Here is a 57,671-nt window from a genome sequence, read left to right on the forward strand (position 1 = left end):
GGGCACGAGTTGGTTGAGGTCGGCGCGGCAGTTGATCATGCGTTTTTCGTCAACGGCGACGCGGGCGGCGGAGCCTTCCAGTTCGGCGAGGCCTTCGGCGACGTCGAGTTTGTCCAGGGCGGCCTTGGCGCGGATGATCGCGGCGGAGTCATTGGCCGTCACGTTGCGCGCTTCCAGTGCGGCAGCGGCGCCGGCGCCGTCGAGGCGGTCCATGTTGGCTTCGCTGGCATGCCCGGCGTTGGCGCCCTTGATCACCGCTGCACCGGTGTCTTCGTTGTCGACTTCATCCCAACTCAGCATTGAAATACTCCTTCCTGGTCTGTTCTGACGGTGTGTGAACCCGTCCAAAAATATGCGGTTTGCAGGCTACTAGGCATTGAAATATTGCGCGTAGTGTGGTCGGTAAATACCGATGCTGCACACTATGTAGTGGTCTGTTCTGCTTGTGGGCACACTATATGGTGTGTAACAAAGTAGGTCAACGACACAAAACGGCATCGATCGTCGCAGGGGCCATGAGCAAAACTCACACCCCTATGACTTTTAATGGTTACGGCCGCTGCCAGCGCCAGTGCTAAAAAATCGCCAACAAGCTCCCCTCATAACAACAACGAGCGTTTGCGAAATGAAACCACTTGATCTGTACATCGGCGAGGGCTTCGAAGGCCCAGGCGTCAATGCTGCCCACATCAATATCCTCATCGGCCCACGCAACGGGCCGGCCGGCCAGGCCTTTGCCAACAGCCTTGCGTCGCCAAGCCAGGGCCACATCCCGTTCATGGTGATTGCCCAGCCAAACATCCCGGTCAAGCCCATGACCCTCTACGTCAACAAGGCCGCGATCGGCAGCGACTTGCACGGCAATGCCACCTGGGGCGCGTCCCAGGCCGGTATCGCCAAGGCCGTGCTGCAAGCCTTGCTCGACGGCACCTTGCCGCCGGAAGCCGAAGACGAATGGGCCATCGTCACCGCCAACTGGGTCAACCCGGCCTGCGATGACTTGGACGCCGTCTACCTGAACAACTACAACGCCTGTCGCACCGCGATCCGCGCCGCCCTCAATGGCACGCCCTACACCGCGCAACTGGCCGATGTGGTCAACCACATCAGCAACCCTTTCTATACGCCAAAGGCCTGAGGACATCCCCATGCAATACACCCGTTTGGGCAACTCCGGCCTGCAAGTCTCCCGCCTGTGCCTGGGCACCATGAACATGGGCACCCCGGACTGGAAACCGTGGATTTTCGACGAAAAGCAAAGTGAGCCCATCGTCGCCCACGCGCTGGACAACGGCGTCAATTTCATCGACCTGGCGGACTTCTACTCCGCAGGCGTCGGTGAAGAAGTGGTGGGGCGCATCCTCAAGCGCGTCGCACGGCGCGAAGACATTGTCGTCACCACCAAAGTCGGTTACGGCACCCGCAGTGGCATCAATGCCAGCGGCCATTCGCGCAAGCACATCATGGACAGCATCGACGCCTCGCTGAGCCGTCTGGGCATGGATTACGTTGATGTGTTCATGCTGCATTATTTCGACCTGAACACCCCGGTCGAAGAGACCATGGCGGCGATGAACGACATCGTGCGCTCCGGCAAGGCGCGCTACATCGGCGTGTCGACCATGCTCACCGGCCAGTTGGCCAAGATCCTCATGGCGTGCGAGCGCAATGGCTGGGTCAAGCCGATCAATATGCAGCTGCAACTGAACTGCGCGTACCGTGAAGAAGAGCGCGAGATGATCCCGTTCTGCCGCGACCAGGGCCTGGGTGTCTCGGTGTTCAGCCCGCTGGCGCGCGGGTTGCTCACCGGCGAAGTGCAGTCGACTCGCAACCAGACCGACTTTTTCACCCAGCAGATGTACAGCGACCAGGCCTCGTTCGATATCGCCCATTCGGTGCAGCGCGTGGCGCGTGCCCGTGGCGTGTCGAATGCGCAGATCGCCCAGGCCTGGGTCGCCAACCACCCTGGCGTCGACGTGATGCTGGTGGGGGCCGACACCACTGCCCAATTTGACAGTGCACTGGCGGCCCTCGACACCCAACTGGATGCCGAAGAACTGCACGAGCTGGAGCGTAATTACACGCCGTGCGATGTGATCAACGACTACACCGCCGGCCGGCGCATCCTGCGCGAGGCCCGCCCGGGCCTGGACCGTTTCAACCTGATTGAGGCCGTGGCATGAACCCGCTGATTCGTACTGGCAATTACATCGATGGCCACTGGTCCAGCGGCGGCCCGACTTACCCGGTGCTCAACCCGGCCAACGGCGCGTTGATCGTTGACGTGCAGTGCGCCGCGGGCGAAGCCACTAACCTGGCCATCGACGCCGCCAACCGCGCCTTGCCGGCCTGGCGCAAGCTCACGGCGAAGGAGCGCAGCCAGCGCCTCAAGCGTTGGAGCGAGCTGATGCTCAGCAACCAGAAGGACCTGGCGCAACTGCTTAGCCTGGAGCAAGGCAAACCCCTGGCCGAAGCCATGGGCGAAGTGGTTTACGCCGCGAGCTTCCTGGAGTGGTTCGGCGAAGAGGCTAAACGTGCGTATGGCGACGTAATTCCCAGCCACAAGGCCGACGCACGCATCATCGTCGTCAAGGAAGCCATCGGCGTGGTTGCGGCGATCACGCCGTGGAATTTCCCCCTGGCGATGGTCACCCGTAAGGTCGGCCCGGCACTGGCGGCGGGTTGCACGATGGTTCTCAAACCTTCGGAAGAAACCCCGCTGTCCGCCTTCGCCCTGGCAGTGCTGGCCGAGCAGGCGGGTATTCCGGCCGGTGTGTTCAACATCGTTTCTGGCGATGCGGTGGCCATCGGTGGTGCGCTGCAAGCCTCCAGCGTGGTGCGCAAGCTGTCGTTCACCGGCTCCACCCGCACCGGCAAACTGTTGATGCGCCAGGCGGCCGACACGCTGAAAAAAGTCTCCCTGGAACTCGGCGGCAATGCACCCTTTATCGTGTTCGACGACGCCGACCTGGACGCCGCCGTCAAAGGCGCAATGGCGTCCAAGTTTCGCAACACCGGGCAAACCTGCGTGTGCGTCAACCGCTTCTTTATCCAGGACGGCGTGTACGAGGCCTTTACCCGCAAACTGGCCGAGGCGGTCTCGGCGATGCGCGTCGGCAGCGCCCTGGACGGTGAAACCGAACAAGGCCCACTGATCAATGCGGCCGCGCTGGCCAAGGTCGAAGCCCATGTCGGCGACGCCTTGGAGAAGGGCGCCAAACTGCTGTGCGGTGGCCGTCGTCATGCACTGGGCGGGACGTTCTTCGAACCGACCATTCTCACCGAAGCCCATGGCGACATGCTGATTGCCCAGGAAGAAACCTTCGGCCCGGTGGCGGCATGCTTTCGTTTCCAAGATGAAACCGAAGTACTGCAGCGCGCCAATGACACGCCGTTCGGTTTGTCCGCGTACTTCTACAGCCGCGATATCGGCCGCGTGTGGCGCATGGCCGAAGGCCTGGAAGCGGGCATGGTCGGCATCAACGAAGGGATTATCTCCACCGAAGTCGCGCCGTTTGGCGGCATCAAGGAATCGGGCCTGGGCCGTGAAGGCTCCAAGTACGGGCTGGATGATTATCTGGAGATCAAATATTTGTTGATGGGCGGCCTTTAAACACACACACACCGATCCAGTGTGGGAGCTGGCTTGCCTGCGATGAGGCATGCCAGCTGGCACATTCGGCGACTGACCTACCGCTATCGCAGGCAAGCCAGCTCCCACAAAAAAGCTCACACACCACAATCGGCTTGCCCGCTGTTACTCCGTCAAGAACAACAATATGGAGAACACCATGACTGCTCAACCCGTCAAAATCGACGACCTGCCGATCGGCCGCTTTCATCTGAAGATCGCCGGCCTGACCTTTGGTGCGCACTTCACCGACGGCTATATCCTCGGCTTGATCGGTATCGCCTTCACTCTGCTCAGCCCCCAGATGCAACTCGACGCCTTCTGGCAAGGCTTGATCGGTGCTTCGGCCCTGATTGGTTTGTTCCTGGGCAGCCTGTTTTTCGGCTGGATCTCCGACACCCTCGGTCGGCAGAAGATCTTTCTCGTCAGCTTTGTGCTGATTACCGTGGCGTCGGTCATGCAGTTCTATGCTGAAACCGCCATGGGGCTGTTGCTATGCCGAGTGCTGATCGGCATCGGCTTGGGCGGCGACTTCAGCGTCGGCCATGCCATGCTGGCCGAGTTTTCGCCGAAGAAACATCGGGGCGTGCTGCTCGGCTCCTTCAGCGTGGTGTGGACCGTCGGCTACGTGGCCGCAACCTTTGTCGGCACCGCGATGCTCAGCCTCGGTGACGACGCCTGGCGCTGGATGCTCGCATCGTCGGCGATCCCGGCCGGGCTGATTCTGCTCGCGCGCATCGGCACTCCGGAATCACCGCGCTGGCTGGTCAACCGGGGGCGCATCGCCGAAGCCCGTGCCATCGTCAAAAAGCACCTGGGCGCGCATGTGGTGCTGGATGAGGAACCGTCGACGCAAACCCGTTCCGGCTATGGCGTGTTGTTCAGCCGCGAATACCGCAAGCGCACGGCGTTCAACTGCCTGTTCTTCGTATGCATCGTAATGCCGTATTTCGCGATCTACACCTTCTTGCCCTCGATCCTGCAGAAAATGGGCCTGGCCGAAGGTTTTGGCACAGAATTGATGCTCAACGTGCTGCTGATCATCGGCGCCTTGATCGGCATCTGGTGCACGGTGAAGTTCTCGCGCCGTGGGTTTCTGATCAATTCGTTCATTATCCTTGCTGCGGCGCTGTTCCTGCTGGCGGTGTTGCCGGGGAGCATGGCGTGGCTGATGGTGTTGACCTTCGGTGTGTTTACTTTGGTGTTGTCGGCGGTCAGCAACCTGGTCGGGGTATTCCCGGCAGAAAGCTTCCCCACCGAAGTGCGTGCCAGCGGCATTGGCCTGGCCACGGCGGTGAGTCGCCTGGGCTCGGCGATCAGTACATTCCTGCTGCCGGTGAGTGTCGCCGGGATTGGTTTGAGCCCGACCATGGGCATTCTGGCGGCGATACTGGTATTGGGCGCGATGATCTCCTGGGCCTGGGCCCCGGAAACCAAGGCGCTGACCTTGAGCCAGGCGTGCAAGGCCCAGGCGCCACCGGTGTCAGGGATTGCTGACCTGGCCCAGCCACTGCGTAAACAAACGCACCTTGGATAAACCCTGTTTGTCACTCGCCACATCCAGCCAATAGCCATAAGGGCCGATCACTTCCACGGGCGTGATCGGCAGCAGGCTGCCATTGGCCAACTCGCGCTCGATCATCTGCCGGTCGATCACGGCTAAGCCACCGCCTGCCAGGGCGGTGTGGATCACCTGGTCCAGGGTGCTGAATTCCAGACCCTGGCCCGCATCGATGTCGTCCCGGCCCATGGCCGCCAGCCAGTTTTCCCAGACCTTCAAGCGCTTGCCATCGTGCAGGATATGCAGCAATGGAAAACGCCGCAGGTCGGGCGGTTGGCCGTTGCTGAACAGCTCCGGGCTGGCGACGGCGATGTGCCGTTCCATCACCAGCAATTCGCTGCTGCAATGCGCCGCCGGTTCGAGGCCGAAACGAATCCTGCAGTCGATTTCCGTCAGGCTGTCGTGGCTGTTCTGGTGGGTGACGCTGAGGTTGATATCCGGGTAACGCTCGCAGAAGCGTCGCAGGTGCGCGGACAGCCAGCGTGTGGCCCAGGTCGGCGGCGCGACGATGCGCAGGCGCTGGCGCAGGTTGGGCACACGCACGGCTTGCAGGGCGCGCTCGATATGGTCGAAGGCGTCGCTCAGGTGTGGGGAAAGCGCAAAGCCGGCTTCGGTCAGGGACAGGCCCTGGGGCGTGCGGATGAACAAGGCGATGCCGAGGTAGTCTTCCAGTTGTTTGATCTGGCGGCTGACGGCGCCCTGGGTGACGTTAAGGCCCACGGCGGCCTGGCTGAAGCTGCGGTGGCGAGCGACTTCTTCGAAGATACGCAGCATGTTGAGGGCGGGCAGTTGGCGCATGAAAGGGATTCCACACCGGTTGTTTTTATAGTGTTGGTACTGACGCTATCGCAGGCAAGCCAGCTCCCACATTTTGACCACGGCGCCGATCAAATGTGGGAGCGGGCTTGCCCGCGATGGCGTCAGTGGCCTATTAGAAGTAGTAACCGATGTTCATGTACAGCTGATTCTCCCACTGGTTACTCCCACCCGCGCCCAAACTTTCGGTATAGCTGCTGCCCCCGATATACGGGTCGTTTTTACCGATCAACCACTCCGTTGCCACCCACAACTTGCTCACCGAAAACGAGGTGCCCAGAATCACCCGTTGCGAGGTCTTGAATTGATCCTCGGATTTATCAAACGCACTGTAGTTGGCATACAGCTTCACGCCGCTGACCTGGTCAAACAGGTATTTGCCGCCCACGTCGTAGCTCAAATCCGCCACATACAAATTGCCCCGGCTGGCCACGTTGAACGTGCCATCATAGCCACCCAGCGTCACCACGCTGTCGGTGCCGGGGTTACGTGGCGACATTTGTTGGCGCGCCGCCTGCAATTGCACGCCCCACGGGCCGTTTTTGCCCAGGTAGTGGATCGCCACGGCGTTGCGCCGACCGTCGTTGTTGGTGTCTTTGTTCTCAAGCGTTGAGGTCAAGCCGGACAGCCCGATTTCCGACTTCCAGTTGCCCAGCTCCATGGCTTTGGCCACCCGCACCACCACGGTGTTGCGCTCCTGGTTGTTGCTGCCGTCGCCCACGTAACTGTCGGCTTCGGAAATCACGCTGGAGTAGGTCACGCCCTTGCTGGTGCCTTTGCCTTGCCACGCCGGGCGCAGGTAGTAGCCGGCCTGGATGTTCCAATCGCCGCTTTGCTGGATGTACTTGGCGCCGACCTGCTGCACGTCTTCCAGGCCGATCACGTTGCCCAGGGTTTCGTAGAAGGTGCTGCCAAAATACGGCTGCAAGCCGAACGGCACGGTGTTCAGGCCCACCTGCACTTGCTGGTCGGGGTTGAACTTGTAGCCCACCCACGCAAACTTGGCGAACTGGATATCGCCGTAGTTCTTGGTGTACTGGTACGGGTACGAACGCCCGTAAAAGCGGTACTGGGCCTCACCGATCCAGGTGTCGGAGTTGTACTTGGCGCTGAGGAACGCGGTGTCGAGGCCGAACTTCTGGATGCCGCGATCCGGGTCATAGTCCCAGCGCGCCCGCACGGCGCCGCCGAGGTCGAGGTTGTCGGTGACCTGGTAGGCCATGGCCGGCGCCGCCAGGGCGCCGAGCACTGGGACCAGGGCGATGTAACGTAGGGTTGGTCGCATGGTTTCGCTCTCATTATTGGTTATTTTTTGGCAACAGCAGCCCGTTGCCGCAGCGAACGCTGCGACGCGGGGAAAATTTTGCAACTCAGTGCGCGGCGGGGCGGATCAGCCTCAGTGGCGGCCCGGCAGCCGGTAATTGCGTGGCGCCTGGCGCCGCCGCGAGCAGCGCCTGGGTGTAGCTGTTTTGTGGGCGCAGCAGCACCTGTTCAGCGGTGCCGTACTCGACGACTTCGCCCTGGCGCATCACCGCGATGTGATCGCTGATCTGCGCCGCCACGCGCAGGTCGTGGGTGATAAACAGGATGCTCAGGTTCAATTGCTGTTGCAGCTCGGCGAGCAGTTCGAGTACCTGTTTTTGCACCGACACATCCAGCGCCGAGACGCTCTCATCGGCGATCAACACTTCCGGGCGCATGGCCAGGGCGCGGGCGATGCCGATGCGTTGGCGCTGGCCACCGGAAAACTGCCGGGGCTTGCGCTTGAGGGCGTCGCGCTTGAGGCCGACCTGTTCGAGCAAGTCACCGGCCTCGGCCCAGGCGTCCTTGGCCGACAGCCCGCGCAATTGCGCGGCGCGGGCGATGATGTCGCCGACGCGATGGCGTGGGTTGAGCGAACCGTATGGGTCCTGGAAAATCATCTGGATGCGCCGCCGATTGGCCGCCAGGGCTGAGCCGCGCAAGGCGAGGAAGTCAGTATCGCCGACCCACACATGCCCGCTGTCACTCTCCACCAGACGGATTGCAGCCTTGACCAAGGTACTTTTGCCCGAGCCGGACTCGCCGACAATCGCCAGCGTCTTGCCGCGTGGCAGGTTCAGCGACACGTTGCGCAGCGCCGCGACGGAGCTGCCACCGACGTTGTAGGTTTTGGTCAGGTGTTCGATGCGCAACGCCAACTCACCGTCGGCACTCGGCGTGTGCAGTTCCGGGTGCAGGGCCGGCACTGCGGCGATGAGTTTGCGCGTGTAGGCGTGGGCCGGGGCGTTCAGCACTTGGTCGCGGTCGCCAATCTCCACCAGGCGACCACCTTCCATCACCGCAATGCGGTCGGCAATCTGTGCCACCACACCGAAGTCATGGGTGATAAACAGAATGCCGTGCTGGCCACGCCCGCGCAGGTCGCGCACCAGCTTCAGCACTTGGGCCTGGGTGGTCACGTCCAGCGCCGTGGTGGGTTCGTCGGCGATCAACAAGTCCGGGTTCATCGCCAGGGCCATGGCGATCACCACGCGCTGGCACTGGCCGCCGGACAGTTGATGGGGAAAGCTGTTGGCGATGCGCGGTGGGTCTGGCAGTTGGGTGGATTCGAGCAGCGCGAGCATGCGTTCGCGGCGCTCGCGTTGGGGCATGTGGGCGGCGTGGATGTCGAAGATTTCTTCGACTTGTTTGCCGATCCGAATCGCCGGGTTCAGTGCCGCCATGGGCTCCTGGAAAATCATGGCGATGCGGTTACCGCGCAACTGCCGCAGGCGCGCTTCATCCAGGGTGCAGATATCGTCACCGAGAAAGTCAATCACCCCACCGGCATGCCGCAGGCCTTTGGCGTAGTCGCCCATGATCGCCGCCGACAGCACGGATTTGCCCGAGCCGGACTCGCCGATCACGCAGAGGATTTCACCCTTGCGCACCTCCAGGCTGATGCCGTGCACGGCATGGCTTCGGTCGGTGCCGGCGGGCAGTTCAACCGACAGGTTGTGTACCCGCAATACGGTTTCAGCGTTCATGTTCAATTCCTCGCGCCGTGCTGGGCGTTTTCATCCAGGCCGTCCGCCAGCAGGCTCAGGCCCAGCATCAGGGTGGAGATGGCAATGCAGGGGAAGATCACCAGGTGTGGGAAGGCAATGGCCATGGCGCGGCCATCGTTGATCATGCCGCCCCAGTCCGGCATCGGTGGCGGCAGGCCTAGGCCGAGAAAACCCAGGGCGCCGATCATGATCGCGGTGTAGCCGATGCGCAGGCAGAAATCCACGATCAACGGGCCGCCGCAGTTGGGCAAAATTTCTACCAGCATGATGCGAAGTGAGCCTTCACCTTGGGTGATCGCACTGAGTACGTAGTCGCGCGAGCGGATGTCGATCGTCAGCGCACGCATGATGCGAAAGATCGCCGGGGCACTGGTGAAGGTCACCGCAATCAGGATATTCAACGCCGAAGCACCCAGGGCGATGATGATCACGATGTACAACACCAGCACCGGGAACGACAGCACGGTGTCGGCCACATACGACAGCACGGCATCCACCCAACCGTTGAAGTAACCGGCGCACAAGCCCATGGCGATGCCCACCGCGAACGCGGTGAGTGTGGCCAGAATCGACCAGAACAGCACGGTGCGCGTGCCCCAGATCAGCCGCGAGAGAATGTCGCGACCGATCATGTCGGTGCCCAGCAGGAAGCTCTGGCCGTTGTCGCCGGCGGTCATCGGCGTCAGCAAGGGTGTGAAACTTTCCAGCGGATCATGCGGCGCCAGCCAGGGTGCAAACAGCGCGATCAACACCCAGCCGCCGACCAGCAACAGGCCGAGCAACGCCAGGGGATGTTTGAAGGCGTGCAGACGGTTCATTGGGCACCTCCGCCGAGACTGCGCAGGGTGATGCGCGGGTTGAGCCAGGTGTAGGCCAGGTCCGAAAAGATCTTGGTGATGCCCACCACCACGGCACTGACCATCGCGCAGGCTTCGATCAGGTACACGTCATGGTTCAACGAGGCGGTGTACAACAGCGAGCCGAAGCCCTTGTAGGCGAAGAACACCTCGACCACGATCACGTTGGACAGCAGCCATGGGATGTACAGCATGATCACTGTAATCGGGGCGATCAGCACATTGCGCAGGGCATGCCGTACGACAATGCGCGCAGTGGAAGCGCCTTTGAGCCGCGCCGTGCGGATGTACGGTGACTGCATCACTTCAACCATCGACGCCCGCGTGATCCGCGCCAGGTAGCCGATGCCGAACAGGCACAGCACCATCAACGGCAGCACCAGCTCCACCGCGCTGAAGCCGTCGCTCATGCTGCTGACGCCGGGCAGCCAGTTGAGCCAGAACACAAAGATCGCCGAGACGAATACCGCGCTGGCAAAGTCGGGAATCGACGTGGTGACAATCGACACGAACGACACCAGGCGGTCGAGCAGCGAGCCTTGGCGGATGCCGGCGAGAATGCCCAGGGTCAACGCCACCGGCACCATCACCAGTAAGGCCAGGCCGGCCAGGGTCAGGGTTTGCGCCAGGTTGGGCAGCAACAGCTTGATCACCGACTCGCGAAAGTACACCGAGGTGCCCCAGTCGCCGCTGACAAAGTCCTTGAGCCACAGCAGGTAACGCCAAACAAAAGGTTGGTTATAGCCGTGCTCTACCAGCCACGCCGCACGCTGGTCGGCGGCGGAGTAGGGGCCGAGGACGTTGATCGCCACGTCCTCGATATTCAGTTCCAGGGCCAGGAACACGATCAGTGACACCGACAGCAGGGTCGCCACCAGCGCCAGTAATTTGCGCAATAGAAAATCAGCCATGGGTGCATGCTCCGACTGTTCAAGGGAGGCCTGCCCGCAGTCGGGCAGGAAGGGCGCGCCTTAGCTCAGGCGCTCAGCCACACATTGCCCATGGGGTAGAAGTCGGAAGGGTGCACCTGGAAGCCCTGGACCTTTTTGCTCACGGCGGTGAACTTGTCACCCCAGAACGGCTGCACGATGACGCAGGCGTCTTGCAGGATCTGCTCGACGTTTTGCATCGCGATAGCGCGTTGTTTGGGGTCGATGATGCCCATGGCCTTGTCAAGCGCGGCGTCAAAGGCCGGGTCGCTGTAGTGGCTTTCGTTCCAGGCGCCACCGCCGCGGTAGGCCAGCTCCAGGGACATCACGCCCAGCGGGCGATGGGCCCAGTAAGTGAGGCTGAACGCGGCCTTGTCCCAGATCGGCCAGTATTGGGCGGCGGGCACCACTTTGAGGTTGATGCGAATCCCGGCTTCCAGGCAGTTTTGCTGCAGGATTTGCGCGCAGTCCTGCTCATAGCGGCCCTGGGTGTTGCCGACGATCAAATCGATGTCGAGGCCATTAGCAAAGCCGGCTTCGGCCAGTAGCTTCTTCGCCGCCGCCACATCGCGGTTGCGCTTGGGCAGTGGAAAGTACTCGGGATGGGAGGGCGCCACATGGTGGTCTTCGCCCAGGGTGCCCATGCCGCGATAGGCGATCTTGAGCATCTGCGCGTTATCGGCGCACAGCACCACGGCTTTGCGGATGCGCAGGTCGGTGAACGGCTTCTGATCGCAGGCCATACGCATCACCACGGTTTGCGCGGATTTGCAGGTGAGCAACTGCGCGCCGGGCAGGCGCTTGGCCAAGTCGAGTTCGGCCACGGTCACGCGGTACAACACGTCGACTTGGCCGGCCTGCAGGGCGGCGAGGTGGGTGGACACGTCGGTGCCCATGTCGATGTAACGCAGCTCGTCGAGGTTGGCAGGCTTGCCCCAGTAATCGGCGCGTTTGGCGAACGTCGCCTGTTTGTTCACGGCGAACGAAACCAGCTTGAACGGCCCTGTGGCCAACGGGTTTTTCGCCCAGTCGTCACCGGCCTTGAAGCTGCGGTGGACGATGGCGCAGGTGAACGCGTTGAGCATTTCCGGGATCGCCAGCATCGGCCGCTTGAGCAGCAGGCGGAACTGGTAGTCGCTGACTTTCTCGAAGGCTTTGATGTCCTGGAATGCGGTGCGGTTAACCGACTTGGAGTCCGCCGCGATCCAGCGTTCAATGTTGTGTTGCACGTCCTCGACCGTGAAGTGGTCGCCATTGCTCCACTTCACATCCTGGCGCAGGTTAAAGGTCCAGGTGGTGAGGTCGTCGGACGGGCTCCAGCTTTCAGCGAGGTACGGGTGGGTGATGTTGTCGGCGTCGACCCAGGTCAGGTATTCCAGCGAGTTGCGCAACAGGTTCGAGGCTTCGATCCAGGTGATCAGCATCGGGTCCTGGATTTCCTGGATCGCACAGGCAAAGCGCAGGCTGCCACCCTGGCGGGCGGGTGTGGCGTCGGCGGCCTGGGCGTCGTTGCCGAGCAGGGCCGAGCCGATAAAGCTGCTGGCGCTGGCCACGGTAATCCCCAGCAGGGCAGCGGTGCGCAGGAACTGGCGCCGGTTGATCTCGCCGCTTTGTGCCTGGGCACACAGGTCATTGATGGCTGGATGCGCCTCGGCGCCGTCCAGGGTAGTCAACTCTTTCATAAGCCTCTCCGGTACTTGCGAATATGCGTTTTTGTTGAACCGCAAGGGTCAGTGGCAGGCGCAGTAAAGGCGCAGCACGGACCGCTGTGAAGCCGGCAGAAGAACAAGGCGCAACGAAGTGAGGAGGCGGGCAATGGGACAGGACATAGGGCAGCTCTCATGTTGTTTTTATTAGAGATGCCCGCAGTTTTGTCATTTGCGCAAAGATCGACAAACGACAAATTCTGCGCAGTAACCTTCTATAAATGCATGTTACATGCTGCCCCGCGTCGGCCGATCGTTCCCACGCTCTGCGTGGGAATGCTGGCCAGACGCTCTGCGTCGCCTCTGCGCAACGGTGACGCAGAGCGTCACGGGATACGTTCCCACGCAGAGCGTGGGAACGATCATTACCGCAGCAGGCGCGGGTCGAACGGGTAGTCGGAGAGCAACTCGATGCCGTGTTCGTGGATGTAGATCTGTTCTTCGAGCTTTACGCCTTCGCCGCCGTCGTCGTGGCCGATGTAGCTTTCCACGCAGATGGTCATGCCGGCCTCGAACACACCGTCGTAGCCCAGCGCGTCGATGTCTTCGCGGTGCACCACGTAAGGGTATTCACCGGTCATGCCAACCCCGTGCACCAGGGCGAAGTAGCGGTTGTTTTTGTAATGCTCGGGAATCTTCCAGGCCATCTCGGCGTATTCCTTGAAGCTGCGCCCGGCCTTGAGCATTTCCACGTTGGTTTGCACTTGCTCGTAGGCGAGTTTGTACAGCTCTTGCTGCTTGGCGGTGGCGGCCTGATCGCCACAGAGAAAGGTGCGTGAGAAGTCGGCGTAATAGCCGAAACGCCCGACCACGTCGGTGTCCAGTGCCACCAGGTCGCCGGCCTCGATCGGCCGCGTGCTGCACTCCTGAAACCACGGGTTGGTGCGCGGCCCGGAAGACAGCAGGCGCGTCTCAACATAGTCGCCATCGGTGGCGATCACATGCTGGTGCAGGTGCGACCACAGCTGGTTCTCGGTGATGCCCGGCACCAGCTTGCTTTCCATCAAGCGCACCCCGGCCTCGGTGGCGCGCAGACTGGCGCGGATCATCTTGAGCTCATTGGGCACTTTGATGCAGCGCGCACGCTCCAGTGGTTCCTGGGCGTCAAACACCTGGTAACCGAGCTTTTGCAATTCAAAGGCCGCCGCCGAGGTGGCGCTCTCGATGGCGATACGGTTGCCGCCACCGCACTGGCGCACCAGCTCATCAATCTCGGCTGCCCAGTCGGCGGTGACGTTGCCCAAAAAGCTTTCACAGAAGTAGTAGGAGATGGCTTTGGCCGGGCGTACTTCGTCCACGGTGTTCAGGCTTTCAGCCAGGTGCAGGCAGCCGCCGAACTCGAAGATCACCACCGGGCCTTCCGCCGGAATGAAGGCATAACGCGCCGGGTTGCGCGCCGAGTACACCTGCATGTTGCGCGAGCCAGTGGCGTAGCGCATGTGGGTCGGGTCGAACAGCACACAGGCGGCGTAGTCACGTTTTTTCAGTTCATTGCGCACCCGCTGCAGGCGGTCCAGCTGGATTTGCTGGATCTCGTCATCGGTGGGTTCGCAGTCAGCGGGGTTGCGGTTGGGGCCGGACAGACTCATGGGTGTTCCTCGCAGGGCACATACGGGTTTGGTTTTTTTTGAGGGGGGAATCAGTCGAGCAACTGGTCGCTGCGCACCAGGTTGCGTTCGGCTTGCAGGTGGGCTTCGGACAGGCGTCCGTAAAGCTGTTTGGTGCGCTGGGCGCGGCCGATGATTCCGGGCTTCTCCGAGTAGGCGAAGATCGCTGTGTTGCGTTCGGTGGCACCTTCCACACGGGTGACCCGGTGTACCGAGAAGCGCCCCTTGAAAATCTGCAGATCACCCGGGTTGAGTGCCAGCTCCTGGACCCGCGAGCGGTCTTCACCGCGCACCACTTTGCCGACGGCGCCGAGGTTTTCCTGGCTGCGCGAGCGGATCATCGGCGCGTATTCGAACAGGCCACCGGCCTCGGGTTTCTGGGTCATCATGCTGACGATGAATTCGTTGGTATCGAAGTGCCAAGGCTGCTCGGTGCCTTCGGGCATCACGTTGATCACCAGCCCGGCGAAGGGGTCGGCGTATTCGAAAATCTCCGGTTCGTCGAGGCAGGCACCGATAAAACGTTTCATCATCGGTGACACGTACAGGCGATGGATGATCGCGTCGGGGGCGATCATGTCGCGGGTTACGAAGCCGCTGGTGCGCTCCATGAACGTGCGACGCGGATCATCCTGGGGCAGGCTGGCGTCGTCCTCGGTGAAATAGGCGTTGACCTTGCGCACCGAATAAAATGTTTTGCCCGACAGTGCCTGACCTTCCAGGCGCGCCTGCTCCAACACTTCAGGGCGCAGGAAGTTTTTCAGCAGGCAGCAACCGTCTTCGGCCAACTCGGCCCGCGCATGTTCAATTAATGCCTGTAATTGAACATGGCCCGAATCATGTATGGGGTACAGCTCGGTATTAATGATGTCGCTGATATCGCCGGTTTCGGCATCGGCAAGTTTAAGACTCATACACGGCTCCTGACGTCGGTTGTTGTGTTGAGTCGATAGTTGCGTAAAGCGTTTGGAAGTGGAAATTACAAGTTGTGATCGAATCCATCGGCAGGGGCGATAGTCATGTCAGGCGAACTGGATGGCGGTTTACTTAAAGTATTCGTGGCAATTATTGAGTGCCAGGGGTTTTCGGCCGCCGCCGAGCGCCTGCATAAAACCCAATCCACCGTCAGCCAGAGTTTGCAGCGGCTCGAAGAGATTGTCGGCACGCCGCTGATACGCCGCACCAGTCGCTCCATTGGCCTGACCCCGAGTGGCGAGACCTTTCTGATCTACGCGCGGCAAATCCTCAAGCTGCACTTGGAGGCCGTCAGCGCCGCACAATTGCCCAATGAACAGGTGTGTATCCACTTGGGCATGCCGGAGGATTACGCCGAATATTGCCTGGGCGGGATGCTCAAGGACTTCCAGGCACAGTTTGCCCAGGTCCGCCCTGACATCTGTTGCGAGATGTCGACCGCGCTGGTCGCCCGCTTGCATCGTGGCGAGCTGGACCTGGTGTTGGGCGTTGAACATGCCGGCCTGCAACCCGGCGAATACCTGTGCGACGAACCGTTGGTGTGGGTGGCGGCGCCGAGTTGGAGTTGCGTGGGGCGCCAATCGGTGCCGCTTGCGGTCTACGCCGAGGGCTGCGCCTTCCGCGCCAATGCCGTGCAGGCGTTGGCCGAGGCCGGGCGCTCGTGGCAGGTGGTGTACACCAGCCAGAGCCCGCGCGGGATCGCGATTGCGATTGAGCAGGGCTTGTCGGTCGGGGTGATGGCGCGGCGCCTGGTGCCGGCCGGCTGGCAGATTCTGGATGAGCAGCAAGGCTTTCCACCGATTGCGTCGGCCCGCCTGATGCTCTGGCGCTCAAGCGGCTGCCAGGTGCCGGAGGTGGAGGCATTGGTGGAGATTCTGCAGCGCCAGTTGGGGCGCTCAGGGCACGTGGACAGGCAGCGTCTGCGCGGTTTGTCGATGAGCCATGCGCTTGAGCAGTAACAGGCAGGCGATCACCCAGCCGGCGATCCAGCCGTGCACCACGGCAAACTCACCACTGACTTGCAACAGCCAGCCACAGAGCCCGTTGGCGGTGGCACTGGCCAGGCCATAACTGACCATGCTCAGGCTCACCACTTGCAGGCTGTGCACCGGGTTGAGACGCGCGCTTAGGTAGGCCGCCATCAACCCCCATGAGGGGAAATAGAACAGCGCAAATAACCCGGCGGCCCACCAACTCACGAGCAGGCTGGGGTGCGCCAGCAGGCCCAGCATGGCCAGGCCGAATGCGCCGATGCTCAGCGCCAGCACCCGCAACGCGCCCCAACGATCCGCCAGCGCACCCAGCAGCAGCCCGCCGAGGGCACCGCCGATGCCGATCAACGTCCACATCGAACCGGTGATTGCCGCGCCCGCGTGCAGGCGATCGCTGACAAACACCGACAGGAAATTCAGAAACGGCCCACTGATCGCGCCGATAAACCCGCTGAGCAATACAATGTGCAACGCCACGGGCTGTTCCAGGCACAGGCGCAGCCATTGCCTCAGTACGTGAGTGAAGGCGGGGGGCTGGGCGGCGCGGGGCGCCTGCTCGGCGTACGGGCTCAAGGCCCAGAGGGTCAGCAGCGTGACCAATAGCGTTAATCCGGCACAGATCAACCAGAACTGCCGCAACGTCAGTCCCTGCAACAGCGCGATCAACACGCCGTTCAAGCAGATCGCAAACGCTGCGCCCGACGAGGCCAGCCCCAGCACGCGACTGCGGTGGCTGGCCGGAATGACTTCGCGCGCCAGGGCCGCAATGGCATTCCAGTTTGACACCGCACACGCCGACACCAGCGCCAGGCACAGGGCAAACGGCAGCACCCACGGGGTGGCGACGGCCAGTGCCAGCAGCGCGGGGCTCAGCACGATGGTCAGGCGCACCATCGTGCGCGGGCTCACCCACGCGGCGGCGATGCCGCTGGCAATCGAGGCGCCCATGTAGAACAGCTGCAACAACGCGGCAATCAGGGCGGCCTGGCTGTAGCTCAGTTCAAATGCCTGACGAATCTGCGGTAATAAAGCGGAATACAGAAACACACTGAAACCATGGGTCGTGGCGTTGCACGCGGTAAACACGAATGCCAGCAACCCGATACTTCGCCGCGATGAAACAGGTAGGTTGGACATGGCGAGGCCCCGGTTTAAATAATCGCAAAGTGGGAAGAGTTAGTTGTTCGGCAGACTAACTTTTGTCGCGACTTCGCGACCAATGCTTAATTGTCTTAGTGTGCATGCGTTATACGCGTGCTCTGTATTCATCCACGACGTCATTGATCGAAAAACGACAGCGTTGTTTTAATCCGCGTATTTTTCCGCTGCACAGGGTGCTACCCCTGGCCCAATACAAAAAGGTATGTTGTGTGCAGAGTTTGTTTGCTTGATCTTCCTTAAATGCTGCTGTCGAGTGCCTTCCATGAAACGCAAAATGCCTGGTCTCAACGCCCTTAAAGCCTTCGAAGTGGCCGGCAGCACTGGCAGCTTTACCCGGGCGGCGGAGCTGTTGAACGTGACCCAAAGTGCGGTCAGTCGCCAAGTGCGCCAGCTTGAAGAACAATTGGGTGAGAACCTGCTGGAGCGGCGCCATCACCACCTTGAACTCACCAGCGCCGGGCGCGTGTTGTTGCGGGCGTTGCACCAGTCGTTCGACAAGATCGAGCTGACGGTGCGCAGCATCCAGCAGAAAACCCACTCCAACCGACTGCACATCAACGCGCCGCCAACGTTCACCAGCCGTTGGTTGATGCCACGGTTGGGGCGTTTGCGTGAGGCGCATCCGGAGTTGGAGTTGAGCATCACCACGTGTTTGCAGGACAGCCTGGCGCAGACCAGCACCCTCGATTGCGCCATTCGGTTTGGCAATGGTGAGTGGGACGGGCTGGACAGTTCGTTGCTGATCCAGGAGCGGCACATTGCGGTGTGTGCGCCGTCGCTGTATGCCCGCGAGTGCAGTGATGGGGTGGATTTGAATCGCATGACGTTGCTGCATGTGTTGGCCAGTGAGGATCAGCGTTATCTGACGTGGAAGCACTGGCTGGACGCGGCGCGGATTCATGGGGTGGATACCCAGGGCGGGTATGAGTTTGACCTGCTGGATCTGGCAATCCGGGCGGCGACGGATGGGTTGGGGATTAGCATTGCGGACTGGCACATGGTGGCTGCCGAGTTAGCCTCGGGGCAGTTGACGCAGGTATTGAATGTGCACGTGGAGGGGCATCAGTCGTATTGGCTGGTGACTCGGCCGGAGCAGACCGATATGCCGCAGTTGCAGGTGTTTGGGCGGTGGTTGCAGGAAGAGATCTGGTTGGCGCAGCGCAAGCTTGAGCCTTCTACGGCGGCGGTTTGATTGCGTGCATATCGGTTAATTTGAGGGCGTGAGATCCAAATGTGGGAGCTGGCTTGCCTGCGATGCAGGCACCTCGGTGCATCAGTGACACACAGTCGATGCTATCGCAGGCAAGCCAGCTCCCACATTTGCCTGTGTTTGGGCACGCCGTGCCCCAGTAACCTGCATTTTTCGCACGTTACCCCACCCAATAAGTCGTTTGCACACCCCCCAAGCAAATACAAAACTGCATGTCACTCGCAAAACAACAACGTTGGGCAAACCACATGCAATTCGAGCGCAATTTCTATAATGGGCAGTTCGTCGAACCTGCCAGCGACGCCCTGATCGCCGTCTACAACCCTGCCAATGAAACCCTGGTCGGCCATGTCAGCGCCGCGACGGCCGATGAGGCCACCGCCGCCGTCGACGCCGCCGCCACTGCCCAGAAAACCTGGGGCAAGCTCACCAGCATTCAGCGCGCCGACTACCTTCGCGCCTTGGCCGACGCCCTCGACAACCACGCCGAAGCGATCGGCGCGGCCTTGGCCAACGAGTCCGGCAAAAGCGTCGGTGACGCCAGCAACGAAGCCCGCTACGCCGCACAAATCACCCGCTACCACGCCGAATGGGCACGCCGGATTGAAGGCGAAATCATCCCCAGCGACACACCGGATGAAAACCTGTTCCTGCAACGCGAACCGATTGGCGTGGTCGCCTGCCTGATCCCCTTCAACTACCCGGTCTACACCCTGTTGCGCAAAATTGCCCCGGCGTTGATTGCCGGCAACACCGTGGTGGTACGCCCGAGCAACAACACGCCGCTGTCGGCATTTGAAATTGCCAAGGCCGTGGTCACGGCAGGGCTGCCGGCCGGTGTGATCAATATCCTGACCATGGACCACGCCACCGCCGCCGCCGTTTGCACCCATAAAGCCGTTGGCCTGATCACCCTCACCGGCAGCGTCAACGCCGGGCGTATCGTGCTCGATTACTGCAAGGCCAATATCGCCAAGCCGTCCTTGGAGCTGGGCGGCAAGACCCCGGCGATCATCGAGGCCGATGCCGACCTGGAAAACGCTGCCAGCGCGATTGTTGCCTCCAAGACCACCCACTGCGGCCAGTTATGCACGGCGGTTGAGCGGGTGTACGTGCACGAGAGTGTGTACGAGCCGTTCCTCGCGTTGCTCAAAAGCAAAATCAGCGCCGTGAAATTCGGTGACCGCGCCGTCGACGAAAGCCTGATGGGCCCGCTGGTCAACGCCAGTTCCCGGAAGAATATCCACGCCATGGTCGAGCGCGCCGTCGCCGCCGGCGCTGTACTGGAAACTGGCGGTGTGCTGCCGGTCGGCCCAGGCCATTTCTACCCGCCGACCTTGCTCAGCGGTTGCCGCCAGGACATGGAAATCATCCAGGAAGAAATCTTCGGCCCGGTGCTGCCGGTACTCAAATACCGCGACATCGACGAAGCCCTGGCGATGGCCAACGACCATCAATTCGGCCTGTCGTCGGTGCTGTACACCGAGAACTACCGCACGGCGATGAAAGTGGCAAACGCCATCGAAGCCGGTGAGCTGTACGTCAATCGCACCCCGGCAGACCCGTATCAGGGTTTCCACGCCGGCTGGAAACGCTCAGGGCTGGGCGGCGATGACGGTAAGCACGGGATGCTTGAGTTCACCCAGACTCGCCTGGTGGTGATGAAGTACTGATCCACGCATACCGGTTGTACCTTCAATAAAAACAATTATCAGGGCACCTGCACCGTGGGTGCCCGAGGTCATCAAGATGTCCAAGCCTGCACCCGTTGCCCAGGGTTTCGATGCCGTGTCCGCGGCAAAAAGCGACACTGCCAGTCGCTATTTCCAATTGCTGTTGCTGGTGTTGGCCGCCGGGGCGATCTACCCGATCCTCTATCTGCGCCAGGTCTACCAGACCACCATGCTTGAAGTGTTCCAGATCAACCACAGCCAGCTGGGTTACTTGTACTCGATGCTCGGCACGATCTTTTTGCTCAGTTACTTACCCAGTGGTTGGTTGGCGGATCGCCTGCCGCCGCGCTTCCTGATTTTCTTCTCACTGGTCGCCACTGGCGCGTTGGGCCTGTGGTATTCGACCGTGCCGTCGATGACCGGCCTGATGATCATCTTCGGCTGCTGGGGCCTGACCACCGGCCTGACGTTCTGGGCCTCGGTGCTCAAGCGCGTGAAGATGATCGCCCATCACAGCGAGCAGGGGCGTTTCTTCGGCATCCTGGATGGCGGTCGCGGGCTGGTGGAAGCCTTGCTGGCGACCGTGGCCCTGGGGCTGTTCGCCTATGCCACCGAAACCCGTAGCCAGTCGGCCGCCGAAGGTTTCAAGCACGTGGTCTACTTGTACTCGTTTATCTGCATCGCCATCGGCTGCGGGCTGGTACTGCTCAAGGACCCCAAGTCCATGGCCGAGACGTCGCCGGTGGAGAAGGGCAAGTTCAACCTGATCGCCGACCTTGCCACCCTGGTGAAAATTCCCGAGCTGTGGCTGGTGACTGCCATTGTGTTCTGTGGTTATCACATGTTCTGGGCTACTTACAGCTTCTCCGACTACCTGCAAGGCAGCGGCATGACCGCCGTGATGGCCGGCACCATCACCACCATCAAGCTGTGGATGCGCCCCATCGGCGGCATCGGTGGCGGCTGGCTGGGCGACAAGTTCTCGAATATCTCGGTACTGATCGTCGCGCTGGTGCTGGTGACCCTGGGCATGCTCGGGTTGATTGTGTTCCCCGGTTTTAACAGCCTGGGCCTGCTGATCGGTACGGTGATTTTTATTGGCCTGATGACCTATGCGATTCGCGGCCTGTACTGGGCGATCCTCGACAGCTGCGACATTCCGCTGCGCATCACCGGGTTGGCCATTGGCATTGTCTCGGTGGTGGGTTACTTGCCCGACACGTTTATCCCGCTGATCAATGGCTACCTGACCGATACCTACCCAGGCAAGGCCGGCTACAACCTGTATTTCGGCTACATCGCCTTTGTCGGCGTGCTCGGGACCCTGGCGGCCCTGACATTGCGCGCCCGAATCAACCGAAAGAAATTCAACCAGACAGGTGCCTGAGATGAAAATCGTCGCCCTTGAAACCCACATCGTTGCCGTTCCACCGCCGCATATCGGTGGCATGTACTGGCTGTTCGTCAAACTCAAGACCGACTGCGGCATCGAAGGCGTCGGCGAGATCTACGCCGCCACCTTCGGCCCCAAGGCCATGCTGCCGATTATCGAGGATGTGTTTGAGCGCTACCTGCTCAACCATGACCCGCACCATATCGAGCGCTTCTTCCGCCAGGCCTATTCGAGCGGTTTCACCCAGCGCCCGGACCTGACCATGATGGGCGTGGTCAGTGGCCTGGAAATGGCCTGCTGGGACATCATCGGCAAGGCCGCCAACAAGCCGGTCTACGAATTGCTCGGTGGCAAGGTCAACGAGCGCCTGCGCTCCTACACCTACCTGTACCCGGTCAACAGCAAGGGCGAGTACGACTACGACGACCCGGACCTGGCCGCCGAGTGCGCCATCGAGAACATGAACAAAGGTTTCACCGCGGTGAAGTTCGACCCGGCCGGCCCCTACACGGCGTACTCCGGCCACCAGATTTCGCTGGAGGTGCTGGAACGCTGCGAGACCTTCTGCCGCAAGATCCGCGAGGCGGTGGGCGACAAGTGCGACCTGCTGTTCGGCACCCACGGGCAAATGGTGCCATCGTCGGCGATTCGCCTGGCCAAGCGCCTGGAGAAATATGACCCGCTGTGGTTCGAAGAACCGGTGCCGCCGGGCCAGGAAGAAGCAATGGCCCAGGTTGCCGCCAAGACCAGCATCCCGATTGCCACCGGCGAACGCCTGACCACCAAGTACGAATTCTTCAAGCTGCTGCAAGCCGGTGGCGCGTCGATTTTGCAGATGAATGTGGCGCGCTGCGGCGGGCTGCTGGAGGCGAAGAAAATCGCGAGCATGGCCGAAGCCTACTACGCGCAGATCGCGCCGCACTTGTACAACGGGCCGATTGGCGCGGCGGCGAGTTTCCAGCTGGCGACCTGCACGCCGAACTTCCTGATCCAGGAAAGCATCATGACCTGGGGCGGCTTCCATGCCGAAGTCCTGACCAAGCCGCTGCAATGGGAGGACGGCTACATCATCCCATCCACCGAGCCGGGGCTGGGCGTGGAGCTGAACATGGACGTGGTACGCAGACACACGCCGTATACCGGCGAGCGCCTGCACCTGCAAATGGCTGCCACACCGGCTGACGTCAAAGACACTTCGCCCGCCAAGGGCTAAAAAAAACGACTTACGCGGTAACCGTGAATGACATACGACTACATCATCGCTGGCGCAGGCGCGGCGGGTTGCATCCTCGCCAACAGGCTGTCCGCGTCCGGGCAATATTCGGTATTGCTGCTGGAAGCCGGTGGCAAGGACAGTTCCTGGTGGTTCAAGATCCCCGTCGGTTTCGCCAAGATGTATTACAACCCGACCTTCAACTGGATGTATTACAGCCAGCCGCAAAAACAGCTGGCCGGCCGTGAAATCTACGCGCCGCGCGGCAAAGTGCAGGGCGGTTCGGGCTCGATCAACGCGATGATCTACGTGCGTGGCCAGGCCCATGACTTCAATGACTGGGCTGCCAATGGCAACGACGGCTGGAGCTTTGCGGACGTGCTGCCGTACTTTCGCAAGCTGGAAAACCATCCCCTGGGCGATACCGAGTACCACGGCGCCAGCGGCCCCATCAGCATTACGCCGATGAAGGGCCAGACCCACCCGATCTGCGACGTGTTCCTCAAGGGCTGCGAACAGCTGGGCTACGCGCACAGTGATGACTTCAACGGCCCGCACTTTGAAGGCGCTGGGCTGTATGACGTCAACACGCGTAATGGCGAACGCTGCTCCAGCAGTTTTGCGCATTTGCACCCGGCGCTCGGCCGTCCGAACCTCACCGTGGAACTGCATGCGCTGGTCGACCGCGTGCTGTTTGACGACCGGCAGCGCGCCACCGGCATCGCCGTCACCCAGCACGGTGTGGCGCGAACCTTCACCGCGCGTAAGGAAGTGATCCTCTGCGCCGGTGCGGTGGACACGCCGAAGATCCTGCAATTATCCGGTGTGGCCGACCAGCAATTGCTTGCCGAACACGCTATCCCGTTGGTCAAGCACCTGCCGGCCGTGGGCGAAAACCTGCAGGACCACCTGTGCGCCAGCTACTACTACAAGGCCAATATCCCGACCTTGAATGACGAACTCAGCTCGCTGTTCGGCCAACTCAAACTTGGCCTTAAGTACCTGCTGACCCGCAAGGGCGCGCTGGCCATGAGCGTCAACCAGGCCGGTGGCTTCTTTCGCGGCAACGATCAACAGAAGGATCCGAACCTGCAGCTGTATTTCAACCCGCTGTCGTATCAGATCCCGAAAAACAACAAGGCCAGCCTCAAGCCTGAACCGTATTCCGGCTTCCTGCTGTGCTTCAACCCCTGCCGTCCCACCAGCCGCGGCACCATCCGTATTGCTTCGAAGAACCCACGGGACGCGGCGCTGATCGACCCCAACTACCTGAGCACCGAAAAGGATATCGACGAGGTGATCCAGGGCAGCCGGTTGATGCGCAAGATCATGCAGGCCCCCGCGCTCAAAGGCATCACCGTGGCCGAAGTACTGCCCGGTGCGGCGGTGCAAACCGATGAGCAGATGCTGCAATATTTCCGCGAAAACAGCGGCTCGATCTACCACCTGTGCGGCTCCTGCGCCATGGGCTCGGACCCGCAGGTGTCGGTGGTGGACAAGCGCTTGAAAGTGCACGGGCTGGACGGGCTGCGCATCGTTGATGCGTCGATTTTCCCGAACGTGACCTCGGGGAATACCCATGCGGCGGTGTTGATGGTGGCGGAGAAGGGCGCAGATCTGATCCTGGAAGACGCCTGATAGGTGGGAGCTGGCTGATCGTTCCCACGCTCTGCGTGGGAATGCTGCCCCGGACGCTCTGCGTCCTGCTTTTGATGTCGTGACGCGGAGCGTCACAGGATGCGTGCCCACGCGGAGCGTGGGAACGATCAATCAAATGGCCTTTGAATGGGAATGCCGGCAATTGATGTAATGTCCAGTATTGGATATGTTGTCTTGCATGAAAAAGACCTCTCCCGAAGACACCACCCTGATCAGCCAACTCGAGCAGATTGCCGAAGGCTTGAGCAAAACCTTCAGCCCGTTCTGCGAGGTGGTGCTGCACGATTTGCGCGATCCGCAGCACGCGATCCTGGCGATCCATAACAACCTTTCCGGGCGCCAAATCGGCGACCCGGCGACCGAGCTGGGGCTGGCGCGGATTGCCGACCCGGATTACCCGCAGGTCATTGCCAACTACCAGAACCAGTTCGCCGATGGTCGCCAGGTCAAAAGCACGTCAATCGGCATCAAGGACACCCGCGGCAAGTACGTCGCGGCGTTGTGCATGAACGTCGATTTGTCGTTGTTCCGTGGCTTGCAGGGCATGCTGGAACAGTTCGGTTCGGTCAGTGGCGACAAGCCCCACGAATCCCTGGACCCGTCCGGCGCCGATGTGATTCGCGCGCGTATCGACCAGTTCGCCGCGCGCCTGGCGACCACGCCGCGCGCACTCAAGACGGCGGATCGGCGCGCGCTGATGCAAGAGCTCAAGGACTCAGGCTGCATGGACATCCGCCGCGCTATGGAAACGGTCGCCTCGCACCTTGGGGTGTCACGCGCGGCGGTCTATACCTACGCCAAGTAGCGCGCCAGCCGGCGTGTGGATGAGGTTTATGGCGCCTCGCTGAGCAGGGCGGCGTAGCGCTGGATATCGACGTTGCCGCCGGTGACGATAATGCCCACGCGTTGGCCCTTGAAGCGCTCGCCCAATTGGCGCAAGGCCGCCAGGCCCAGGCAGCCGGTGGGCTCGACGACCAGCTTCATGCGCTGCATGAAGAACCGCATGCTGTCGACCAATTGCCCATCGGTGACGGTGAGAATGTCGTTCACGTGATCGCGGATGATCGGGAAGGTGTAGTTGCCCAAATGCTGGGTTTGCGCGCCGTCGGCAATGGTTTTCGGGGTGTCGATGTGCACGATGCTGCCGGTGCGGAACGAGCGCTGGCCGTCATTGCCGGCTTCGGGTTCGACCCCGAACAGTTGGCAATCCGGCGCCAGCGCGCGGGTCGACAACGCCGTGCCCGAGAGCATGCCGCCGCCGCCGAGGCCAACGAACAAGGCGTCCAGCGGGCCGGTGAATTCCAGCAACTCCTTGGCGGCCGTGCCTTGGCCGGCGAGGATGTGCGGGTGGTCGTAGGGCGGGATCAGTGTCATGCCTTGCTCGTGGGCGAGCGTGCGGCCGATTTGCTCGCGGTCTTCAGTGAAACGGTCGTAAAGCACCACGCTGGCGCCATAGTCACGGGTGGCGGCGACTTTGGCCGCCGGCGCGTCGGTGGGCATCACTATCGCCGCCGGCATGCCCAGCAACCGCGCGGCCAGGGCAATGCCTTGGGCATGGTTGCCGGAGGAAAACGCCACCACGCCGGCCTCGCGCTGCTGCGCATCAAACTGCGACAGGGCATTGAACGCGCCACGAAACTTGAACGAGCCGGCGCGTTGCAGGTTTTCACACTTGATGAACACCTGGGCGCCGGTTTCGGCGTCGAGGGTGCGTGATGTGAGCACCGGCGTGGTGTGCGCGACGCCTTCCAGGCGTTGGGCGGCGGCGATGACGTCTTGGTAGGTAGGCAATTGCATGGGACGGACCTCGTGGGCTCTATCTGGATAAAATATCCATATCAAGATAATTAGTAAAGCTCCGTTCGGGCTTGCGGACATGCTAGCGTTTCACCGCAACGAGCGGGCGGACAAGGACGTATGGGGGCGCATCGAGGAGCGGTTGCAGCGTACCGGTTGCGACAAGTTTGGCGCGTTGCTGGCTGATCAGTGCCGGATTGGCGCCAATGCGGTGTTGGCGCCGGGTGCCTTGCTCAAGCCTGCCAGCGTGGTCGGACGCGGGCAGGTGTTTGATGGCGAGAACGACTAAAAGTCAGCAATGAACTGCACGCCGCCGACCACCGCGCCCGGGGTTTGCGTGAGCCCGCCCGGGTATTTCACGTACTGCAGGTTGGGGCGCACCATCAGCCATTTTGTCGCTTGCACGCCGTAGTTGAGCTCGTAGCTGTATTCGCGGTGTTGTTCGGGCACGTACAGCGGGTCGTCAATCGCAGTGATGCCGTTGGCCGCGTTGAGCATTTGCGTGTTGCGGGTATAGCGGTCGCTGACCTGCAACTTCGATGCGCCAATGCCAAGCGTGTCATCAGGGCGTGAATCGAACGGGCCACGGTAGATCAGGCCGACCTGGATCAGGCTTTTGATCACGCTCTTGTCCGGGTCATTCATCGTCAGGTTGGCGAACACGTTGAGCCCACGCTTGGCGTTGCCATCGACTGTGGTCAATTGTTGCTGGCCGGACAGCCACCAGCCGTCATTGCTGGAGTACATCTTGTAGGGCTTGCCGGTGCTGGCGGCGTAGTTACCGTCGGCATCCTTGAGGTTATCTTTGGTGTCGGCGTTGGTGTAGTAGTAACCGGCGTGGTACTCGGAACTCAGGCCGGCGATCTGGCCTTTCCAGATCGCTTCGACGGGGAAACTGGTGCCTTGGGAGCCGCTGATAAAAGGCTTGAAGCCATTGCTGGCTTCAGCGTTACCGGGGTTCTTGTCGTAGGCGCCGACCTGCACCGCGAACTCATCGGTGAACTGGTACTTGGCGCGCACCGCCCACTGGCTGATGGGGAAGCTGTTCCACACACCGTTCCAGTTGCCTTCCTGGGAACCGCACAAGGTGACGTTCTGGAATTCGCAGGGGAACTGGTCGAAGTCTTCGCCGTGGCCGAAGCGGCCGAGTTTCAGGGCGAATGCGCGATCGAAGAATTTCTGCTCGTACCAGAACTGCGAGAGTCGCCAGGCATTGCCGCCGCCGAACACTTCCATGGTCGAGGTCAAGCCGGTGGCATTTGGCTGGTGCACGCGGTCGTTGGTGATGTCCTTGCCATGGCGCTCGCCGATGCCGATACGCAAGGTTGCGTCTTGCCAGCCGAGGAGTTTTTGCAGGTCCATGTTTACGCCGAGGATCAACTGATCGCTCCAGCGTGCGGTGGTGTGGGAGTTGTAGCCACCACCCAGGTTCGAGCCGACTTCGCCGACGTATTTGAGGGTGAAGTCGTAGCCCTGTTCGGCCAGTTGCGGGCGCAGGCCGTTCCAGTCGCCGAGCATGGCGGGGGCATTGGGGTCGAGCAGGCCGGCGCTGAGGGCGCAGGTCGACATGGCGCTGCAAAGCAGGGCCAGGGGGAGGGTGGGGCGCATGGGATGCTCCTGGTTTCTTGTTGTTATGGGTGATCAAACTCAAATTTCAGGCGTGCGCAGTCCCTGTGGGAGCCGGGCTTGCCCGCGATAGCGGTGGGTCAGCCACCGCATCTGGTGCCTGATACATCGCTATCGCGGGCAAGCTCCCATATTTGAACTGTGTGGTGTTTGGGGCGGCGGTTGTTACTGCAGGTTCACAAACAACCCGCCATCCACCAGTAACGACGCGCCAGTCACATAGCGCGCCATGTCGGAAGCCAGGAACACGATCGGCCCGGCCACATCATCCGGCTCGCCCAGGCGACCCAATGGCGTACGCGAGGTCATGTAGGCGAGCTTCTCCTCATCCGCCAAATCTTCCTTGTTGATGTCGGTGGCGATGGTGCCCGGCAGCACCGAGTTGCAGCGAATCCCATACGGCCCGAGCGCAATCGCACAGGACTGCATCAACGAATGCAGCCCGGCTTTGGTTGGGGTGTAGTGGGTTTGCATGCCACCGCCCACCAGGGCGCTGATGGAACTGACGGCAATGATCGCGCCGCCACGGCCCTGGTTTTTCATTTGATTGGCCGCCGCCTGCACGGCGAAGTAGGCGCCGTTGAGGTTGGTGTTGACGGTTTTCAGGTAGACCTCGCGCGGCATGTCGAGGAAGGAGTGGAACGGGCAGATCCCGGCATTGTTGACGAACACATCGACACTGCCGAAGGCGTTCACGGCGCCAGCCACCAGCTTGTCGCCGGTGTCCGGGTCGGCGGCGTCGCCACCGACTTCGATGGCCTGGCCGCCGAGCGCCTTGATTTCTTCAATCAACGAATACGCCGCTTCGGTGCCCTGGCCGCTGCCGCTGTGGCCGATCACCACGCGGGCGCCCTGGCGCGCGCATTCACGGGCGGCGGCGCGGCCGATACCACGGGAGGCGCCGGTGATGATTACGGTTTTGTCTGCAAGCAACATAAAAACACTCCTGAAAGAATAAGCGGTTTCAACCGAGGTAATTGCCGTAACCGACCATGGCGATGGCGCCGAGGATCACCGCGATACCCGCCACCAATACGCCCTTGTTGGTCGCGCTGGTGCCGTGCCATTCGCGGAAATACAGGCCCCAGCAGTTGGATACGATGATGATGAACGACATGTGCAGCACCCACGAACTGGCGTCGTTCTGCAGGCGGCTTTCACCCATGCCGTAGAAGAAAAACTGCAGGAACCACAGGGTTCCGGCGACGGCTACCAGCAGGTAGTTGCTCAGCAGCGGGGTGCTGCGGTCGGTGTAGTTGGAGAACGTGCGGTTGCGCCAATTCAGCCACAGGCACCAGATACCGTTGGTGGTCAAACCGCCCCACATGATCACCATAAAGGTCACGTTGTTCTGGAACAGGCTGTTGGCACCGTGTTCCACCGCAGCAGCGGCCAGTGGGCGACCGGCGGAAATCCCGTAGCTGAAGCAGGCGCTCAGCACGCCCGAGATCACCGCCACCAGCATGCCCTTGCCGAGCGAAAACTCGCTGACACTGGCGAACTTCACCGCCTGGGATACTTCACGTTCCTTGATCAGCCCGGCCTTGCCACACACCGCGATACCGATCAACGACACGGCCACGCCCCACAGCACCCAATGCCCGCCCTGAGAGGCCAGCATCGAGGTCAGCGTACCCTCGGTTTCAGTGGTGAACAGGTCGCGGTACAGCGCGGGCATCAAGGCGCCGAGGGCGGAGGTCAGGCCCATGATCAGCGACATGCCCAGCGACAAGCCGAGGTAGCGCATGGTCAGGCCGAAGGTCAGCCCGCCGATGCCCCACAGGACACCAAACAGATAAGTCCAAAGCAGGGTGCTGGTGTCGGCCGTGCGCAGGATTTGTACCCAGCCCGGCACGGTCAGTTGCGCGGCAATCAGGGGCACGATCAGCCACGACACCAGGCCGCCCGTGATCCAATAACTTTCCCAGGCCCAGCCGCGGACCTTCTTGTAGGGAATGTAGAAACTGCCGGAAGCAAAGCCGCCGATAAAGTGCAGAATCACACCGAAGAGAATGATTTCCACGTGGTTGAATCCTTTTTATTGTTGTTGTAAGCCAGTTGGTTCAGGGGCGCGTCAGTTCGAACATGGGCAGCAGGTCGAGACTGATCGGCGAGGCATCGGGGTGGCTGGGCATGATGTCCTGCATATAGCGCCACCAGCGTTGCATCAGCGGCGTGCCGGGCAGTTCGTCCAGGCCATGGACGTCTTCGTGGGTCAGTACGGCGAAGAGCGTATTGGCGGGTTCATCGAGGAAGATCTTGTAGTCCACCACGCCGGCATTCAGCAGCGCGTCGGCCAGCTCCGGCCAGATCTCATCGTGGCGTCGACGGTATTCGTCGGCCTGACCCGGGTTGAGGTGCATGCGAAAGGCACGGGTCTGCATCACAGGTCTCCATGGGCGGTGGTGGGCGTATAGATACGCACCGCGTTGTGCACGAAAAATTTGGCCTGGACCGTCTCGGGTTTGTCCGCCATGCAGCGTTTGACCAGGCCCAGCGTGGTGGCGAAATCCGCCAGGTGATCGCTGTTGGGCCAGTCGCTGCCGAAGAAGCAACGGTCTTCGCCAAAGGCTTCCCATAAAACCGCGAGGCGGTCGTTGTAGAAAGCCGTATCGGTGATCAACCCGTCGAGCCCCAGCTGGGGAATTTCCGCCAGTTTGGCAAACACATTGGGCCGTTGGGCCAGGCGCAAGAGGTCGGCGTGGTAGTCCGCTTCTTCGCCGGCCGGCACCTGGGCGTTAGGCAGGTGATCGACGACAATTCGCAGCTGTGGCACGGCATCGCTCAGGTGCAACAGGCCCTTGATCAGGCGCGGGTTCGGGTTGGCGCTGTCCAGGCTACGCCCGCAGGCGGCCAACTGGCGCATACCGTCGATAAACCCTGGGCGTGTCTGGTCCACCAGCAGGTCGCGGTCCCACAGGTTGCCGTAGCGCAGGCCGAGGAACAGCGGCTCCGGCGCCAGCGCGTCGAGGTCGGCGGCGAAACTCGCCTCACGCGGGTCGAGGTTGCCGACAAAACCGAGCATGCGCGGCTCGTTGCGCAGGGTGTCGAGCAGCCAGCGGTTGTCGTCACGCCACGGGCTGGCTTCCACAACGATGGCGCCAATGACATTGTGCTGGCTGGCCAGGGCCCAGTAGTGCGCCGGCAAATGTGCGGCATACAACCGGTTGCCTGGCTCCGGCCACGGTATGCCCTGGGGGCGACGCGGGTCGAACAGGTGCAGATGGCTGTCGATGATCGGGCCGCTGTAAAGGGGCAGGGGCATGGCGCAGTCCTTATCTTTAGCATTCTGGTAAAGGCCCGCACGCTAACGCGCCGGGCCGCATTTCACCACCTCAGCTCTGCAGGTACACCACGTGTGTGTGGGTGTACTCGTACAAGCCGTGCTTACCGTCAGCGCCGCCGATTCCGGATTTGCGCACACCGGCATGGAAACCTTGCATGGCTTCGAAGTTTTCGCGGTTGACGTAGGTCTCGCCAAAATCAATCTCGCGTACTGCGTGCATGGCTTTGCCCAGGTCGCGGGTGTAGATCGATGACGTCAGGCCGTAGTCGCAGTCATTGGCCATGGCGATGGCTTCGTCGAGGTCGTCGACAATCTGGATCGGCAGCACCGGGCCGAAGATCTCCTCGCGCATGATCTCCATGTCGGCGCGGCAGCCGGCCAGTACCGTGGGCTGGAAGTGAAAACCTGCGCCCAGGTCGGCAATCTGCCCACCGCTGACTAGCGTGGCGCCCTGGCTCAGCGCGGTGCGCACTTTGCGGTTGACGCTGTCCAGGCCCTGGCGGTTGATCAGCGGGCCCATCTCCACATCGGCCTGAGCAATCGGGTCGCCGTAGCGGGTGGCCGCCATCGCGGCGCTGATGCGTTCGATAAACTGGTCGGCGACTTTACGTTCCACGTACACGCGCTCGGCGCAGTTGCACACTTGGCCGGTGTTGATGATGCGCGAATCGCGGATGGCTTTGACCGCCAGGTCGAGGTCGGCATCGGCCAGCACGATGGCCGGCGCCTTGCCGCCCAGTTCCAGGTTGAGCTTAGTGATGTTGGGTGCGGCGGCGGTCATGATCCGTGAGCCGGTGGCCACGCTGCCGGTGAAGCTGATCATGTCCACACCCTTGTGCGCGGTGAGTGCGCCGCCGACCTGGCCATCGCCGCAGACCACGTTGAACACGCCGGCCGGCAGGTCGGTCTCGGCCACCAGTTTGGCGAACTCGAAGCAGTTGTTCGGGGTTTCTTCGCTGGGTTTGATCACGATGGTGTTGCCGGTCAGCAGCGCCGGCGCCATCTTGCGTGCGATCAAAAAGAACGGGAAATTCCACGGCAGTATCCCGGCCACCACGCCCAGAGGCTTGCGGAACAGGAAGATGTTTTCATTCTGGCGGTCGCTGGTGATGATCTCGCCTTCGATACGACGCGCCCACTCGGCCATGTAGTCGAGGTAGTCGGCGGTGAAGTTGACTTCGACTTCGGCCAGGCCACTGACCTTGCCCTGCTCAAGGGTAATGGTACGTGCAAGGTGCGCGACGTTTTCGCGCAACTTGGCGGCAATGCGCCGCAGGTGGCCGGCGCGTTCGATGGCGGGTTTGCGCCCCCAGTCTGTTTGCGCATTGCGGGCGGCGCTGAGCGCTTGGTCGACGTCGTCGGCAGTGGACGCCGGTACCTTGGACAGCAGCGCGCCGGTGGCCGGGTTCAGCACGTCTATATGCGCTTGGCTGGCGACGAAGCGGCCGTTGATAAAGTTCTGGTAAACGGGAACGGATGGCATGGGCAGGTTCCTCAGTAAGTGCGCGATGGCGCTTTCGCGTCGGCGGCGGGGCGATAACGGGAGAGGGTGGTCAGTGCACTCTGGCGCAGCAGGCTGATGTCGATGGCGACCGCGATGAAGCGGCAGCCCCAGGCCTGGTAACGGCGCGCGTCGTCTTCGTTGGGCGCGAGGATGCCGCTGACTTTGCCGGCGGCGAGGGTCGCGTTCACGGCGTGCTTGATGCGCTCCTGGACCTCGGGGTGGCCGGGGTTGCCTGCATGACCGAGGCCGATGGACAGGTCGGCCGGGCCGATAAACACCGCATCCACACCGTCCACGGCGGCAATCGCTTCGACGTTTTCAACCCCAAGGCGTGATTCCACCTGCACGATCAAGCACAGCTCTTGATGTGCGGTTTGCAGGTAATCCGCCACGCCGTCCCAGCGTGTGGCGCGGGTCAAACCGCCGCCGACGCCACGAATGCCGTGGGGCGGATAACGCATGGCGCGCACCAGGGCCTGAGCCTGTTCGGCGGTTTCGACCATGGGGATCATCAGTGTCTGAGCGCCGACATCGAGCAATTGCTTGATCAGGTTGGCGTCGCCGCTTACCGCACGCACCACGGGTGCGGTGGTGTAGGGCGCCACGGCCTGCAATTGGTTGAGCACGCTGGGCACGGTGTTGGGGGCGTGTTCGCCATCAACGAGCATCCAGTCATAACCGATGCCGGCGACGATCTCGGCGGCGTAGGCGGTGGCGAAACCGGCCCAGATGCCGTACTGCGTGGCATCCTGGGCGAGGGCGGCCTTGAAGCCGTTGCGGGGCATATTCATGGCAGTCTTCCTCAGCGGTTGTAGGGGCGGTGCAGTTGGCAGTCCGGGTTCAGGTCAACACCGAAACCGGGCTTGTCGAGCGCCGACAGGCGCATGCGGCCATTCACCGGCACCGGTTCGCCAAGCAGTTGCGGGTGGAACATCGGCACCACTTCGTCGGCCTTGGGCGCCATCATCAGGAACTCGGCGAACGGGCTGTTGTGGCGCGTGGCGACGAAGTGGTAGCTGTAGACCGACGAGCCGTGGGGCACCACCATGGCGTTATGCGCGTCGGCGAGCGCGGATATTTTCACCAGTTCGGTGAGGCCGCCGCACCAGCCGACGTCGGGCTGGATGATGTCGCAGCAGCCCATTTCCAGCAGCATGCGAAAACCCCAGCGGGTGGCTTCGTGTTCACCGGTGGTCACCAACATGCCTTTAGGCACGTTATTGCGCAGTGCGGCGTAGCCCCAGTAATCGTCCGGGCTGAGCGCTTCTTCGATCCACTTCAAACCGTATTCATGGGCGCCGATGGCCAGTTTGGTCGCGTAGTTCAGGTCCAGGCTCATCCAGCAGTCGAGCATCAGCCAGAAGTCCGGGCCGACCCGCTCGCGCATGGTTGCCAATGATTCAAGGTTTTTGCGCAGGCCTTCTTCGCCTTCGCTGGGGCCGTGGTGCAGGGGCATCTTGCCGCCGATGAAACCCATCTTCTGCGCGAGGTCCGGGCGCGCGCCGGTGGCGTAGAACTGCAATTCGTCACGCACCGCGCCGCCGAGCAACTGGTGCACCGGTTCCTGGCGGATTTTGCCGAGCAGGTCCCACAGCGCCAGGTCGACCCCGGAAATCGTATTGATCACCAGGCCCTTGCGACCGTAGTAGAGGGTGGACTGGTACATCTGGTCCCAGATCTTTTCGATGTCGGTAACGCGAGCGCCTTCCAGAAAACGCGCCAGGTGTTTCTCGACGATGTAGGCCGCCGGCTCGCCGCCAGTGGTCACGGCAAAACCTGCGGTGCCATCGCTGGCTTCAATCTCCACCACCAACGTGCCGAGCACGTTGATGCCAAAGCTGCGGCGGCTCTGGCGGTATTCGGGGTATTTGCTCATGGGCGTCGAAATATGGTCGTCGATCCAATGACCATCGGCCTGGTCGTGGTAATCCGCGCCGCCGCCGCGCAGTACAAAGGCGCGCACGTGTTTGATAGTGAGGTGACCCATGGTGTGACTCCTGGAATTAAACAGTGGCCGGCGTGTTCGACGCTTTATGGCCGGGTGAATGGATGCCCAGTACCAGCAATGCAGCCAGTACCGTGGTGGCGGACAGCAGGTAGAGACCCGCCGCCGGGGAGTTGAAAGCGCTCTCGGCCCAGTGTTTGATCACCGGCGCAATAAACCCGCCGAGGGCGCCGAAGGAGTTGATCAACGCAATGCCGGCGGCGGCTGCACTGCCGGCCAGGTAGCTGGAAGGGAAGGTCCAGAACACGGGCTGTACGGCGATGAAACCCGAAGCTGCAAAACAAAGCGCGAGCATGCCCAGCAGCGGGTTGGCAAAGGTCACTGAGCAGGCGATGCCGGCGGCGGCCATCAGCAGCGTGAGGCTGGCGGTGCGGCGGCGGTCGCCGGTGCGATCGGAGTAGGCGGGGATCCACCAGGCGGCAAACAGCGCGCAGATCCAGGGAATGGCGGACACCAGCCCGACCATCAGCCCGACCTTGGTGCCCAGCAGCCCGCCGACCTGGGTCGGCAGGTAAAACACCACGCCGTAGACGCTGGCCTGGATCAGCAGATACACCAGGCACAAGTACAGCACCGAAGGCTGGCACAGCACGTTCAGCAGGCTGCGGCCGTGGGAGGTTTTGTGTTGGTCTTCCTGATCCAGCAGGGCCTGGATTTGCTCGCGCTCGTCTACGGTCAGCCACTTGGCATCGGCGGGGCGATTGTCCAGGTACCAATAAGCCCAGACACCCACAGCGGTGGCCATCAAGCCTTCCACCGCGAACAGCCATTGCCAGCCGTGAATACCGCCGAAGCCGTCCATCTCCAACAACAAACCCGACAACGGGCTGCCGAAGATAAACGCCAGCGGCGCGCCGAAGTAGAAGAACCCCATGGCTTTGCCGCGCACGGCCTGGGGGAACCAGTAAGTGAGGTAGAGGATCACGCCGGGGAAAAAGCCTGCCTCGGCCACGCCCAGCAGGAAGCGCAGAATGTAGAAGCTGGTTTCGTTGTGCGCGAACACCATTGCCGCCGACACCAGGCCCCAGCTGACCATGATCCGGCACATCCACAGGCGGGCGCCGACGCGGTGCAGGATCAGGTTGCTCGGCACTTCCAGTAACGCGTAGCCGACAAAAAACACCCCGGCACCGAAGGCGAATGCGGCATCACTCAAGCCGGTATCGGCCTGGAAGGCTTGCTTGGCGAACCCGACATTGGCGCGGTCGAGAAAGGCCATGATGTACATCAATAACAGGAAGGGCAGCAGTCGCCAGGAAATCTTGGCGAGCAGGGGCGCAGGCAGGGTTTTCATAGAGTTGTCCGCTGTTTTGTTCTTATGAAACGGACTGTACGGCGGTCGATCAATGCGCTACAAATCGAATCTCGCTTACAACCGATAACCTGAAGGTATCGATAATAAGGACAGCCCGACCATTTCTCCCAGCCTGTTCAATCGCCTGCGTTACAAGCATTTGCATATGCTGGTGGCGCTGAGTTCCAGCCAGAACCTGCACCGCGCGTCCCAGGCTCTGAACATGTCGCAACCCGCAGCCACGCGTATGTTGCGCGAGATCGAGGACATGTTCGGCTGCGATCTGTTCGAGCGTTTGCCGCGTGGCATGCGCCCCACAGCCCTGGGCCAGGAGCTGATCCGCTTCGCCGAATCAGCCCTGAGCGGCCTGGACCGTTGCGCCGAAGATTTGATGGCGCGCCAACAGGGCGGCTATGGCTACCTGTCGATCGGCACCATCATGGGGGCCGCGCCGGACTTGGTGATGGATTCGATTGCGCAGATCAAATCACTTAACCCGCAACTGCGTATTCGCATCATGGGCGACACCAGCGACCAGGTTATCCAATTGCTGGAACAAGGCCGCATCGACCTGGGCATTACGCGGCGCAACGCTGCCACAGATAACCAGCACTACAGCTTCGAGCCCTTGGGCAACGAACGACTGTTGGTGGTGGTGCACGCTGGCCACCCCTTGGCCCGGCGCGATCAACTGGAGCTGGCCGAGTTGGTGCGCGACTGGCCGTGGATCCTGCAACCGCAAACCAGCCCGGCGCGTATTGGCTTTGATCAGGCCCTGCAAGACCTGGCGTTATCGAGCCCGGCGGACATCATCGAATGCAGCTCGGTGTATTCGATGCAGCAACTTATCCAACTGACCGATGCGGTGATGGTGCTATCGGAAAGCGCCTTGCGCGACTATTTGAAAATGGGCCTGGTCGTGGCCCTGCCGGTGGCTCTGGATGTGCGCCTGGCACCGTTTGGCATGCTGGTGCGCAAGGGTGAACCGGTGAGCCGTGAGCTGGGGCTATTTATTGATTTATTGCGGCAGAAGGCAGCCATGCTCTAAACGCAATATTGAAAAGACCATGGTGTGTCGGCACGTTATTAAATAGAATGAATCTCATTTGAGACTCACTCGCGCCGCGCAGGTCGCTTGCCATGAATGATGCCGTTGTCCCGACCCACGCCGCCGACCACACGCTGTCGAGTTTGTACCGCGACCACCGCAGTTGGCTGGAAAGCTGGCTGCGCCGCCGCCTGGGTAACGCCTGGGATGCTGCGGACCTGAGCCAGGATACCTTCCTGCGCGTGCTGGCCAGCGCCCAGCCGATTGCGCAGTTGCAGGAGCCCCGGGCGTATCTGGTAACGGTCGGCAAGCGCTTGCTGGTCAACTTTCATCAGCGGCGCAGCCTTGAGCAGGCTTACTTGAATGCCCTGGCCAACCTGCCGGACACCTGTGTGCCGTCGCCGGAGCAACGCTGGCTGGTGCTGGAAACCCTGCAAGCGCTGGATGAATTGCTCGACGGCTTGCCGGTGCTGGTGCGCCGTGCGTTTCTGTGGAGCCAGCTGGAAGGCCTGGGTTATCGCGAGATTGCCGAACGGCTCGAGGTGTCCGAGCGCACGGTGAAGCGCTACATGGCGCACGCCTACGAACATTGTTTGCTGGTCGACCTGTGAGCCGCGATGTCGCCCGGGCGGCCGCCCAGTGGCTGGCGTTGCTGGAGTCCGGCGCCGCCACCGAGCGTGATCACGCTGCCTTGCAGCAGTGGCGCGACAGCCATCCCCAACACGAGCAGACCTGGCAGAAAGCCCAATCCCTGCGTCAGCGTTTCAGCGACTTGCCCCAGGCCTTGGCGATGGCCAGCCTCGACCGCCCGCAAGCGACGCGGCGTGCAATTCTCAAGCGCGCCCTGGGGGTCGCGGCACTGGTGCCGAGCGCCTGGCTGATCAGCCGCCAGTTGCCCATCGAAGCATGGCGCGCCGACGTGCACACCGCCACCGGCGAGCGCAGGCGCCTGCCGTTGGCCGATGGCAGCAGCCTGCAACTCAACACGGCCACGGCGGTGGATGTCGACCTTGCACAACGGCGCATTACGCTGGTGGAGGGTGAGCTGGCGCTGACTGTTCCAGGGTCGGCGCCGCTGACCGTGCATACCCGCTATGGCGAGGTACTCGTCAGCCAGGCCGAGGTGTGTGTGCGCCAACTGGCTGCCGGTTGCCGGGTGTCGGTGCTCAAGGGCGCGGTGCAGGTGCGCGATGTGAGCGGGCGACGCGCGACCTTGAGCAGCGGCCAGCAAGCGCCGTTGACGCCGCAAGGGCTCGGCGCCTGGGTGCCCTTCGATGTGTTGCAGCTGGGTTGGCGTGACGGCGTATTGACCGCACAGGACCAGGCGCTGGGGGATTTTCTGCGTGAATTGGAGCGTTACCGCCCCGGCGTTTTGCGCTGGGACCCGAGCCTGGAAACGCTGCGCGTCACCGGCAGCTTTCGCCTGGATGACACTGACCGCATCCTTGCCTTGCTATCCCAAACCCTGGGGTTTGAAGTACGGGCGCGGACGCGGTATTGGGTGACGTTGAGCCGCACGCTGGCCTGAGCGGTTTAGCGGGCCTGGCTGTGGCAAACAGGCTGGTTGTGGTGTGGCAAGCCCGCTCGCCACAACAAGCCCGCTCGCCACAGAGAGCCCGAGGCCAGGCTGCATCGCGCCAGGCAGGCACTCTTTATATGTCTTTATCGAATAAATAAAGAGTTATATATTCCTTTTAATGTCCTTTCAGATGGCGCACTTTGAGGGCCTGCGCATTCGTGCGGATTGACCCAACAGCCAAAAGGAAAGCCGACATGACCATTAAAGCGATCAACGTGCGCAACCAGTTCAAAGGCGTGATCAAGGAGATTCTGCTGGGCGAAGTGGTGTCTGAAATCGACGTGCAAACCGCGTCCGGCATCGTCACTTCGGTGATCACCACGCGCTCGGTGCGCGACCTGGAATTGAAAGTGGGCAGCGAAGTGATTGCCTTTGTGAAGTCGACCGAAGTCTCGATTGCCAAGCTGTAAACCCTATCCAGATGTGGGAGGGAGCAAGCTCCCTCCCATCGTTGTCAGTTGATGCGCGGCCCACCACCACCCGGTTGATGCGGTTGCGGTTTGTCCGGCGGGGCATCGCTCGGCAGGTTTGGCGGGGGTGCGTCGGGGTCTTTGTAGTCCTTGTGCAAATCACCATCCAGGCGGTTGCTCGACGAGCCACCTTTACTGGGCGTCTGCTCGAAGTGTTCCCACTCCGACTGCTGGAAGCGAAACAGGCTGTCATCGGTCGGCGTGTCGCGGCCGTGGTAATGGTGGATTTCGTAGTGGGCGTACTCGACTTTTTCCGCCCAGTCGCCTTGCAGTAAACCGTCACCGGCCAAGTCGCGATACCAATCGTTTTCGGCGTTGGTGGCTTTCTGTTTTTTGTTGTGGTCGACGAAGAAACCGATAATCCCGCCCACCACCGCCAACACCGCACCCACCAGAAACAGCGGCCCGGTCAGGGCTGCCGCCGTGCCCACGCCAAACAGTGCGGCCGCGCCCAACACCCCGGCCGAGGCGCCGAAAGCGCCACCCGCCACTTGCAGGCCGCCGGCGGCTTGCGCCAACGGGTCTTTGCTCTGCACGCCACTTTTGATCGCCAGCGCACCCAAGACGATATCGGCAAAGCCGCCGGCGATGTCGGTGGCCGGGCCGAGCACCTTGATCACTGAGCCGGCAATCTTCGCCGATTTGGACGCGCCCAACTTGGCCGCGCCTGCGGCGGCCAGGCCGTCATCCAGGTGGGTCGCCAGGCCTTCGGTGGCCTCGGTAACGGCTTTATCGCCCTCGCCGAACATCTTCGAAATGCCGTCGTATTGGCTGTCCGGCACCGCGTCCAGTGCGGAGCTGATCTTGGTTTTGACATCGGCAGGCAATTCGCTGACGCGAAACTCGAAGTTCGGCTCCTGCAAGCCGGTCTTGCCCCAGATCTCCGGCAAGGTCTTGTCCAGGCCAAGGAAATCCACCAGGCCGCCTTTGCCCAGCGTCTCACCGATCTTGTCGCCCAGGCGCACAAAGTGGCTGGAACCACCGGCAAAGCTCAGGAAATCCTTGGCGATCGACATGCGTTGCGCCGGCGTTTCACCGAGCTTGCCGCCTTTGCCGACCAACTGGTAAATCGCCGAGAACATCGTTACGCCGGCGCCGAGGGAGCCGAGGATGCCCTTGCTGTTCAGCGTGTGGAACACCTCGCCGAGCATGCCGCGGTCGGCCACCGGGATATAAGGTTTGCTCAGCGCGGTTTTCAGGTCGGCTTCGCTGATGGAGCCGTTGTTTTTGTACACCTCGCCCAACTCTTCGAGGGCCTTGGTGACGGCGGCGGATTTTTCCTTGCCCTCCAGGCCTTCGTTGAGGAATTTCTCCAGGGTTTCCTGGGAGCGTCGCGGCAGGTCGAGCAAGGTGCCCTTCAACACGCCTTTGAGCAGGCCGAACAGGTCTTTGGTGGCCAGTTCCTTGTTCTCGTCGGAGATCTTGCTCGGGTCCGACAGAATCGTATTGAGGTCGGTGGTCAAGCCGTCGGCCTGGATGTTTTGTGCCGCTTTGCTGGCCGCTGCGGGGTCGAACAGCGACAGCGAAGTGAGGGTGTCGCTGAGGTCTTTTTGCGCCTCGGAGGTCTTGCCCTGGTCTTGCAGGTCCTTGAGGTACAGCACGTAATCCGGGTTGGACGTCAGGTCGAGCAGCTTTTGCTTGATCTCATCCTTGTTCGGCAGTTTGTTGATCGCATCGTCCATCTTCGACTTGTAGTCGGCTTGCACCGTCGGGTCGTTGAACAGCTCGCCGATCTGCTTTTGCACGGCTTTGCCGTCGATGATGTCGTGCATGTCGGCCGAGGTCAGCTCGGTCTGCTTGCTGTCGGATTCACGCCAGGTGGTGTTGAACGGGCGGCGAGCCTCCTCATAGCCGGTGATGCCGTGCCCGTTCTGGTAGGCGGCTTGTGCTTCCAGCGCGCGCACCAGCTTGGCCCGTGGGTCGTCCTTGGCAATCGAGCCGTCCTTGACGCCGGCGCGGTAGGTGTCGATCAACTGGGTGGTGGCCAGTTCGCTGACGCTGAGGGTCGGCGATTTGTCGTCCTTTTCATCGGCGTGCACGCCGGTGTCCATGTTCAGTACATCGAGGTCGCCGGCCTTGGGCAGGTTGTGCTTGGCGCGGGTGTCATCGACGGCGCCAGCACTGAAGGCGTCCCACTTAGCCTTGACGTCATCGTAGAGCTGCGGGCTGAGCTCCTTGGAGACGATGACCTTGCCTTCGCTGGTTTCATAGCGGATCAGGCCATCGCCCAGTTCGTCCGGTGAGCCGAAGGTGATGTCGGTGTTTTTCAGAAAGTCATTCGGCCCGGCGAGCTTGTAGCCTTCGCTTTCGCTGGTGTGGATCTTGTCCCAGGTGTCGTGTGCGGTGGCAACGCTCTTGAACAACTCGGGGCTGACGTCGGAAGACACCACCACCTTGGTGCCATCGTGCAGTTCGTAGGTGAGGATGCTGTCTTTCTGGTCGTTGTTCCAACTGAAGGTCTTGTAGTCGTTCAGGCCCGGCACCGGCGTATTGGCGTCGGCCAGCGCCGCACCGTTATTCAACTCGCCTTCGACCACGGCCTTCTTGCCCGGGTCGGTATAGACCGCGTGCAGGCCCGCCAGGTAGTCGAACAGCTTGGGGTTGTCATCACGCGCCACGACCATCTTCTGGCCGTTGCTTTCAAAGCGAATCAGCCCCGGGCCGACTTCATCTTCAGGGCCGACCGTGGTGCCGGCGTAGGGCGGCCACACTTCGTTGTCGCTGGCGCGCTTGTAGCCGGCGTCTTCGCTGCTGGAAAGGCCGCTGAAACTTGCATAGTCATCCTTGGCTTTCTGGAAGGCTTCGGGGTTGTCGCGCTGGCTGATAACGACTTTGGTGCCGTCCTGGGTTTCATAGCGGATCACCCCAGGGCCGGTCTCATCCGGCGGGCCAAGGGATTTGTAGTCGGCGAGTTTTTCCGGGGCCTTGCCATCGGCGCCGAGGCTTTGGTAACCGGCGTTCTGGCTGGCGACCACGCCCGTCAGCGATTTGAAGTCGGCGCTGACTTGCTTGAACAGATCCGGGCTGTCCTGTTCGCTGACGATGACTTTCTTGCCGTCCTGGGTCTCGTAGCGGATCAACCCCGGGCCGACTTCATCGGGCGGGCCAATGGCCTTGTAGTCGGACAGGGCCGGCGGTGGCGTGGCGTCCTTGGCGGCGAGTTCGTAGCCGTCTTTCTTGCTGGTTTCGAGCCCCGATAGTGGCTTGTCCTGGGCTTCGACTTTTTTGTTGGCGCTGTTCTTGAGCAGCACGTGAAAAGCGGCGCTCGATTTGGACGGCGTGCTGGGAAGGGCTTTAAGGTCGGACGCGCGATCGAGAGGCTGGGTGGCCATGCCATGGAACTCCTGCTGTTGCCGGTGGGACGGATAGGCAAAAACAGTAACAGCCGAGGCTGGGCCCACGTTGCGAAACGTTGTGAAATAGGGCCAGTCGCGGCCGGGGATTGATTAAGAATAAGTCGTTACGTTAATCGAGGTTTTACCGCCCGTATTAACATTTAATGTCCGAACTAAAACACCTTGTAAAACCCTCACGAAGCGTTGGCGGATAAGTCTGATCGTTTTGCTGTTTTTCTACTTGTACGTTTGCGAGGTGGGACTCTATTCGCCAGGGAGGTCAAACTAGTAAGTTCATATTTCGGAAATAATCATGAACATATCTTCTCCGATAACATCCCTGTTTTCTCCTCTCGCTGTACCTGCTCGCGACACTTTGGCAGCGTCTTCCGTACCACCCGGTACTTCTGAACATCATCGCACCCGCCGGGATACATCGACTGCAACGGCACCTCGGCAGGTTATTCCGGATGAGGAAGTGCCTGCTATTTTTCAAGCAAAAGTCACACAGGCCAAGTACGGTGCTGACGCTGACGTTTACTTGAAAGGCTATAAGGCACCCACGTCTGTGAAATTGCCTGACTACTCTGCATCAATAAGCCAATTGGCGCTTATGAGGATTGCGCTGGATAACAAGCTCGACCCTGACCAAATGGGGGCCTTGCAGTACTGGAGTGAACAGCGCGTCAGGAATGCGGCGGGTAACAACGTAGCGGCCTACAACTCGGTTATGACCAAGGTAGGCGTGACCACGACATCCAATCCCCAAAGTTACTACCTGTCCATTGTCAACCAATTGGCCGGTGGCGAATGCGCAGGGTTCTCACATTTGCATTCGTTGGCGGTGGCAGAGGGTAAGGAGCACATCTTCCTCGGGAACATCTTCCAGGCAACTGTGGATCCGGACACACCCGAGTCCCAAGCGTTTTTCCAAACGCTTGCCAAGGTTCAAGGCAAGCTGAAAAACCGTGGGATTGCGCATGATCCTGCCACGGTGAAGGTTGCCCCGTTTACGAGCATCGCTCCACAACTTAAAGATTCACCCACCACCAAAACACTACTGATCAGCAGCGAAGGCCATCGTTTGACGGCGGGCGTGATCGTGGGGCCGGGGAATACGCGAACGTATTACTATAGCGATCCGAATATCGGTCCTACCAAGTTTGCGTCTGCCGAACTTTTTGAAGAGGGGCTGCAAAAAGTTTTTACCGACAGAAGGCTGCAGCATCTGACTCAGCCGTTGCAGGGCTACTCTGACGGCCCTAAATACTTGGTCAGCGTGTTTAACCGCAACCACATACCTGAAGTGTCCGGCGACACCAATAACATCAAGTTTATGTACGACGCGCCCTTGTACGGGCTCGATAAGGTCAAGGTGATCAATGCCTCACGGCTGCCCACATCGGAAGATTTACGCCAGCAGGCCCCGGCCCCCGATAGCGCTGCCTTGAAACAGTATAATCAGGTGTTGCAAGGGTTGGACGACGTGCAGGCGGGTAAAGGCATGGCTCAGTATCACCAGACATTGGCCGTGTTGGATTCAGTCAAGTACTTTATGGCTGACCATCCAAACTCCATGCTTATGTCAGTCATGAAGACACTTGCGCAAAAGTTGGTCAATGTGATCAATGAGGCTGCGGCGCCCGTCGACTTTCCGTTTATCTTTGAGCGGATGGAGGCAGACCGTGCCAAGTTGGCAGAGCAGGCAATCGGTTCACCTACGCAATTCAGGACCGAGAATATTGAGGGCAAGTCTGTTGATATAAAAAACAATAGCAGCACCCACCCCAGCCGGACTAAGGCGGTGACCGATGCGGTCGACGCAGCACTGAAGAAAATCTCACAGCGTGATCCGGCCGCTGCAGAGGCGGTGGGCGAGAAGATCAGAGTGGTCATTGCCAACCCCGGCGATCAAGCGGAAACACAGTTGCGCTTGGGCGAACCGCCAGTTCTGGTCATAGGTGACGATTTCTTTGCCGCTCCCACCACGGCTGACAGCACCGTTGCCGATCGTATTGGCCGTGAGGCCCAGGCGGATGGCGTTGACCCGTCCACGCAAAAACAAGCGGCGCTAATCGCCGGCAAGCTGGGAATGGTGAGTTATTACAAAAACCACTCCAAAGCGTTCCTCGAGATGCTCAACAACCCCGAACCGTTTCGTGGCGTCGGCAGTCACCTCAGCCCGCGCGCCTCCAGAAGTTCAGCGGACTTCATGGCGCAAGCGTTTACCGTCCGTCTCTACGATGGCGCACTGAACAACCAGATCGAAACGTCAATACGCAAAATTCTTCCGTTACCCGACGTTCCTCAGGTGCCCGTGACCGTCACACCGCCGGCCGCAAGTGGGGTGACCATCGACCCGGATCAAGTGAAGCGCCTGAAATTACTTGATGATACCCAGCCCGCCTTGCGAATCGGTGAGGTGGAAGTCAGTCGTGTCGAGCTTTACAAAATGGGTGCCACGCTCAATGGCAAGCCCATTGAAAGCGCGCTGGCCAATGACCCGCAGGGGCGCACGCTCGCCAACACCCTGCAGATCGACTACGTGCACTTTGCGGCCTATCGCAGAACTGCGTCGGAGGATGTGACTGGGCGTATAACCGATGTTGTCGAGGCGTTGGCCGCTAATCGCAGCTCTGCAGTGGCGCCCTTGATCAGCCGTGCCGATGGCGGCCTGGTGCCTGAGACGTTACAAAAACCTATCCGTGAAATGACTCAACACGCTGATGAGCTGCGCGCGTTGGAGAGCAGCGGCAAGCCGCTACCTGAGGATTTCTTCACCTCAGAAGCGCCTGGCAAGGTCGGCGCGACGACCGCCGCAGGCCTGGGGATGCGAGCCTTCTCGACTTATCATCAATTGCGCAGTGGCATCCAGAACCTGGAGGGTGGAGACACCACGGCAGGGGTTATTAATTTGGGGTCCGTCGTGGCGGATTTCGCCGGTGAGGGCGCGGAATATGCCATGAACCGCGCGGCGCAAAAGATCATCAGCAGCCAAGCACCCAGCATTGCCGGTTTCAAGACCAGCAGCCTCGGCAAAATGATCGGCAAGGCCGGTGGTGGAATCGGCTCGCTGTTGAGCGTGCCTTTTGATATCTACACCGCCATCGATTCATTCACCAACGCCACAAAAACCACGGGCAAAGAGGCTCAGGATCACTATGTGAACGGTACGATGGCCGTCGCGGGTGCGGTCACTTCGATTGCCTTGAGCGCCTCGTCTATGACCCGCGGCGGCGCTTCATCCCGAGTGGGCATGGCGGTGGCGGCAACGTTAATGTCGGCGCAAGCGATCTATACGGCGGTGCGTGGCGTAGAGGACATCGATGGCGTGACGCCGCTGACCGGCCCGCAGAAATTCAGCAGTGGCCTGAAGTTCTTCCTGGGGATTGAACCAGGCTTCGATGTCATGAAACCCTATCTGGAAGCCAACTATTCAAAGGCGCATGACGAAAGTAACCGGACCCGCTTCGAGAATTTTCTGAAGGGGCCAGGCAAAGATTTTTTTGAGCGGGTGGTGATCGGCTCTACCGACGTAGAGGTCAAGCGGGTACCGGGAAGCGTTGCGCTGACACCGTCACTTTGGTATTCGCCCATCACGTGGCTGCTGAACCTTATCCCGGCGCCGGGCCTGGTGCCGCAGGTGAGCGCAAAAGGTGGCAAGGATCATATTTCCAGCGACCTCACGTCCTGGAACCAAAAGCCGGTCAACACGGTAGAAGGCGAGCAAGGGCAAAACAAAGCCACCTACTGGGACTTGGGCGATGGCAATGACTGGGTGGAGGGCATTAAGCAAAAACCCAACTATTTCGTCATGGGCGGCGGCAAAAAAGGGATCAAGGGCGGCGATGCGGACGATAAGTTCGTCTTCAACGCTGATGCACTTCAGACACGGGAGCAAGCCAGGGAGGTGGAGCAGGCACCAAACCAGGACAGCAACGCCCACGCGAGCGTACTCGATGGCGGGCGGGGTCGTAATGCGTTGATCTTTTCGGGGCCTTTAACCACCACGTTCAAAGAGAATGGCCAGGACACAACCACCAAATACCTTGGGCATCACATCAACTTGCAAACCAATACAGTCTCAATCAGAACCCCAGTCCGGTTGAAAGACCGAGACTATAAAGTCGATACGGACGGCTTGAAAAAAATCGCCCACATCCAGGCATTCTCCGATGTGACGACGGTGGCACAAGGGCAAAGCGTTATCCAGGGTGATGATCAGAATAATCTGTTCACACTCAATGGCAAAATCGACAGGGTTTTCACCGGCAAAGGCGCGAACTTTGTCGTGATCAATGGCGGCGCTGAAGTCGTCGGTGAGGGTGGCGCCAATACCTACCTGCTTAACAAGGCCAATCAGGCCAATAGTAGCGTGATCATTGAAGACCCCGCCGACAGTATCATCAGGCTCGACTATAGCGCCGCACAAGTCTCGGACTGGACCCTGTTACCCTCGGGGGATCTGATCGTAACCCTCACGGGCGATACCTCTGATCAATCACGGATTGTGGTGATCAAGAAGGCGCTTCCCAACGACTCGCCAGACGATAAAGCGCGGCCGACATTCATCACCAATGACGGCGTGATGATGACGATCAGTGCACCGCGACAGACCGGTTCATCCAACCGCGTTGTGCAGGTCCATAGCATGAAGGTTGAGGTGACGCCTAAAGCCTAAGCCGTGACGAAGACTGATGGGCACCGCCAAGGTGCCCGTCAGTGTCAACGGTTTTGCAGGCTGCGTTCCATGCGTTGCAAACTCTCTTCCAGCATCGCCCGTGGGCAACCAAAGTTCAGGCGTACGAACTGCTGGCTGTCATCACCGAATTCGATTCCCGCGCTCAAACCGACCTTGGCCTGTTCCAGGAAGAACTGCTGTGGGTCATCCAGGCCCAGTGCGCTGCAATCCAGCCACGCCAGGAAGGTGCCCTGCGGGGCATGCATCACTACGCCGGGCAAGCGGGTTTTTACCGCGTTGAGCAGGTAGTCACGGTTGGCTTGCAGGTACTGCACCAACGCGTCGAGCCAGTCGCTGCACTGGCTGTAGGCGGCGCGGGTGGCTTCCAGGCCCAGCGGGCTGACGCTGTCGACCATGCCGCAGCGCGCATTATTAAAGCGCTCGCGCACGTCGGCGTTCTGCACCACGGCAAAGCAGGTCTTCAAACCGGCGACGTTGTAGGCCTTGCTCGCCGACATCAAGGTGATGGTGCGCTGAGCGATCTCCGGGCTGAGGCTGGCGGTGGGGATGTGGCGGCGGCCGTCAAAGCACAGCTCGGCGTGGATTTCGTCGCTGATGATCAACGTGCCGTTTGCAAGGCAGGCGTTGGCCACGGCGAGCAGCTCTTCGCGTGGGAAGACCTTGCCGATGGGGTTATGCGGGTTGCTCAGCAGCAGCGCGCCGGCGCCGGCGAGCGCCTGGAGCATGGCAGGCATTGGCGTCACGTATTCGCCGTGGCTCAACTCGAACGGCACTTCGATACGCGGCAGGTTCCAGTGGCCCGGCGCCAGGCGAATCGGTCGATAGTTGGGGGTTTGCAGCACCACCGGCTGGCCCGGCTGCACGAAGGCGTGCAAGGCCATGTTAAAGCCAGGCTCGACGCCGGGCAGAAACAGCAGCTCGTCGGGCTGCACGCGCCAGGCATATTTGGCCCACAGGTCGGCGACGATGGCGTCGCGCACATCGGGTCCGGCAACGCTGTAGCCGAGGATCTGCTGGTCGAGGCGCGCGTGCAAGGCTTGCAGTATGGCGGGTGGCGCGGCGATATCCATGTCGGCGATCCACATCGGCAAGACGTCTTGCGGGTAACGGTTCCACTTGGTGCTGCCGGTGCCGAGGCGGGGGTGGATCGTGTCGAAATCAAAGCTCATGGGGGGCTCGTATCAGGGAGGCAGGCGCAAGAATGGCGCTGATTCTAGCGCCATTATTTTTATAGGCCAGCGCTGATTGCGTCGTACCGCTGTGAGGCCGACATTGACGGCGTGCGAGGACAAAAAAGAACCCACAAACCTGGAACTGAATGGGCCATGCGACTGACCGAGGGTGCACGGATAAGTCTGATAGTGATCAACTTTTTATAGTTGTAGGTTGGCCCTCTACGACATGCCTTAACAGGGCTGCGTTTCAACTGACTTATACGTGGAAGCCTTGAGTTTGAACTCACTCGAATAAGATTTACGCATAGCCAAACACCTCAGATTTGGGCGCCATCATAGCGCCCGATTGAAGTGTCCAAAATCATTAGGCCAGTTCAGCTTGCTCGCAAAGACGGTGGTTCAGTCAGCTCATGTGTCACTGGCCCACCGCTTTCGCGAGCAAGCCCGCTCCCACATTTGATTGAGTGCAGTCTTAATGGATATGTACCCGCGATCACAAACCCTGACTCCCCCGAATCAAATCATAAGCCTTGCGCGCAATCGGGTTCGCCGTATTCGGCCGAATCCACAAGTAGTAAGTGACCTCAGGCATGCGCGGCAACCGATCCGTCTCCCCCAGCACGCGCATATCCGGCCCGAGCATTTCCATGCTTCGCGGTGTTACCCCTAACCCCGCGCATGCCGCAGCAGCTGCAAACCCGGATCGGTCAACTGCTGAAGATCGCTCCCACGAGAGGTGGGAGCGATCCACCGGTCAGTGTTTGACCGGCGTCGGCAGGCTCACGAGGTTGACGTAGCCGTCCCAGAATTTCTTCTGATCCACGCCAAACACCACTTTGGCCTTCCGGGTGCCAACCGGTGCGCCCTTCTTGTAGCCCAGTGCGCGGCCGTAGTCGGCGCCGAAGGTGGCGTCCACGTCCACCCACAAATCGCGCGACTCGGTGACGATCTCCGGGCTGACCAGGAACAGCGCCGGCAGGCTGTCCCAGGTGAAGCTGTGGTAGCTCGGGTCTTTGTCGAACAGCGGCCCGAACTCATGCTTGTAAAGGTCGGCAATCGCGCCTTTCTGTGCAATCACGCGCTGGTACACCGACTTGTCGAAGGTGACTTTCTCGCACACATCGTTCGGGAAAATCACGTGCTCGATGGGTGAGCGCAACACGATCTTCGCCGCCTCCGGGTCGAACCACCAGTTGAATTCCGCCGCCGGCGTGGTGTTGCCCGGAATCTCCAGGGCACCGCCCATGTACACGATGCGCTTGATCAGCGGCACGATGTCCGGCGCCGAGCGAATCGCCAGGGCGATGTTGGTGAGTGGGCCGACCGCCAGAATCGTCACTTGGTGCGGGTTGGCGCGTACGCTTTGCACGATGAACTGCGCGGCGGTCTCACTGCGCAATTGGGTGTGGGTGGCCAGGCCGTCCGGTGGCGCGACTAATTGCGCGGGCGAAGTAGGTCGCGGGTTTTTGAACGCGCCCGGCCAGCCCGAACCGAACAGGGCTTTTTCCGCCTCATAGGTGGCGTAGTCATGCAGCAGCGGGTAGGCGGCGCCCGAGTAGACGCCGACCTCTTTTTCCACGCCCATGCGTTCTACGGCCTTGAGGGCGTCGACCTGTTCCTGGTCGACCCAGGCGTTGCCGCTGACCAGGGTCATGCCCAGCAGCTCGATGCGTTTTTGCGCATGCAGTTGGGCGAGCATGATAAAGGCCTGGCCGTCATCGTTGAGGACATTGAAGTCGGTGTCGAAGATGACTTTTTCAGCTGCTTGCGCGGTGCCGGCACACAGGCCGACGGCGACAAGCAGCGCACAGCTTTTAAAGAAGCCTTGCATGGTGGTTCATCCGCAAAAATTGTTGTTGTTAACGGTTCACCAGTTTCGCCGGCAAGGCGATGACCAGGAAGCTGCTGAGGATCAGGCAGCCGGAGAAAAACCACAAGGCGCCCGCGCTGCTGCCGGTGACGTCAATCGCCACGCCCATCAACGAGTTGCTGACCAGGCCGGCGATATTCGCCACTGAGCATGCCAGGGCAAAGCCGGTGGCGGCTGCGGTGCCTTTGAGAAAGGTCGCCGGCAGGCTGAAAAACACCGGCACGGCGCCGATGATCGCCGCCGAAGCTATGGCGAACAGGGCCACGGTGGCCGCCACGTTATGGGTGAAGAAGGTGCTGGTGGCCATCGCCGCCGCGCCGATGAAAAACGGCACGATGATGTGCCAACGGCGTTCACGGTGTTTGTCGGAGCTGGCGCCGATCAGCAGCATGCCCAGCAGGGCGGCAACGCTGGGCAACGCCGTCAGCACGCCGATATGGAAGGTGTCGGTGACCCCGGCGTTACGGATGAACGTCGGCATCCAGAACCCCATGGCGTAGGCGCTGAGCAGGATCGAGAAGTCGATACCGCCGAGCATCCACACTTTGAGGTTGAAGAAGCCGTCACGGAAGCTGTGCTTGCTGCCGGTGGCGTCGGCTTCGTCCTTGCGCAGTTCACTTTCGAGCAGGGCTTTTTCGTCCTGCGACAACCATTTGGCTTGCTGGAAGGTGTTGGGCAGCGCCCAGAACGTCAGCACGCCGAGCAACACGCTGGGCACCGCTTCGATCAGGAACAGCCACTGCCAGCCGCGCAGGCCGCCCACGGTGTCGAAGTGGCCCATGATCCAGCCGGACAGCGGGCCGCCGATCACGCTGGACAGCGGCAGGCCGATCATGAACAGCGCGATGATGCGCCCGCGCCGATGGGTCGGAAACCAGGTGGTCAGGTAATACAACACACCCGGCAAAAAACCGGCTTCGGCGGCGCCGAGCAGAAAGCGCAGGATGTAGAACTGCGTGGTCGAGGTGACCAGCATGGTGCAGGCCGACAGCAGGCCCCAGGTGATCATGATGCGCGCGATCCAGATTTTTGCGCCGACCCGCTCCAGTACCAGGTTGCTCGGCACTTCAAAGATGATGTAGCCGACGAAGAACAAACCGGCGCCGAGGCCGAACGCGGTTTCGCTGAAGTGCAGCTGGTCGAGCATCTGCAGTTTGGCGAAGCCGATGTTGATGCGGTCCAGGTAAGCGGCCAGGTAGCAGAAACACAGGAACGGAATCAGCTTCCAGGTGACCTTGTGGTAGAGCGTGGTGACGGGGTCGGCGACGCTGGTCGCGGGTGCTGCATTCGCAATGGGCATTGGGTGTCTCCTGGCGGTGACTTATGGTTTTTATACAGCCGCTTTGTTCCAGCACTTCGGAGTGCTGTAGAAGCGACGTCCAAAGGCAGTGTCAGAAGACTGAGATTTCCCCTGCTGGAGGTGATCAAGTGTGGGAGCCGGGCTTATGTGGGAGCTGGCTTGCCTGCGATAGCATCGACGCGGTGTAACGGTTACACCGCAGCGCCTGCATCGCGGGCAAGCCCGGCTCCCACAGGGATCGGCTTCTACAGATGATCGCATTCCAAGGCTTTACCTCAGTTTTTTCAAGACCGCGCTCTATGGCGCAGTTCTTAATAACGTCTTATTGCTCCCTGAACTTGCTCATCGCCTCCTGCTTGCTCACCACGTCGCCATACTTGCTGTCGATATCGAACAAGTTGGCCTCATGGGGGGCCGGGTGCCGATCGCCGACGCATTCGCGCACGACGATGGTGCGAAACCCGTGTTGCACAGCATCCACCGCCGTCGCGCGGATGCAGCCACTGGTGGAGCAGCCGGCCAGCACCACGGTGTCGATGCCTTGTGCGTGCAGCATCGGGGCCAGGCTGCTGCCGAAAAACGCACTGGCGTACTGCTTGGTGATCACCACTTCATCGGCCAGGGGCAACACCTCGGCGCAGAACGCCGCGAGGGGGTTGCCTTCGACCATGTCCTTCATCACCGGGGCCTTCTTGACCCAGATGCCACCGTCGGCGAAATGGCCGGGATGGTAGCGGATATTGGTGTGCACCACCGCAATCCCGTGTTCGCGCGCAGTCGCCAGCAGCTCGACACTTTCCGCCACGGCTGTGACCACGCCCGGCGCAAACAGCGGCGCGCCTTCGGTGGTGTAGCCCTGCATGAAGTCGATCATCAGCAGCGCGGCTTTTTTGCCAAAGCCGATGCGGTTGCCCCAGACACCCTGGTAGTTGGCGTCGGCGGATTGTTCGCTCATTCTTCAATACCTCATTCTCTGTGGCGAGCGGGTTGTTGTGGCGAGCCCACTCGCCACGAGTCAATAAGCGCCGGAAAGCAGGGCGCCGGCGCCGGGCACGATGGGCTCCAGGTCCAGGGCCTTGAGCATCGCGTAGGTGGTGGCGATGGCGGCGGTGAGCACCGGTTTACCGGTTTGCGCTTCCACCTTGGCCACCACCGGCAGCGACTGCATCTGCACGCAGGCCGAGAGCACGATTACGTCGACGCCTTCCAGGTTCATGCCGGCGACGATGGCCGGCAGCTTGGCCGGGTCGTGGCGCGCCACTTCGAGGTTGTCGGGGATCTCCAGGGCGCGCCAGTCCACCACCTCAAAGCCTTCTTCACGGATGTAGTTCACCACCAGCTCGGTCAGCGGCTTCATGTACGGCGCGACGATGGCGATGCGTTTGGCGCCCATCACTTTCAAGCCTTCGATCAGCGCGCCGGCGCTGGTGATCACTGGCGCATTTGCATCGTTATCGGCGGTGGCCTTGCGCAAGCGTTGTTCGGAATTGCGGTGATAACCCAGCCCCATCGCCATGATCGCCACCAGGCAGGCGTAACCCAACACATCGACCTTGGCGTCGGACAGCTCGATGGCGCAACGGTCGGACTCGCCGTCCATGGCCGCCAGTTCCTCTTTGCGCACTTGCTTCATGCGCATGCGGCTGGAGTGAAAGGTGAAGCGCTCAGGGCGGATCGCCTGGCGTGCGGTGAGCATCGCCGGGATCTCGGTTTCCATGGTGGTGTTCGAGCTCGGCACGATCTGGCCGATGCGGTAAGGCTTGTGCATGGTGGTCTCCGTTCTTATTGGGTGAGGAAGTCGCCGAGGGCGTGGAAGAAGCCGTCGAAGTCGTCCCACGGAATCATGTGGCCGGCATTCGGCACGCGGGCGACCTGGATGCCCGGTTGCAGGTCCTGGATTTGCGCCACGTCTTCATCGAGGATCACGCCGCCACGCCCGGCCACCATCAACAGGGCAGGGGCCTTGAGGTGGGGCAGGTCCTGGTGGAAATCCACCGTGTGAAAGTCATTGAAGGCGCGCACGATGGCGGGCTCAAAACAGGTGTGCAGCCATTCGGCGCGCAGCTGCAGTTGCTCTGGCGTCCAGGTGGCGCAGAAGGCGCGCATCGCCTGCGCGTCCATGCCGATCAGGGATTGGCGGATCGAGTCGACATACCACGGCAGTTTGCTTGGGTACTCACGGCGGCCAGGGCCGGATACGGGCGGGTCGATCAGCACCACGCGGTTAACGCCCTGCGGATGTTTCACCGCACTGCGCACGGCAAAACGTGCGCCCATGGAGTGGCCGATCAGGTGGTAGCTGTGCAGATTGAGTGCATCGGCGAACGCGCCAATGTCGTCGCTGCACGTCTCGGCGCTGTAATCCAGCTCGGGTCCGGTGGACGACAAACCGCGCCCGCGCACATCCAGCACGTACGTGTCGAACTGCGTGCCCAGGCGCTCAGCGACAAAGCCCCAGGTGATCGCCGGGCTGGTGATGCCCGGGATCAAAATCAGCGCCGGGCCGTTGCCGCCGTAGCGCAAGTAATGTTGGCGAATGCCGTTGGCCTGCAAATTGCCGCCGTAGAGAAAGGTGCTCACGCGGCCACCCCCGATTTCAGTTGCTGGGCATACAGGTCGTAGCCATACACCCAGTCCGGGTCTTCCTGGGTGCGCAGCCAGGTGTTGGCGTTGGACACCGCCTGCACGCGCGAGGCGCGTTCCTTGCGGTTGGCTTCGTAGAGTTGGAACGCGGTGCGGTAGTCGCTGATGCCGGTTTCCTGCAGGCAGCGGGTCAGCATCGCGGCGTCTTCGATGGCCATGCCGGCGCCCTGGGCCATGTGCGGCTTCATCGGGTGGCAGGCGTCGCCCAGCAGCACCAGGCGGCCACGGCTCCACAGCGGCAGCGGGTTGCGGTTGCGCAGCGGCCATTTGGTCACGCTTTCGGTGGACTCGATCAGCGCCTGCACGGTGGGGTGGTAGCCCTTGAAGGCGTCGAACATCTCTTCGCGGCTGCTGTCGACGAACGCGCCCTGGAAGTCCCATTCGGCATGGGGCACGCCGGTCACGTAGTAGTACTCGTCGCGCTTGCCGGTGGTGTAATACACCATCATGTGGCGGTCTTCGGTCCACCATTTGATGCAGTCTTCGAACTTGAGGTCGTACTTGGCCAACTGGTCGCCACGGATCAGCGCACGGTGTGCGACCCAACCGCTGTACAGCGGTTTTTCCACGCCGAGCAGTTCTTCACGAATCTTCGAATTGATGCCGTCGGCGCCGATCACGATATCGGCGTAGGTCACTTCGCCGTCGGCAAAGGTCAGGCGCACTTGTGTGTCGGTCTCTTCGAGGGTTTCCAGGCGCTTGTTGAAGTGCAGGGTGCCGGGCTTGAGGGTCGACATCTGCAAGGCGTGCAGGTCGCCGCGGTGTACGGTGATGTAGGACGCGCCGTAGCCGGTGAGCGGGATGCGCGAGAGGTAGTCGCCGGTTTCACCGCAACGGCTGAACCAGTGCTCGGGGTGCGAGCCCATCAGGTCCAGCTGCTTTTCGATGCCCATGCGGCGGAAGATTTTCATGATGTTGGGGCCCATGTGGATCCCCGCACCCAGCCGGGAGAACTCCGGTGCCTGTTCGTAGATGTCTACGTCAAAACCGGCTTGCTGCAACAGGGTGGCCGCAGCGGCGCCGCCCAGGCCGGCACCGACAATGGCGATTTTTTGCGTGCTTCCCATGGGGCGTAATCCTCTCTCTTTTTGATTTCAGGCGGCGTCTGTCCGCAAGGTTTTTAAAGTGTATACGCTCATTTTTTGAAATGGGAAGCCTGCTTTAACAAATTTATTTTTTGGCGGTATTTATCGCGTGTAACGCTGAGTAGCCAATAAAGGCTGGGATTGTTTCGATAGGTAACGAACTGGCGCGCCGCTTGCAGTCCGCCTGAAATTCAGGTCTTATCGTTATTAATTGGCGTATACGCTATAAAAATGCGCTAGAGTGAAGCGCGATGCATGAACTTGGTGCAGCCCCACAGGAGACAGGAAAATGCCGGTAAGCGATTGCGAACTGACCCAGATGTTTGAGCACGTGCTGAAGCTGTCGAAGGTCGACCCGACCCAGAGCGTCGCCGTGCTCAAGAGCCATTATTCCGACCCGCGCACCGTGCGCGCGGCGATGGATGCAGCGCAGCGCCTGGGGGCCAAGGTGTATGCGGTGGAATTGCCGTCGTTCAACCATCCACGGGCGATGGGCAATGACATGACCGCCTACTGCGGCGACACCGCGCTGACCGGCAATATCGCCGCGCAACGTGCGCTGGAAGCGGCCGACTTGATCGTCGACACGATGATGCTGCTGCATTCGCCGGAACAGGAGCAGATCCTCAAGACCGGCACGCGCATCCTGCTGGCCGTGGAGCCGCCTGAAGTGCTGGCGCGCATGTTGCCCACTGAAGAAGACAAGGTGCGCGTGCTGGCCGCCGAACAGCTACTGAAAAAGGCCCGCTCGATCCACGTCAAATCCCGCGCCGGCAGTGATTTTCGCGCGGCGTTGGGGCAGTACCCGTCGGTGACCGAATACGGGTTTGCCGATGAGCCTGGGCGCTGGGACCATTGGCCCAGTGGTTTCCTGTTCTCCTGGCCCAACGAGGAAACCGCCGAGGGCGTGTTGGTGCTGGATATTGGCGACATCCTGCTGCCGTTCAAGACCTACACCCGCGAGAAGATCACCCTGGAGATCGAGAAGGGCTTTATCACCAGGATCCACGGCGGCTTTGAAGCGCAATACCTGCGCGACTACATGAAGTATTTCAACGACCCCGAGGTGTATGGCATCTCCCACATTGGCTGGGGCCTGCAGCCCCGCGCGCAATGGACGGCCATGGGCTTGCATGACAAGAACGACGGCATGTGCATGGACGCGCGGGCGTTTTATGGCAACTTCCTGTTCTCCACCGGGCCGAATACCGAAGTGGGCGGGACGCGCAAGACGCCGTGCCATATGGATATTCCGCTGCGCAATTGTGATGTGTATCTGGATGATGAAGCGGTGGTTATCGCCGGTGACGTAGTCGCCCCAGCAGCCTCCCTGGCCCGCTGAAAATCCCAATGTGGGAGCTGGCTTGCCTGCGATAGCGATCTATCAGTCAAATCCCGGCTGCCTGATCCGCCGCTATCGCAGGCAAGCCAGCTCCCACATTTTGCTTGTGTTCCTGCAGTGAGAGGCTTGAGTCGATTCACCATCCCCGCCATCATGCCTTCCCAATCTCCACACCCACCGAGCCCGCCGTGCCTGATTCCTACGTTTTCTCTGAACAAGTTGGCCACCTGCTGCGCAAGGCCTACCAGCGCCACTTGGCGATCTTTCAGCAAAATGTCGGCGACTCCCAGCTCACCGCCGTGCAGTTCGTCACCCTGTGTGCACTGCGCGATCACGGTGCAAGTTCCCTCACCGAACTGGTCAAGGCCACCGCCGTCGATCAGGCAACCATTCGCGGCATCGTCGAGCGGCTCAAGGCCAAGGAACTGATTACCCTGGAGCCGGACCCGCAAGACAAGCGCAAGGTGGTGGTGGACCTGTCTGCCACAGGCGCCGAACTGGTCGCGCAAACCGCACCGCGTGCCGCGCAGATCAGCGAGCTGACCATGAGCAACCTCAACCCGGCCGAGCGCGTGGCGGTGTTGTTTCTGTTGCGCAAGATGATTGACGATCCCCAGGAATAATCTCGTCTGGCATCGTTTTTGCTCTGTGTTGATGTAGTAGCCACTTCACCATTCAAGTGTGTCGCGAGGCCCCAGGTCCGCGATGCTTTTTTTTGACTGTTTCGTGTAGTAGCTGCTTCACCAACTGACACAGGCGAAGCGAATGATCAGCCCCTCCATCACGGTAGCCCTTGAGGTCAATGGCCACACCCGCGAAGTCAGCGCCATGGCGGATACACCGCTGTTGCTGGTGCTGCGCAATGACCTGGCGCTCAACGGCCCCAAGTACGGCTGCGGCCTGGGCGAATGCGGTGCGTGCACCGTGATCATCGATGGCTTGGCCGCGCGGTCCTGTGTGTTCCCGCTGGCGGGGGCAGTCGGCCGTGAGATCGTCACCCTCGAAGGCCTCGGCAGCCGTCAGGCACCGCACCCGGTGCAGCAGGCGTTTATCGATGAGCAGGCGGCGCAATGCGGTTACTGCCTCAACGGCATGATCATGACCGCCAAGGCCTTGCTCGACCGCAACCCCAACCCCAGCGAAGCCGAGATCCGCAATGAGCTCTCGGGCAACCTCTGCCGTTGCGGCACCCATATCG

Annotated in this window: 47 protein-coding genes and 2 pseudogenes (1 of these 49 running past the window's edge); 20 read left to right on the forward strand and 29 right to left on the reverse strand. The window is 61.1% G+C overall.

The window, feature by feature from the left end; translation table 11 throughout:
- Nucleotides 1–300 (reverse strand): annotated as a pseudogene (locus L8I05_RS05475) (ribonucleotide-diphosphate reductase subunit beta); the annotation flags it as partial.
- A gap of 325 nt (nt 301–625) precedes the next feature.
- Here L8I05_RS05475 and fae point away from each other — a divergent pair.
- The 4 genes from fae (at nt 626) to L8I05_RS05495 (ending at nt 5,168) form a co-directional block, all read left to right on the forward strand.
- Nucleotides 626–1,138 (forward strand): formaldehyde-activating enzyme, encoded by a 513-nt coding sequence (gene fae / locus L8I05_RS05480; RefSeq protein WP_242167485.1) that lies wholly within the window; start codon nt 626–628, stop codon nt 1,136–1,138.
- A gap of 10 nt (nt 1,139–1,148) precedes the next feature.
- Nucleotides 1,149–2,183 (forward strand): aldo/keto reductase, encoded by a 1,035-nt coding sequence (locus L8I05_RS05485; protein ID WP_242167486.1) that lies wholly within the window; start codon nt 1,149–1,151, stop codon nt 2,181–2,183.
- On the forward strand, nt 2,180–3,613 hold the full coding sequence (locus L8I05_RS05490; protein ID WP_242167487.1) for an NAD-dependent succinate-semialdehyde dehydrogenase: 1,434 nt from the start codon (nt 2,180–2,182) through the stop codon (nt 3,611–3,613). The genes L8I05_RS05485 and L8I05_RS05490 overlap by 4 nt, the downstream gene beginning before the upstream one ends.
- Before the next feature lie 178 nt (nt 3,614–3,791).
- Nucleotides 3,792–5,168, forward strand: a complete 1,377-nt coding sequence (locus tag L8I05_RS05495; protein ID WP_242167488.1) for an MFS transporter — start codon at nt 3,792–3,794, stop codon at nt 5,166–5,168.
- On the opposite strand, the gene L8I05_RS05500 is transcribed toward L8I05_RS05495, so the two are convergent.
- The 8 genes from L8I05_RS05500 to L8I05_RS05535 all read right to left on the reverse strand — a co-directional run bounded on the left by L8I05_RS05500 (nt 5,115) and on the right by L8I05_RS05535 (nt 15,050).
- Nucleotides 5,115–5,990: a LysR substrate-binding domain-containing protein gene (locus L8I05_RS05500; RefSeq protein ID WP_242167489.1), complete on the reverse strand. Its 876-nt coding sequence runs from the start codon at nt 5,988–5,990 to the stop codon at nt 5,115–5,117. The genes L8I05_RS05495 and L8I05_RS05500 overlap by 54 nt on opposite strands.
- 133 nt (nt 5,991–6,123) lie before the next feature.
- A complete protein-coding gene (locus tag L8I05_RS05505; protein ID WP_242167490.1) occupies nt 6,124–7,293 on the reverse strand; it encodes a hypothetical protein in 1,170 nt (389 codons plus the stop codon).
- 85 nt (nt 7,294–7,378) lie between these two features.
- Nucleotides 7,379–9,016, reverse strand: a complete 1,638-nt coding sequence (locus L8I05_RS05510) for an ABC transporter ATP-binding protein (RefSeq protein ID WP_242167491.1) — start codon at nt 9,014–9,016, stop codon at nt 7,379–7,381.
- 2 nt (nt 9,017–9,018) lie between these two features.
- Nucleotides 9,019–9,855 (reverse strand): ABC transporter permease, encoded by an 837-nt coding sequence (locus L8I05_RS05515; RefSeq protein WP_242167492.1) that lies wholly within the window; start codon nt 9,853–9,855, stop codon nt 9,019–9,021.
- A complete protein-coding gene (locus L8I05_RS05520; RefSeq protein WP_242167493.1) occupies nt 9,852–10,805 on the reverse strand; it encodes an ABC transporter permease in 954 nt (317 codons plus the stop codon). The genes L8I05_RS05515 and L8I05_RS05520 overlap by 4 nt, the downstream gene beginning before the upstream one ends.
- A 65-nt stretch (nt 10,806–10,870) precedes the next feature.
- Nucleotides 10,871–12,505 (reverse strand): ABC transporter substrate-binding protein, encoded by a 1,635-nt coding sequence (locus tag L8I05_RS05525; RefSeq protein ID WP_242167494.1) that lies wholly within the window; start codon nt 12,503–12,505, stop codon nt 10,871–10,873.
- 389 nt (nt 12,506–12,894) lie between these two features.
- Nucleotides 12,895–14,118: a Xaa-Pro peptidase family protein gene (locus L8I05_RS05530; RefSeq protein ID WP_242167495.1), complete on the reverse strand. Its 1,224-nt coding sequence runs from the start codon at nt 14,116–14,118 to the stop codon at nt 12,895–12,897.
- Nucleotides 14,119–14,168: 50 nt separating this feature from the next.
- On the reverse strand, nt 14,169–15,050 hold the full coding sequence (locus tag L8I05_RS05535; protein WP_242167496.1) for a hypothetical protein: 882 nt from the start codon (nt 15,048–15,050) through the stop codon (nt 14,169–14,171).
- A 105-nt stretch (nt 15,051–15,155) separates the two neighbouring features.
- On the opposite strand from L8I05_RS05535, the gene L8I05_RS05540 reads away from it, so the two are divergent.
- Nucleotides 15,156–16,070: a LysR family transcriptional regulator gene (locus L8I05_RS05540; RefSeq protein ID WP_242167497.1), complete on the forward strand. Its 915-nt coding sequence runs from the start codon at nt 15,156–15,158 to the stop codon at nt 16,068–16,070.
- Here the strand turns inward: L8I05_RS05540 and L8I05_RS05545 are convergent.
- Entirely contained in the window at nt 16,008–17,240 is a 1,233-nt protein-coding gene (locus L8I05_RS05545; protein WP_242167498.1) for an MFS transporter, read from the reverse strand. The two genes, L8I05_RS05540 and L8I05_RS05545, sit on opposite strands and share 63 nt — an antisense overlap.
- Before the next feature lie 286 nt (nt 17,241–17,526).
- Here L8I05_RS05545 and L8I05_RS05550 point away from each other — a divergent pair, with 286 nt between their 5' ends.
- From L8I05_RS05550 to L8I05_RS05575, 6 genes are all read left to right on the forward strand, one after another.
- On the forward strand, nt 17,527–18,456 hold the full coding sequence (locus L8I05_RS05550; protein WP_242167499.1) for a LysR substrate-binding domain-containing protein: 930 nt from the start codon (nt 17,527–17,529) through the stop codon (nt 18,454–18,456).
- Nucleotides 18,457–18,722: 266 nt separating this feature from the next.
- Nucleotides 18,723–20,147 (forward strand): aldehyde dehydrogenase, encoded by a 1,425-nt coding sequence (gene aldA / locus L8I05_RS05555; protein WP_242167500.1) that lies wholly within the window; start codon nt 18,723–18,725, stop codon nt 20,145–20,147.
- Between the two features lie 76 nt (nt 20,148–20,223).
- On the forward strand, nt 20,224–21,534 hold the full coding sequence (locus tag L8I05_RS05560) for an MFS transporter (protein ID WP_242167501.1): 1,311 nt from the start codon (nt 20,224–20,226) through the stop codon (nt 21,532–21,534).
- A 1-nt stretch (nt 21,535) separates the two neighbouring features.
- On the forward strand, nt 21,536–22,753 hold the full coding sequence (locus L8I05_RS05565) for a mandelate racemase/muconate lactonizing enzyme family protein (RefSeq protein ID WP_159956965.1): 1,218 nt from the start codon (nt 21,536–21,538) through the stop codon (nt 22,751–22,753).
- A 27-nt stretch (nt 22,754–22,780) separates the two neighbouring features.
- Complete coding sequence (locus tag L8I05_RS05570; RefSeq protein WP_242167502.1) at nt 22,781–24,391, forward strand: GMC family oxidoreductase N-terminal domain-containing protein; 1,611 nt, start codon at nt 22,781–22,783, stop codon at nt 24,389–24,391.
- A gap of 199 nt (nt 24,392–24,590) precedes the next feature.
- Nucleotides 24,591–25,217, forward strand: coding sequence for a PAS domain-containing protein (locus tag L8I05_RS05575; RefSeq protein ID WP_242167503.1), 627 nt, complete (start codon nt 24,591–24,593; stop codon nt 25,215–25,217).
- A 26-nt stretch (nt 25,218–25,243) separates the two neighbouring features.
- Here L8I05_RS05575 and L8I05_RS05580 read toward each other — a convergent pair whose 3' ends face one another.
- Entirely contained in the window at nt 25,244–26,209 is a 966-nt protein-coding gene (locus L8I05_RS05580) for a threo-3-hydroxy-L-aspartate ammonia-lyase (protein ID WP_242167504.1), read from the reverse strand.
- 79 nt (nt 26,210–26,288) lie between these two features.
- Here L8I05_RS05580 and L8I05_RS05585 point away from each other — a divergent pair, with 79 nt between their 5' ends.
- Nucleotides 26,289–26,498 carry a hypothetical protein gene (locus L8I05_RS05585; protein ID WP_242167505.1) on the forward strand — a complete coding sequence of 70 codons (210 nt, stop codon included), beginning with the start codon at nt 26,289–26,291 and terminating at the stop codon, nt 26,496–26,498.
- On the opposite strand, the gene L8I05_RS05590 is transcribed toward L8I05_RS05585, so the two are convergent.
- From L8I05_RS05590 to L8I05_RS05630, 9 genes are all read right to left on the reverse strand, one after another.
- The gene (locus tag L8I05_RS05590; RefSeq protein ID WP_242167506.1) at nt 26,495–27,817 is read right to left on the reverse strand and encodes a carbohydrate porin; all 1,323 of its coding nucleotides are present in this window, start codon (nt 27,815–27,817) and stop codon (nt 26,495–26,497) included. The two genes, L8I05_RS05585 and L8I05_RS05590, sit on opposite strands and share 4 nt — an antisense overlap.
- Nucleotides 27,818–28,000: 183 nt before the next feature.
- Nucleotides 28,001–28,771, reverse strand: a complete 771-nt coding sequence (locus L8I05_RS05595) for an SDR family NAD(P)-dependent oxidoreductase (protein WP_242167507.1) — start codon at nt 28,769–28,771, stop codon at nt 28,001–28,003.
- 28 nt (nt 28,772–28,799) lie between these two features.
- Entirely contained in the window at nt 28,800–29,858 is a 1,059-nt protein-coding gene (rhaT, locus tag L8I05_RS05600; RefSeq protein ID WP_159956951.1) for an L-rhamnose/proton symporter RhaT, read from the reverse strand.
- A 40-nt stretch (nt 29,859–29,898) separates the two neighbouring features.
- Complete coding sequence (gene rhaM / locus L8I05_RS05605; RefSeq protein ID WP_242167508.1) at nt 29,899–30,219, reverse strand: L-rhamnose mutarotase; 321 nt, start codon at nt 30,217–30,219, stop codon at nt 29,899–29,901.
- Nucleotides 30,219–31,100 carry an amidohydrolase family protein gene (locus L8I05_RS05610; protein WP_242167509.1) on the reverse strand — a complete coding sequence of 294 codons (882 nt, stop codon included), beginning with the start codon at nt 31,098–31,100 and terminating at the stop codon, nt 30,219–30,221. The genes rhaM and L8I05_RS05610 overlap by 1 nt, the downstream gene beginning before the upstream one ends.
- 70 nt (nt 31,101–31,170) lie before the next feature.
- Nucleotides 31,171–32,604, reverse strand: a complete 1,434-nt coding sequence (gene aldA, locus L8I05_RS05615; RefSeq protein WP_242167510.1) for an aldehyde dehydrogenase — start codon at nt 32,602–32,604, stop codon at nt 31,171–31,173.
- A gap of 11 nt (nt 32,605–32,615) precedes the next feature.
- The gene (locus L8I05_RS05620) at nt 32,616–33,416 is read right to left on the reverse strand and encodes an HpcH/HpaI aldolase/citrate lyase family protein (RefSeq protein WP_242167511.1); all 801 of its coding nucleotides are present in this window, start codon (nt 33,414–33,416) and stop codon (nt 32,616–32,618) included.
- Nucleotides 33,417–33,427: 11 nt separating this feature from the next.
- Nucleotides 33,428–34,612, reverse strand: coding sequence for an L-rhamnonate dehydratase (rhmD, locus tag L8I05_RS05625; protein WP_242167512.1), 1,185 nt, complete (start codon nt 34,610–34,612; stop codon nt 33,428–33,430).
- A gap of 16 nt (nt 34,613–34,628) precedes the next feature.
- A complete protein-coding gene (locus L8I05_RS05630) occupies nt 34,629–35,924 on the reverse strand; it encodes an MFS transporter (protein ID WP_242167513.1) in 1,296 nt (431 codons plus the stop codon).
- A 166-nt stretch (nt 35,925–36,090) separates the two neighbouring features.
- Between L8I05_RS05630 and L8I05_RS05635 the strand changes: the two genes are divergently transcribed.
- From L8I05_RS05635 to L8I05_RS05650, 4 genes are all read left to right on the forward strand, one after another.
- Nucleotides 36,091–36,972 (forward strand): LysR family transcriptional regulator, encoded by an 882-nt coding sequence (locus L8I05_RS05635; RefSeq protein ID WP_242167514.1) that lies wholly within the window; start codon nt 36,091–36,093, stop codon nt 36,970–36,972.
- Nucleotides 36,973–37,064: 92 nt separating this feature from the next.
- Nucleotides 37,065–37,583 carry a sigma-70 family RNA polymerase sigma factor gene (locus L8I05_RS05640; protein WP_242167515.1) on the forward strand — a complete coding sequence of 173 codons (519 nt, stop codon included), beginning with the start codon at nt 37,065–37,067 and terminating at the stop codon, nt 37,581–37,583.
- Nucleotides 37,580–38,500 (forward strand): FecR domain-containing protein, encoded by a 921-nt coding sequence (locus L8I05_RS05645; protein ID WP_242167516.1) that lies wholly within the window; start codon nt 37,580–37,582, stop codon nt 38,498–38,500. Before L8I05_RS05640 ends, L8I05_RS05645 begins: the two co-directional genes overlap by 4 nt.
- Before the next feature lie 245 nt (nt 38,501–38,745).
- Nucleotides 38,746–38,961 (forward strand): TOBE domain-containing protein, encoded by a 216-nt coding sequence (locus L8I05_RS05650; RefSeq protein ID WP_003173733.1) that lies wholly within the window; start codon nt 38,746–38,748, stop codon nt 38,959–38,961.
- A 44-nt stretch (nt 38,962–39,005) separates the two neighbouring features.
- Here L8I05_RS05650 and L8I05_RS05655 read toward each other — a convergent pair whose 3' ends face one another.
- A complete protein-coding gene (locus L8I05_RS05655; protein ID WP_242167517.1) occupies nt 39,006–42,353 on the reverse strand; it encodes a hypothetical protein in 3,348 nt (1,115 codons plus the stop codon).
- Nucleotides 42,354–42,669: 316 nt separating this feature from the next.
- Here L8I05_RS05655 and L8I05_RS05660 point away from each other — a divergent pair, with 316 nt between their 5' ends.
- Complete coding sequence (locus tag L8I05_RS05660) at nt 42,670–47,037, forward strand: hypothetical protein (protein ID WP_242167518.1); 4,368 nt, start codon at nt 42,670–42,672, stop codon at nt 47,035–47,037.
- A 44-nt stretch (nt 47,038–47,081) separates the two neighbouring features.
- On the opposite strand, the gene L8I05_RS05665 is transcribed toward L8I05_RS05660, so the two are convergent.
- The 8 genes and pseudogenes from L8I05_RS05665 to L8I05_RS05700 all read right to left on the reverse strand — a co-directional run bounded on the left by L8I05_RS05665 (nt 47,082) and on the right by L8I05_RS05700 (nt 55,113).
- Nucleotides 47,082–48,227 carry a PatB family C-S lyase gene (locus L8I05_RS05665; RefSeq protein ID WP_242167519.1) on the reverse strand — a complete coding sequence of 382 codons (1,146 nt, stop codon included), beginning with the start codon at nt 48,225–48,227 and terminating at the stop codon, nt 47,082–47,084.
- Between the two features lie 499 nt (nt 48,228–48,726).
- Nucleotides 48,727–48,909 (reverse strand): annotated as a pseudogene (locus tag L8I05_RS05670) (LysR family transcriptional regulator); the annotation flags it as partial.
- A gap of 78 nt (nt 48,910–48,987) precedes the next feature.
- Nucleotides 48,988–50,064 (reverse strand): nucleoside hydrolase, encoded by a 1,077-nt coding sequence (locus tag L8I05_RS05675; RefSeq protein WP_242167520.1) that lies wholly within the window; start codon nt 50,062–50,064, stop codon nt 48,988–48,990.
- A gap of 28 nt (nt 50,065–50,092) precedes the next feature.
- Nucleotides 50,093–51,403 carry an MFS transporter gene (locus tag L8I05_RS05680; RefSeq protein ID WP_242167521.1) on the reverse strand — a complete coding sequence of 437 codons (1,311 nt, stop codon included), beginning with the start codon at nt 51,401–51,403 and terminating at the stop codon, nt 50,093–50,095.
- Between the two features lie 322 nt (nt 51,404–51,725).
- The gene (locus L8I05_RS05685) at nt 51,726–52,358 is read right to left on the reverse strand and encodes an N-carbamoylsarcosine amidohydrolase (RefSeq protein ID WP_242167522.1); all 633 of its coding nucleotides are present in this window, start codon (nt 52,356–52,358) and stop codon (nt 51,726–51,728) included.
- A gap of 60 nt (nt 52,359–52,418) precedes the next feature.
- Nucleotides 52,419–53,171, reverse strand: coding sequence for an Asp/Glu racemase (locus L8I05_RS05690; RefSeq protein ID WP_159956890.1), 753 nt, complete (start codon nt 53,169–53,171; stop codon nt 52,419–52,421).
- Between the two features lie 14 nt (nt 53,172–53,185).
- Nucleotides 53,186–53,983 carry an alpha/beta hydrolase gene (locus L8I05_RS05695; RefSeq protein ID WP_242167523.1) on the reverse strand — a complete coding sequence of 266 codons (798 nt, stop codon included), beginning with the start codon at nt 53,981–53,983 and terminating at the stop codon, nt 53,186–53,188.
- Entirely contained in the window at nt 53,980–55,113 is a 1,134-nt protein-coding gene (locus L8I05_RS05700; RefSeq protein WP_218820519.1) for an FAD-dependent monooxygenase, read from the reverse strand. The genes L8I05_RS05695 and L8I05_RS05700 overlap by 4 nt, the downstream gene beginning before the upstream one ends.
- Before the next feature lie 307 nt (nt 55,114–55,420).
- Between L8I05_RS05700 and L8I05_RS05705 the strand changes: the two genes are divergently transcribed.
- From L8I05_RS05705 to L8I05_RS05715, 3 genes are all read left to right on the forward strand, one after another.
- On the forward strand, nt 55,421–56,473 hold the full coding sequence (locus tag L8I05_RS05705) for a 2,5-dihydroxypyridine 5,6-dioxygenase (RefSeq protein ID WP_242167524.1): 1,053 nt from the start codon (nt 55,421–55,423) through the stop codon (nt 56,471–56,473).
- A gap of 188 nt (nt 56,474–56,661) precedes the next feature.
- The gene (locus L8I05_RS05710; RefSeq protein WP_197627974.1) at nt 56,662–57,096 is read left to right on the forward strand and encodes a MarR family winged helix-turn-helix transcriptional regulator; all 435 of its coding nucleotides are present in this window, start codon (nt 56,662–56,664) and stop codon (nt 57,094–57,096) included.
- 142 nt (nt 57,097–57,238) lie between these two features.
- A protein-coding gene (locus tag L8I05_RS05715; RefSeq protein WP_242167525.1) for a (2Fe-2S)-binding protein crosses the window boundary here: on the forward strand, nt 57,239–57,671 show its 5' portion. It continues 59 nt past the right edge of the window; 433 of the gene's 492 nt are visible here — the first part of the coding sequence; it begins with the start codon at nt 57,239–57,241; its stop codon lies beyond the right edge, outside the window.

It is taken from the genome of Pseudomonas sp. MONT-RG-20F-20-E-7-02 (assembly GCF_022662395.1).
GTDB lineage: Bacteria > Pseudomonadota > Gammaproteobacteria > Pseudomonadales > Pseudomonadaceae > Aquipseudomonas.

Excerpts from the sequence above, each read along its gene's own strand:
- L8I05_RS05570 (WP_242167502.1), top strand. The coding sequence starts at position 22,781 with ATGACATACGACTACATCATCGCTGGCGCAGGCGCGGCGGGTTGCATC.
- L8I05_RS05660 (WP_242167518.1), top strand. The coding sequence starts at position 42,670 with ATGAACATATCTTCTCCGATAACATCCCTGTTTTCTCCTCTCGCTGTA.
- aldA (WP_242167500.1), top strand. The coding sequence starts at position 18,723 with ATGCAATTCGAGCGCAATTTCTATAATGGGCAGTTCGTCGAACCTGCC.
- fae (WP_242167485.1), top strand. The coding sequence starts at position 626 with ATGAAACCACTTGATCTGTACATCGGCGAGGGCTTCGAAGGCCCAGGC.
- L8I05_RS05680 (WP_242167521.1), bottom strand. The coding sequence starts at position 51,403 with ATGCCCATTGCGAATGCAGCACCCGCGACCAGCGTCGCCGACCCCGTC.
- L8I05_RS05565 (WP_159956965.1), top strand. The coding sequence starts at position 21,536 with ATGAAAATCGTCGCCCTTGAAACCCACATCGTTGCCGTTCCACCGCCG.
- L8I05_RS05535 (WP_242167496.1), bottom strand. The coding sequence starts at position 15,050 with ATGAGTCTTAAACTTGCCGATGCCGAAACCGGCGATATCAGCGACATC.
- L8I05_RS05705 (WP_242167524.1), top strand. The coding sequence starts at position 55,421 with ATGCCGGTAAGCGATTGCGAACTGACCCAGATGTTTGAGCACGTGCTG.
- L8I05_RS05510 (WP_242167491.1), bottom strand. The coding sequence starts at position 9,016 with ATGAACGCTGAAACCGTATTGCGGGTACACAACCTGTCGGTTGAACTG.
- L8I05_RS05630 (WP_242167513.1), bottom strand. The coding sequence starts at position 35,924 with ATGAAAACCCTGCCTGCGCCCCTGCTCGCCAAGATTTCCTGGCGACTG.
- rhmD (WP_242167512.1), bottom strand. The coding sequence starts at position 34,612 with ATGGGTCACCTCACTATCAAACACGTGCGCGCCTTTGTACTGCGCGGC.
- L8I05_RS05530 (WP_242167495.1), bottom strand. The coding sequence starts at position 14,118 with ATGAGTCTGTCCGGCCCCAACCGCAACCCCGCTGACTGCGAACCCACC.
- L8I05_RS05655 (WP_242167517.1), bottom strand. The coding sequence starts at position 42,353 with ATGGCCACCCAGCCTCTCGATCGCGCGTCCGACCTTAAAGCCCTTCCC.
- L8I05_RS05675 (WP_242167520.1), bottom strand. The coding sequence starts at position 50,064 with ATGCAAGGCTTCTTTAAAAGCTGTGCGCTGCTTGTCGCCGTCGGCCTG.
- L8I05_RS05620 (WP_242167511.1), bottom strand. The coding sequence starts at position 33,416 with ATGAATATGCCCCGCAACGGCTTCAAGGCCGCCCTCGCCCAGGATGCC.
- L8I05_RS05595 (WP_242167507.1), bottom strand. The coding sequence starts at position 28,771 with ATGTTGCTTGCAGACAAAACCGTAATCATCACCGGCGCCTCCCGTGGT.
- aldA (WP_242167510.1), bottom strand. The coding sequence starts at position 32,604 with ATGCCATCCGTTCCCGTTTACCAGAACTTTATCAACGGCCGCTTCGTC.
- L8I05_RS05665 (WP_242167519.1), bottom strand. The coding sequence starts at position 48,227 with ATGAGCTTTGATTTCGACACGATCCACCCCCGCCTCGGCACCGGCAGC.
- L8I05_RS05550 (WP_242167499.1), top strand. The coding sequence starts at position 17,527 with ATGAAACGCAAAATGCCTGGTCTCAACGCCCTTAAAGCCTTCGAAGTG.
- L8I05_RS05610 (WP_242167509.1), bottom strand. The coding sequence starts at position 31,100 with ATGCCCCTGCCCCTTTACAGCGGCCCGATCATCGACAGCCATCTGCAC.
- L8I05_RS05490 (WP_242167487.1), top strand. The coding sequence starts at position 2,180 with ATGAACCCGCTGATTCGTACTGGCAATTACATCGATGGCCACTGGTCC.
- L8I05_RS05520 (WP_242167493.1), bottom strand. The coding sequence starts at position 10,805 with ATGGCTGATTTTCTATTGCGCAAATTACTGGCGCTGGTGGCGACCCTG.
- L8I05_RS05525 (WP_242167494.1), bottom strand. The coding sequence starts at position 12,505 with ATGAAAGAGTTGACTACCCTGGACGGCGCCGAGGCGCATCCAGCCATC.
- L8I05_RS05560 (WP_242167501.1), top strand. The coding sequence starts at position 20,224 with ATGTCCAAGCCTGCACCCGTTGCCCAGGGTTTCGATGCCGTGTCCGCG.
- L8I05_RS05515 (WP_242167492.1), bottom strand. The coding sequence starts at position 9,855 with ATGAACCGTCTGCACGCCTTCAAACATCCCCTGGCGTTGCTCGGCCTG.
- L8I05_RS05650 (WP_003173733.1), top strand. The coding sequence starts at position 38,746 with ATGACCATTAAAGCGATCAACGTGCGCAACCAGTTCAAAGGCGTGATC.
- L8I05_RS05580 (WP_242167504.1), bottom strand. The coding sequence starts at position 26,209 with ATGCAATTGCCTACCTACCAAGACGTCATCGCCGCCGCCCAACGCCTG.
- L8I05_RS05585 (WP_242167505.1), top strand. The coding sequence starts at position 26,289 with ATGCTAGCGTTTCACCGCAACGAGCGGGCGGACAAGGACGTATGGGGG.
- L8I05_RS05700 (WP_218820519.1), bottom strand. The coding sequence starts at position 55,113 with ATGGGAAGCACGCAAAAAATCGCCATTGTCGGTGCCGGCCTGGGCGGC.
- L8I05_RS05495 (WP_242167488.1), top strand. The coding sequence starts at position 3,792 with ATGACTGCTCAACCCGTCAAAATCGACGACCTGCCGATCGGCCGCTTT.
- L8I05_RS05635 (WP_242167514.1), top strand. The coding sequence starts at position 36,091 with ATGCTGGTGGCGCTGAGTTCCAGCCAGAACCTGCACCGCGCGTCCCAG.
- L8I05_RS05545 (WP_242167498.1), bottom strand. The coding sequence starts at position 17,240 with ATGTCCAACCTACCTGTTTCATCGCGGCGAAGTATCGGGTTGCTGGCA.
- L8I05_RS05575 (WP_242167503.1), top strand. The coding sequence starts at position 24,591 with ATGAAAAAGACCTCTCCCGAAGACACCACCCTGATCAGCCAACTCGAG.
- L8I05_RS05590 (WP_242167506.1), bottom strand. The coding sequence starts at position 27,817 with ATGCGCCCCACCCTCCCCCTGGCCCTGCTTTGCAGCGCCATGTCGACC.
- L8I05_RS05685 (WP_242167522.1), bottom strand. The coding sequence starts at position 52,358 with ATGAGCGAACAATCCGCCGACGCCAACTACCAGGGTGTCTGGGGCAAC.
- L8I05_RS05485 (WP_242167486.1), top strand. The coding sequence starts at position 1,149 with ATGCAATACACCCGTTTGGGCAACTCCGGCCTGCAAGTCTCCCGCCTG.
- L8I05_RS05500 (WP_242167489.1), bottom strand. The coding sequence starts at position 5,990 with ATGCGCCAACTGCCCGCCCTCAACATGCTGCGTATCTTCGAAGAAGTC.
- L8I05_RS05640 (WP_242167515.1), top strand. The coding sequence starts at position 37,065 with ATGAATGATGCCGTTGTCCCGACCCACGCCGCCGACCACACGCTGTCG.
- rhaM (WP_242167508.1), bottom strand. The coding sequence starts at position 30,219 with ATGCAGACCCGTGCCTTTCGCATGCACCTCAACCCGGGTCAGGCCGAC.
- L8I05_RS05690 (WP_159956890.1), bottom strand. The coding sequence starts at position 53,171 with ATGCACAAGCCTTACCGCATCGGCCAGATCGTGCCGAGCTCGAACACC.
- L8I05_RS05505 (WP_242167490.1), bottom strand. The coding sequence starts at position 7,293 with ATGCGACCAACCCTACGTTACATCGCCCTGGTCCCAGTGCTCGGCGCC.
- L8I05_RS05540 (WP_242167497.1), top strand. The coding sequence starts at position 15,156 with ATGTCAGGCGAACTGGATGGCGGTTTACTTAAAGTATTCGTGGCAATT.